This window comes from Curtobacterium sp. MCPF17_046, from assembly GCF_003224295.1.
GTDB lineage: Bacteria > Actinomycetota > Actinomycetes > Actinomycetales > Microbacteriaceae > Curtobacterium.
On sequence record NZ_QKLB01000004.1, the window covers coordinates 227,997 to 283,867 of the forward strand.

Annotated in this window: 54 protein-coding genes, 1 tRNA gene and 1 rRNA gene (1 of these 56 only partly in view); 40 read left to right on the forward strand and 16 right to left on the reverse strand. The window is 71.3% G+C overall.

The annotated features are described in order from the left end of the window. Positions 1-986, forward strand: partial view of a glycosyltransferase family 2 protein gene (locus DEJ32_RS05735; protein ID WP_110900592.1) — the end only. The gene continues 1,867 nt to the left of window position 1, outside the view; 986 of the gene's 2,853 nt are visible here — the last part of the coding sequence; its start codon lies off the left edge, out of view; it ends in the stop codon at positions 984-986. Continuing rightward, entirely contained in the window at positions 983-2,380 is a 1,398-nt protein-coding gene (locus tag DEJ32_RS05740; RefSeq protein WP_110824497.1) for a DUF5719 family protein, read from the forward strand. Before DEJ32_RS05735 ends, DEJ32_RS05740 begins: the two co-directional genes overlap by 4 nt. 151 nt (positions 2,381-2,531) lie before the next feature. On the opposite strand, the gene DEJ32_RS05745 is transcribed toward DEJ32_RS05740, so the two are convergent. Further along, the gene (locus tag DEJ32_RS05745) at positions 2,532-2,972 is read right to left on the reverse strand and encodes a metallopeptidase family protein (RefSeq protein WP_110824496.1); all 441 of its coding nucleotides are present in this window, start codon (positions 2,970-2,972) and stop codon (positions 2,532-2,534) included. A 55-nt stretch (positions 2,973-3,027) separates the two neighbouring features. Here DEJ32_RS05745 and DEJ32_RS05750 point away from each other — a divergent pair, with 55 nt between their 5' ends. Together DEJ32_RS05750 and ahcY are read left to right on the forward strand one after the other, a co-directional pair. Further along, positions 3,028-3,255 (forward strand): DUF3499 family protein, encoded by a 228-nt coding sequence (locus DEJ32_RS05750; protein WP_110824495.1) that lies wholly within the window; start codon positions 3,028-3,030, stop codon positions 3,253-3,255. Positions 3,256-3,288: 33 nt separating this feature from the next. Then, a complete protein-coding gene (gene ahcY, locus DEJ32_RS05755; protein ID WP_110900593.1) occupies positions 3,289-4,767 on the forward strand; it encodes an adenosylhomocysteinase in 1,479 nt (492 codons plus the stop codon). 28 nt (positions 4,768-4,795) lie between these two features. Here the strand turns inward: ahcY and DEJ32_RS05760 are convergent, their stop codons facing one another. Beyond that, complete coding sequence (locus tag DEJ32_RS05760; protein WP_110900594.1) at positions 4,796-5,665, reverse strand: RDD family protein; 870 nt, start codon at positions 5,663-5,665, stop codon at positions 4,796-4,798. Between the two features lie 122 nt (positions 5,666-5,787). Between DEJ32_RS05760 and DEJ32_RS05765 the strand changes: the two genes are divergently transcribed. After that, entirely contained in the window at positions 5,788-6,783 is a 996-nt protein-coding gene (locus DEJ32_RS05765; protein ID WP_110900595.1) for a stage II sporulation protein M, read from the forward strand. 245 nt (positions 6,784-7,028) lie between these two features. On the opposite strand, the gene DEJ32_RS05775 is transcribed toward DEJ32_RS05765, so the two are convergent. From DEJ32_RS05775 to DEJ32_RS05795, 5 genes are read right to left on the reverse strand one after another with little or no spacing between them, the layout of a single operon-like run. Beyond that, entirely contained in the window at positions 7,029-8,531 is a 1,503-nt protein-coding gene (locus tag DEJ32_RS05775) for a DUF58 domain-containing protein (RefSeq protein WP_258368909.1), read from the reverse strand. Beyond that, positions 8,531-9,526 (reverse strand): AAA family ATPase, encoded by a 996-nt coding sequence (locus tag DEJ32_RS05780; protein WP_375342312.1) that lies wholly within the window; start codon positions 9,524-9,526, stop codon positions 8,531-8,533. The genes DEJ32_RS05775 and DEJ32_RS05780 overlap by 1 nt, the downstream gene beginning before the upstream one ends. After that, complete coding sequence (locus DEJ32_RS05785) at positions 9,523-10,899, reverse strand: DUF4350 domain-containing protein (protein ID WP_110900596.1); 1,377 nt, start codon at positions 10,897-10,899, stop codon at positions 9,523-9,525. Before DEJ32_RS05785 ends, DEJ32_RS05780 begins: the two co-directional genes overlap by 4 nt. Further along, positions 10,896-11,669 carry a DUF4129 domain-containing protein gene (locus DEJ32_RS05790; RefSeq protein WP_110900597.1) on the reverse strand — a complete coding sequence of 258 codons (774 nt, stop codon included), beginning with the start codon at positions 11,667-11,669 and terminating at the stop codon, positions 10,896-10,898. The genes DEJ32_RS05785 and DEJ32_RS05790 overlap by 4 nt, the downstream gene beginning before the upstream one ends. After that, on the reverse strand, positions 11,666-12,781 hold the full coding sequence (locus DEJ32_RS05795; RefSeq protein WP_181420589.1) for a glycerophosphoryl diester phosphodiesterase membrane domain-containing protein: 1,116 nt from the start codon (positions 12,779-12,781) through the stop codon (positions 11,666-11,668). Before DEJ32_RS05795 ends, DEJ32_RS05790 begins: the two co-directional genes overlap by 4 nt. Before the next feature lie 414 nt (positions 12,782-13,195). Here DEJ32_RS05795 and mtrA point away from each other — a divergent pair, with 414 nt between their 5' ends. The 6 genes from mtrA to secA all read left to right on the forward strand — a co-directional run bounded on the left by mtrA (position 13,196) and on the right by secA (position 22,033). Then, a complete protein-coding gene (mtrA, locus tag DEJ32_RS05800) occupies positions 13,196-13,873 on the forward strand; it encodes an MtrAB system response regulator MtrA (protein WP_110824488.1) in 678 nt (225 codons plus the stop codon). A gap of 5 nt (positions 13,874-13,878) precedes the next feature. Further along, entirely contained in the window at positions 13,879-15,543 is a 1,665-nt protein-coding gene (gene mtrB / locus DEJ32_RS05805) for an MtrAB system histidine kinase MtrB (RefSeq protein ID WP_258365944.1), read from the forward strand. Continuing rightward, positions 15,540-17,249 (forward strand): LpqB family beta-propeller domain-containing protein, encoded by a 1,710-nt coding sequence (locus DEJ32_RS05810; protein ID WP_110900599.1) that lies wholly within the window; start codon positions 15,540-15,542, stop codon positions 17,247-17,249. The genes mtrB and DEJ32_RS05810 overlap by 4 nt, the downstream gene beginning before the upstream one ends. A gap of 308 nt (positions 17,250-17,557) precedes the next feature. Next, positions 17,558-18,226 (forward strand): phosphoribosyltransferase family protein, encoded by a 669-nt coding sequence (locus tag DEJ32_RS05815; RefSeq protein ID WP_181420590.1) that lies wholly within the window; start codon positions 17,558-17,560, stop codon positions 18,224-18,226. Positions 18,227-18,372: 146 nt separating this feature from the next. After that, positions 18,373-19,095 carry a ribosome hibernation-promoting factor, HPF/YfiA family gene (hpf, locus tag DEJ32_RS05820; protein WP_258365945.1) on the forward strand — a complete coding sequence of 241 codons (723 nt, stop codon included), beginning with the start codon at positions 18,373-18,375 and terminating at the stop codon, positions 19,093-19,095. A 157-nt stretch (positions 19,096-19,252) separates the two neighbouring features. Next, positions 19,253-22,033 (forward strand): preprotein translocase subunit SecA, encoded by a 2,781-nt coding sequence (gene secA, locus DEJ32_RS05825; RefSeq protein WP_110824484.1) that lies wholly within the window; start codon positions 19,253-19,255, stop codon positions 22,031-22,033. Positions 22,034-22,311: 278 nt separating this feature from the next. Here secA and DEJ32_RS05830 read toward each other — a convergent pair whose 3' ends face one another. Beyond that, the gene (locus DEJ32_RS05830) at positions 22,312-22,806 is read right to left on the reverse strand and encodes an Rv3235 family protein (RefSeq protein ID WP_146234086.1); all 495 of its coding nucleotides are present in this window, start codon (positions 22,804-22,806) and stop codon (positions 22,312-22,314) included. A gap of 348 nt (positions 22,807-23,154) precedes the next feature. On the opposite strand from DEJ32_RS05830, the gene DEJ32_RS05835 reads away from it, so the two are divergent. Continuing rightward, positions 23,155-24,666 (forward strand): sensor histidine kinase, encoded by a 1,512-nt coding sequence (locus tag DEJ32_RS05835; protein ID WP_110889909.1) that lies wholly within the window; start codon positions 23,155-23,157, stop codon positions 24,664-24,666. Positions 24,667-24,743: 77 nt separating this feature from the next. Further along, a complete protein-coding gene (locus DEJ32_RS05840; protein ID WP_110900602.1) occupies positions 24,744-24,959 on the forward strand; it encodes a hypothetical protein in 216 nt (71 codons plus the stop codon). A 363-nt stretch (positions 24,960-25,322) separates the two neighbouring features. Here DEJ32_RS05840 and DEJ32_RS05850 read toward each other — a convergent pair whose 3' ends face one another. After that, positions 25,323-25,754 (reverse strand): hypothetical protein, encoded by a 432-nt coding sequence (locus DEJ32_RS05850; RefSeq protein WP_146234087.1) that lies wholly within the window; start codon positions 25,752-25,754, stop codon positions 25,323-25,325. Positions 25,755-25,900: 146 nt separating this feature from the next. On the opposite strand from DEJ32_RS05850, the gene DEJ32_RS05855 reads away from it, so the two are divergent. The 5 genes from DEJ32_RS05855 to DEJ32_RS16170 all read left to right on the forward strand — a co-directional run bounded on the left by DEJ32_RS05855 (position 25,901) and on the right by DEJ32_RS16170 (position 28,909). Then, positions 25,901-26,302 (forward strand): hypothetical protein, encoded by a 402-nt coding sequence (locus DEJ32_RS05855; RefSeq protein ID WP_110900604.1) that lies wholly within the window; start codon positions 25,901-25,903, stop codon positions 26,300-26,302. Between the two features lie 20 nt (positions 26,303-26,322). After that, on the forward strand, positions 26,323-26,865 hold the full coding sequence (locus DEJ32_RS05860) for a GNAT family N-acetyltransferase (RefSeq protein ID WP_110900605.1): 543 nt from the start codon (positions 26,323-26,325) through the stop codon (positions 26,863-26,865). Between the two features lie 339 nt (positions 26,866-27,204). After that, positions 27,205-28,032 carry a hypothetical protein gene (locus DEJ32_RS05865; RefSeq protein WP_146234088.1) on the forward strand — a complete coding sequence of 276 codons (828 nt, stop codon included), beginning with the start codon at positions 27,205-27,207 and terminating at the stop codon, positions 28,030-28,032. 227 nt (positions 28,033-28,259) lie between these two features. Continuing rightward, on the forward strand, positions 28,260-28,454 hold the full coding sequence (locus tag DEJ32_RS05870; RefSeq protein WP_110889903.1) for a hypothetical protein: 195 nt from the start codon (positions 28,260-28,262) through the stop codon (positions 28,452-28,454). Positions 28,455-28,609: 155 nt separating this feature from the next. Further along, a complete protein-coding gene (locus DEJ32_RS16170) occupies positions 28,610-28,909 on the forward strand; it encodes a hypothetical protein (RefSeq protein ID WP_181420591.1) in 300 nt (99 codons plus the stop codon). Between the two features lie 195 nt (positions 28,910-29,104). Here DEJ32_RS16170 and DEJ32_RS05880 read toward each other — a convergent pair whose 3' ends face one another. After that, positions 29,105-29,353, reverse strand: a complete 249-nt coding sequence (locus DEJ32_RS05880; protein ID WP_022904217.1) for a WhiB family transcriptional regulator — start codon at positions 29,351-29,353, stop codon at positions 29,105-29,107. Between the two features lie 265 nt (positions 29,354-29,618). Here DEJ32_RS05880 and DEJ32_RS05885 point away from each other — a divergent pair, with 265 nt between their 5' ends. Further along, positions 29,619-30,038, forward strand: a complete 420-nt coding sequence (locus DEJ32_RS05885) for a hypothetical protein (RefSeq protein WP_110900607.1) — start codon at positions 29,619-29,621, stop codon at positions 30,036-30,038. 101 nt (positions 30,039-30,139) lie between these two features. Here the strand turns inward: DEJ32_RS05885 and bcp are convergent, their stop codons facing one another. Further along, positions 30,140-30,610, reverse strand: coding sequence for a thioredoxin-dependent thiol peroxidase (gene bcp, locus DEJ32_RS05890; protein ID WP_110824480.1), 471 nt, complete (start codon positions 30,608-30,610; stop codon positions 30,140-30,142). A gap of 113 nt (positions 30,611-30,723) precedes the next feature. On the opposite strand from bcp, the gene DEJ32_RS05895 reads away from it, so the two are divergent. Next, a tRNA-Lys gene (locus tag DEJ32_RS05895) sits at positions 30,724-30,799 on the forward strand. A 169-nt stretch (positions 30,800-30,968) separates the two neighbouring features. Here DEJ32_RS05895 and DEJ32_RS05900 read toward each other — a convergent pair. After that, a complete protein-coding gene (locus DEJ32_RS05900) occupies positions 30,969-31,619 on the reverse strand; it encodes a YigZ family protein (RefSeq protein WP_110900608.1) in 651 nt (216 codons plus the stop codon). 57 nt (positions 31,620-31,676) lie between these two features. On the opposite strand from DEJ32_RS05900, the gene DEJ32_RS05905 reads away from it, so the two are divergent. The 4 genes from DEJ32_RS05905 to DEJ32_RS05920 all read left to right on the forward strand — a co-directional run bounded on the left by DEJ32_RS05905 (position 31,677) and on the right by DEJ32_RS05920 (position 33,827). Continuing rightward, a complete protein-coding gene (locus DEJ32_RS05905; protein WP_110900609.1) occupies positions 31,677-32,117 on the forward strand; it encodes a hypothetical protein in 441 nt (146 codons plus the stop codon). Continuing rightward, complete coding sequence (locus DEJ32_RS05910; protein ID WP_110824477.1) at positions 32,114-32,578, forward strand: ImmA/IrrE family metallo-endopeptidase; 465 nt, start codon at positions 32,114-32,116, stop codon at positions 32,576-32,578. Before DEJ32_RS05905 ends, DEJ32_RS05910 begins: the two co-directional genes overlap by 4 nt. After that, on the forward strand, positions 32,575-33,411 hold the full coding sequence (locus DEJ32_RS05915) for a hypothetical protein (RefSeq protein WP_110900610.1): 837 nt from the start codon (positions 32,575-32,577) through the stop codon (positions 33,409-33,411). The genes DEJ32_RS05910 and DEJ32_RS05915 overlap by 4 nt, the downstream gene beginning before the upstream one ends. Before the next feature lie 203 nt (positions 33,412-33,614). Continuing rightward, a complete protein-coding gene (locus tag DEJ32_RS05920) occupies positions 33,615-33,827 on the forward strand; it encodes an SCO4848 family membrane protein (RefSeq protein ID WP_110824475.1) in 213 nt (70 codons plus the stop codon). Between the two features lie 28 nt (positions 33,828-33,855). Here DEJ32_RS05920 and DEJ32_RS05925 read toward each other — a convergent pair whose 3' ends face one another. Together DEJ32_RS05925 and DEJ32_RS05930 are read right to left on the reverse strand one after the other, a co-directional pair. After that, a complete protein-coding gene (locus DEJ32_RS05925; protein WP_146234089.1) occupies positions 33,856-34,161 on the reverse strand; it encodes a hypothetical protein in 306 nt (101 codons plus the stop codon). Positions 34,162-34,207: 46 nt separating this feature from the next. Beyond that, positions 34,208-35,758, reverse strand: coding sequence for an amino acid permease (locus tag DEJ32_RS05930; RefSeq protein WP_110900612.1), 1,551 nt, complete (start codon positions 35,756-35,758; stop codon positions 34,208-34,210). Positions 35,759-35,902: 144 nt separating this feature from the next. Here DEJ32_RS05930 and DEJ32_RS05935 point away from each other — a divergent pair, with 144 nt between their 5' ends. Next, positions 35,903-37,084 (forward strand): mechanosensitive ion channel family protein, encoded by a 1,182-nt coding sequence (locus DEJ32_RS05935; protein ID WP_110900613.1) that lies wholly within the window; start codon positions 35,903-35,905, stop codon positions 37,082-37,084. Positions 37,085-37,156: 72 nt separating this feature from the next. On the opposite strand, the gene DEJ32_RS05940 is transcribed toward DEJ32_RS05935, so the two are convergent. Next, on the reverse strand, positions 37,157-37,357 hold the full coding sequence (locus DEJ32_RS05940; RefSeq protein WP_110824472.1) for a hypothetical protein: 201 nt from the start codon (positions 37,355-37,357) through the stop codon (positions 37,157-37,159). Between the two features lie 100 nt (positions 37,358-37,457). Here DEJ32_RS05940 and DEJ32_RS05945 point away from each other — a divergent pair, with 100 nt between their 5' ends. Beyond that, complete coding sequence (locus DEJ32_RS05945; RefSeq protein ID WP_110900614.1) at positions 37,458-38,609, forward strand: SLC13 family permease; 1,152 nt, start codon at positions 37,458-37,460, stop codon at positions 38,607-38,609. Positions 38,610-38,643: 34 nt separating this feature from the next. On the opposite strand, the gene DEJ32_RS05950 is transcribed toward DEJ32_RS05945, so the two are convergent. Beyond that, a complete protein-coding gene (locus tag DEJ32_RS05950) occupies positions 38,644-39,615 on the reverse strand; it encodes a magnesium transporter CorA family protein (protein ID WP_110900615.1) in 972 nt (323 codons plus the stop codon). A gap of 156 nt (positions 39,616-39,771) precedes the next feature. On the opposite strand from DEJ32_RS05950, the gene otsA reads away from it, so the two are divergent. The 14 genes from otsA to DEJ32_RS06020 all read left to right on the forward strand — a co-directional run. Beyond that, on the forward strand, positions 39,772-41,364 hold the full coding sequence (gene otsA / locus DEJ32_RS05955) for an alpha,alpha-trehalose-phosphate synthase (UDP-forming) (RefSeq protein WP_110900616.1): 1,593 nt from the start codon (positions 39,772-39,774) through the stop codon (positions 41,362-41,364). Continuing rightward, positions 41,357-42,136, forward strand: coding sequence for a trehalose-phosphatase (gene otsB, locus DEJ32_RS05960; RefSeq protein ID WP_110900617.1), 780 nt, complete (start codon positions 41,357-41,359; stop codon positions 42,134-42,136). The genes otsA and otsB overlap by 8 nt, the downstream gene beginning before the upstream one ends. A 71-nt stretch (positions 42,137-42,207) precedes the next feature. Beyond that, positions 42,208-43,902, forward strand: coding sequence for a dihydroxy-acid dehydratase (gene ilvD, locus DEJ32_RS05965; RefSeq protein WP_110824467.1), 1,695 nt, complete (start codon positions 42,208-42,210; stop codon positions 43,900-43,902). 46 nt (positions 43,903-43,948) lie between these two features. After that, positions 43,949-45,769, forward strand: coding sequence for an acetolactate synthase large subunit (locus DEJ32_RS05970; RefSeq protein WP_110824466.1), 1,821 nt, complete (start codon positions 43,949-43,951; stop codon positions 45,767-45,769). Beyond that, positions 45,766-46,266, forward strand: a complete 501-nt coding sequence (ilvN, locus tag DEJ32_RS05975) for an acetolactate synthase small subunit (protein WP_110824465.1) — start codon at positions 45,766-45,768, stop codon at positions 46,264-46,266. The genes DEJ32_RS05970 and ilvN overlap by 4 nt, the downstream gene beginning before the upstream one ends. A 44-nt stretch (positions 46,267-46,310) precedes the next feature. Further along, the gene (ilvC, locus tag DEJ32_RS05980) at positions 46,311-47,336 is read left to right on the forward strand and encodes a ketol-acid reductoisomerase (RefSeq protein WP_110824464.1); all 1,026 of its coding nucleotides are present in this window, start codon (positions 46,311-46,313) and stop codon (positions 47,334-47,336) included. Between the two features lie 201 nt (positions 47,337-47,537). After that, on the forward strand, positions 47,538-48,728 hold the full coding sequence (locus DEJ32_RS05985) for a mannitol-1-phosphate 5-dehydrogenase (protein ID WP_110824463.1): 1,191 nt from the start codon (positions 47,538-47,540) through the stop codon (positions 48,726-48,728). A gap of 26 nt (positions 48,729-48,754) precedes the next feature. After that, the gene (locus tag DEJ32_RS05990) at positions 48,755-49,177 is read left to right on the forward strand and encodes a hypothetical protein (protein WP_110824462.1); all 423 of its coding nucleotides are present in this window, start codon (positions 48,755-48,757) and stop codon (positions 49,175-49,177) included. Next, positions 49,174-49,563, forward strand: a complete 390-nt coding sequence (locus DEJ32_RS05995) for a hypothetical protein (protein ID WP_110889892.1) — start codon at positions 49,174-49,176, stop codon at positions 49,561-49,563. The genes DEJ32_RS05990 and DEJ32_RS05995 overlap by 4 nt, the downstream gene beginning before the upstream one ends. Positions 49,564-49,667: 104 nt before the next feature. Then, positions 49,668-51,257: a phosphoglycerate dehydrogenase gene (gene serA / locus DEJ32_RS06000; RefSeq protein WP_110824460.1), complete on the forward strand. Its 1,590-nt coding sequence runs from the start codon at positions 49,668-49,670 to the stop codon at positions 51,255-51,257. Positions 51,258-51,264: 7 nt separating this feature from the next. After that, complete coding sequence (locus DEJ32_RS06005; protein ID WP_110900618.1) at positions 51,265-52,332, forward strand: 3-isopropylmalate dehydrogenase; 1,068 nt, start codon at positions 51,265-51,267, stop codon at positions 52,330-52,332. 13 nt (positions 52,333-52,345) lie between these two features. After that, complete coding sequence (locus DEJ32_RS06010) at positions 52,346-53,500, forward strand: branched-chain amino acid aminotransferase (RefSeq protein ID WP_110900619.1); 1,155 nt, start codon at positions 52,346-52,348, stop codon at positions 53,498-53,500. A 9-nt stretch (positions 53,501-53,509) separates the two neighbouring features. After that, a complete protein-coding gene (locus DEJ32_RS06015) occupies positions 53,510-54,280 on the forward strand; it encodes a fumarylacetoacetate hydrolase family protein (RefSeq protein WP_110824457.1) in 771 nt (256 codons plus the stop codon). Between the two features lie 499 nt (positions 54,281-54,779). Further along, positions 54,780-55,871: ribosomal RNA gene (locus DEJ32_RS06020) — 16S ribosomal RNA — on the forward strand; the annotation flags it as partial.

Here is a 55,871-nt window from a genome sequence, read left to right on the forward strand (position 1 = left end):
CGCCCCTCGGCCTCGGCAGCGCGGTGCTGCCCGTCGCGATGGCGGTCCTGGCACTCCCGGTCGCCGCGAGCGCCCTCGGCGCCGTGCTGGGACACCGCTGGACCCTCGCGGGCACCGCGCTCGTCGCCGCACTCCTCGGGTACGCGACCGCGTTCGGCGCGACCCACCTCGCCGTCACCGGTGTCGGGTCCACGACGACGATCGTCTGGCCGGGCAGCGCCCTGTCCGTCATGGCCCTCGCCCTCGTGGTCGCCGCCTGCATCGGCATCGACACCGTGCCACGTGCGGCCCCGGTCGTCGGTCTCGTCGCGAGCGTCTTCGCGGCCGTCGCCGTCGCGCCTGCGTTCGGGGCCTTCTACCTCGACCGCGCGGCGATCCAGCCGACCTCGGGACGGGTGTTGAGCGCGTACGTCAACGCCGAGGCGCAGGCCAACCCGGACGTCGGCACCCTCGTCGTGCAGCCCCAGACCGACGGGTCCCTCGCGGTCTCCCTCGAGCGCGGCCAGGGCTCGACGCTGGACGACCAGTCCACGCTCGACGCGACCGCGCTGTCGCTCAGCCGGTCCGGTTCGCGGTTGGCCACGCTGGCCGGGAACCTCGCGAGCCGCAGTGGCTACGACCCCGAGCCGGCGCTCCGGGAACTCGGCGTCAGCTTCGTGCTGCTCGACGACGCGCCGGACGACCCCGAGGCCCGGGCGGTGCACGACCGCGCGGCCGGGGCGATCGGCCAGAACGCGCTCTTCACGAGCATCGGCGAGACGACGAACGGCGCGCTCTTCCACTACGAGGGCGACGTCGACCGCACGAGCACCGGGTCCGCCGCCGCGAAGGCCACGCACGTGCTGTACCTCGTGGTGATCGGGATCGTGTTCGGTGCCGCCGCACTGCTCGCCGTCCCGACCGCACCGCGTCGACGCCGTGCCACCTCGAACGTGATCGAGGCCGACGAACCCGCCACCACCTTCGACGAGGAGCGCGACGAATGAGCACGAGCACCGCGCGCCGCTGGGCGCTCCGCGGCACCGCGACCGCCGTCGCCGTCGTCGTCGCGGCCGGCACGATCGCCGCCGCGCACACCATCGGCACCAGCGAGACGCCCGGGCACCCGGCGGGTCGGACCGTCACGCCCGTCCCCGCCGCGGCGGAACGGGTCTGCGCGGGGAGCGCGCTGCGGCTCTCCGACGACGCCGGCAACGACGCCACCCGGGCGAGCGCGGTCGGTTCCCCGGAGATCGCGAGCGCCACCACGGGTGGGACCGTCGAGCGCACGCAGCTCGAGGGGTCGAGCACCGGCAGCAGCGACCCGACCCTGCTCACCGCGCCCGCCGGGGACACCGCGCCGCAGGTCGCCGGCAGCAGCGTCCAGAGCGTCTCCGACGGCGACCTGGTCGGCATGGGGGCGGCGTCGTGCGACGACCCGTCGCAGTCGACCTGGTTGGTCGGCGGCTCGACGGAGACCGGCCGGACGAGCCTCGTCACGCTCGCCAACCCCACCGACGTCAACGCGACCGTGGACCTGGCGATCGCCGACGCCGAGGGCACCGTCAGCGCGCCCGGCACGACCGGCATCGTCGTCGCCCCGAACTCCCAGAAGGTCGTCCCGCTCTCCGGCTTCGTCACCGACCAGGGCGCGACGGTGGTCCACGTCACCTCGACCGGGGGCCAGATCGTCGCGCACATGCAGGAGACCGTCGTCCGGACGCTCACCCCCGGTGGGTTCGACATCGTCTCGGGCGGAGCCGCTCCCGCGCGCACGCAGGTCATCCCGGGTGTCGTGCTCGACGACGCCGAGGGGGCGCAGCGTGGCGAGGACACCGCGGACGCGGCACCCGCGCTCCGGCTCTACGTGCCGGGGGACCGGGCGGCGAGGGTGACGCTCGGCATCACGACGGCGGACGGCGGTGGCACCACCGTGGACGCCACCGCGGAGCCCGGCATCGTCACCGACGTGCCGCTCGACGACTTCCCGGACGGCCGGTACTCGTTCACGATCACCTCGACGGTGCCGATCGTCGCCGCGGCGCGCACGACCACGCCGACCGAGGACGGCCGGACGGACCTCGGCTGGTTCGCCTCGGCGGAACCGCTCGGCGCGTCGACGGTCACCGCCGTCGCCCCCGGTTCCGGTGCCAGGCTCAACCTCGTCAACCCCACGCGGGAGGACGCGACCGTCACGATCGCGTCCGGTGAGGACTCCCAGGAGGTCGAGGTCGCCTCCGGGTCGACCGCGACGGTCAGCGTGCCGAGCACGCAGCAGCTGCGTATCACCGGCGCGGCGGGACTCGTCGCCGGCGTCACGTACCAGGGCGACGACGGCATCGCCGGGTTCCCGGTCCGGCCGTCCACCGAGGTGTCCAGCCCCCTGCGGGTCTACCCCTAGCGGGTCTGCCCCTGGCGGGTCTGCCGCTGGCGGGTCTGCCGCTGGCGGGTCTGCGGCTGGCGGGTCTGCGGCTGGCGGGTCTGGCCCTGGTGCGTCCGCCGGGTCGGCCGGCGGTCGTCGCCTGCGCGCGGTGCCGGCCGGGAGGCCCGGGTCACCAGTGCCGGTAGCGGTCCGGTGCCAGGTCCCACGGGTCCTTGTCGATGAGCTCGGCCACGGCGCGGAACACCGCGGTCTCGACGACGATGCGCCGGTCCACGTCGTCCTTCTCCGGGCTGTGCGTCACACGCTCCACCGGGATCCGGAACACCGTGACGCGGCGGCCGTCCCGGTCGATCCGCCACCGCGGCAGAGCGTCGGGGAGCGTCGCGTCGTGCGGCATGTCCGCGACCTGGAACACGACCCCGGCGAGTTCCTCCGGCCAGAGGCCGACCAGGTAGTGCGCGGTGTCGCCGACGACGCGGTCGAAGACCTCGGCGCGGGTCGTCACGGGTGCGAGTTCGGGACCGGTGACGCTCGAGCGGTACCCCCGGCCGTGCCGGGAACGCCCGCGAGCACGGTCGACCCGCGGGACGGGAGGGGGCTTGCGACGCATCCGCCCATCGTACGCGGCGGCCCCCACGGCGGCTGCCGGTAGGGTCGCAGACGGTATGGACGTACGGATCTGCAGCAAGGTCGCCTGTGGCGCGGGCGCCTCGGCGACCCTGACGTACGACTACGCCGACTCCATGGTGGTCGTCGGACCGCTGTCCACGCGCGTCGAACCGCACGGCTACGACCTCTGCGCCCGGCATGCCGCGACGCTCCGGGTGCCGCGGGGATGGCAGGTCGTCCGCCGCGACCCGCCGCCGAGGACCCCGGACCGCACCCCGTCCTGACCCGGGTCCGGAGACCGTGGGAGACTGGTCCCCATGCCGATCGAAACCCGCGCCGCCGTCCCGTTCCGCGTCGCCGACCTCACGCTCGCCGAGGCCGGACGCCACCAGATCCGCCTCGCCGAGAACGAGATGCCCGGCCTGATGGCCCTGCGCGAGGAGTTCGGCGCCTCACAGCCCCTCGCAGGCGCGCGCATCGCCGGCTCGCTGCACATGACCGTGCAGACGGCCGTCCTCATCGAGACCCTCGTCGCGCTCGGCGCCCAGGTCCGCTGGGCCAGCTGCAACATCTTCTCCACGCAGGACGAAGCGGCCGCGGCCGTCGCCGTCGGCCCGACCGGGACGCCCGATGCCCCGGCCGGCGTCCCCGTGTTCGCGTGGAAGGGCGAGACCCTCGAGGAGTACTGGTGGTGCACCACCCAGGTCTTCGACTGGAGCGCCGAGGCCGCGGCGGCCGGGGCCGACTGGACCGGGCCGAACCTCATCCTCGACGACGGCGGTGACGCGACCATGCTCGTGCACACCGGTGCCGACGCCGAGGCAGCGGGCCGGGTGCCCGAGGCCGGTGCGGACGCCAGCGCCGAGTGGAAGATCGTGCTGGCAACGGTCGCCGCCTCGCTCGAGGAGTCCCCGGACCGCTGGACCCGCATCGCGGCCGAGGTGCAGGGCGTCACGGAGGAGACCACGACGGGCGTGCACCGGCTGTACGAGCTGGCCCGGAACGGCGAGCTGAAGTTCCCGGCGATCAACGTGAACGACTCCGTGACGAAGTCGAAGTTCGACAACAAGTACGGCATCCGTCACTCGCTGCCCGACGGGCTGAACCGGGCCACCGACGTCCTCATCGGCGGCAAGGTCGCCTTCGTGGTCGGCTACGGCGACGTCGGCAAGGGCGCTGCCGAGGCCCTCCGTGGGCAGGGCGCGCGCGTCATCGTCAGCGAGGTCGACCCGATCTGCGCACTGCAGGCCGCGATGGACGGCTACCAGGTCGCCCGGTTGCAGGACGTCGCCGGCGAGGTCGACATCGTCGTCACCTGCACGGGCAACCTCAACGTCGTCGGGGTCGAGGACATGCTGGCGCTGAAGCACCTCGCGATCGTGGCGAACGTCGGGCACTTCGACAACGAGATCGACATGACCGGGCTCGAGACCCTGCCGGGGGTGGAGAAGGTCGAGATCAAGCCGCAGGTGCACGAGTGGCGCCTGCCGAACGGCCGCTCGATCCTCGTCCTCAGCGAGGGCCGCCTCATGAACCTCGGCAACGCCACCGGGCACCCGTCCTTCGTGATGAGCAACTCGTTCACGAACCAGGTGCTCGCGCAGATCGAGCTGCACACCCGCCTCGACGCCTATCCCACCGGGGTCTACGTGCTGCCGAAGCACCTGGACGAGAAGGTGGCGCGGCTGCACCTCGACGCGCTCGGCGTGCGGCTCACCGAACTCCGTCCGGAGCAGGCGTCCTACATCGGTGTCGCCGTCGAGGGCCCGTACAAGCCCGAGCACTACCGGTACTGACGCCGGCGCCGGCTCGCGTCCGCGTGGGTCAGCGCGGGAAGCCGGGCGGGCGGGCGCCCGCCACACCGGTGGCCGTGTCGAGCGCGCGCAGCCGGGAGCTGAACGCCCGGGCGTCGCGCTGTCGTCGGAGCGCCACGACACCGGCCAGGAACTCCTCCGGCGGCACCGGCGGGACCGGGTGCACGTACTCGGCGACCTCGGCTGCGAGGGCGCGGGCTGCAGCGTCCCGGTGCGCTGGCTGCACGGACGCGGCCCCGCGGAAGAACGCCCCGAGCCGGTTCTCGAGCCGCTGGGGCAGCGCTCGGACGTCGGCCACGCGGGCCCAGCCGGCCAGTGACGGCGGCAGGGACACCGACGGGGCAGCGGAGCGCGGGAGTCGTTCGTGCTGGACCACGGTGCCGGCGAGCAGGTCGCCGAGGCGGCGCGGTCGGGAGCCGAACAGGGCGACCACGAGCGCGAGCGACCCGACGGTGCCCCAGAGCTCGAGCAGACCGACCAGCGACCGGGTGAAGGCGTGGCGGAAGGACACCGCGCCGCCGTCGAGCCGGACCACCCGCGTCCCGAGCGCGTACCGCCCGACGCTCTTGCCCCGGGTCGCCGTCTCGACGGCCGCGGGGACGAGCACGAACACGGTCACGACGACGGCGATCTGCGACGCGGCTGCCCACGCGTCGTCGACGCCTGCCGGCCAGACGCGCGACAGGCCGATGAGCAACATCACGAGGAGCACGCCGAGGCAGAGCGCGTCGAGGAGCGCCGCCGCGAGACGGAGCACGATGCCTGCCGGGACGACGTCGAGCGCCACCGCCTCGCCGACGACGAGTGCGTCGTCGGTGTCGTCGAGCGCGCGGACGAACCGTCCGTCCGCCAGGTCGCGGGGCGTGCTGCGCTTCGGCATGGGATCATTCTGGCGGAAGCGTGCCACGAGCGGCAGGACGGGCTCGACGCGGTGACGGTGGGGGCGACGTCCCGGTCGACGCCGTGACGGCCGTCGGCGGCGGAGGACCGAGGGGGAGACGGATGGACCTGGACGCGTACGCGGACGTGCACCGCGAGCGGTGGACGGAGCTCGACCGGCTCGCCCGGCGCCGCCCGTCCTCCGGTGCCGACGTCGACCGCCTGGTCGCCGGGTACCAGGCCGCCGCGACCGACCTGGCGCGGATCCGGGCCGCCGCGCCCCGGTCCGCCACGGGGGACCGGCTGTCCCTCACCCTGCACCGTGCCCGGCTCCGGTTCACCGGGACACCGGCCGACCCGCTGACCATGCTGACCAGGTTCTTCGCACTGCAGCTGCCGGCGGCGCTGTACCGCATCCGCTGGGTGACCATCTGGGTCGCGGTCGCCACCGTCCTCGTCGCGGGCATCACGGCGGTCTGGATCGCCTCCACACCGGGCGCCGTCGCCACCTTCGGCACGGACGCCGCGCTCCGGCAGTACGCGACGCAGGACTTCGTCGACTACTACTCGGACCACGGCCTCGGTGCCTTCACCGCGCAGGTGTGGACGAACAACGCGTACATCGCGGCAAGCATGGTCGCGTTCGGGATCACCGGACTGTTCGTGCCGTACGCGATCATGCAGAACGCGGTCAGTCTCGGTGTCTCGGCGTCGATCATGCACTCGCAGGGGCGGCTCGGCGACTTCTTCCTCTACATCGCGCCGCACGGGCAGCTCGAGCTGTACTCGATCTTCCTCGCGGGCGGTGCCGGCCTCATGATCGCCTGGTCGTGGATCGCCCCCGGTGCCCGGACCCGCGCGCAGGCCCTGGCCGAGGACGGGCGGGCGCTCATCACGGTCGCGATCGGGCTCGTGCTCACGCTGCTGCTGTCCGGCGTCGTCGAGGGCACCGTGACCCGGCAGGAGTGGCCGTGGCCGGTGAAGATCGGCATCGGGACGGTCGCGCTCGCCCTGGTCCTGGCGTACCAGTGGGTGCTCGGCGGTCGGGCGTACCGGGCGGGGGAGCGCGGGGACCTCGACGAGTTCGACCGCGGCGCCGCGGCGATCGTCGCGGGCTGACCCGGTCCACGGCCCCCGACCGGCCGTCGGCGGTCGGCGATCCGCGTCCTGCCCGCTCCGGAGCTGCGCACCGCGACCGTCGCGCCGTGCCCGCACCGCGTCCGTCGCGCCGTGCCCGCACCGCGTCCGTCGCGCCGTGCCCGCACCGCGTCCGTGGCGCCGTGCGCGATCCGCGGCCGTGCGCCGCGTCCTGCCCGCTCCGGGGCTGTGCATCGCGTCCGTCGCGACCTGCCCGCCGGACCGGGTCAGAGCCTCCCGGACGCCTTCGCCCGGATGTACGCGTCCGCGGTGCGCGGTGGGACGTCCTCGGGCAGCCCCCGCACCACCTCGGCACCCGCGCGTCTGGCGACCTCCGCGACGCCGTCGGCGTCGAGGAGCGTCCGTTCCGCGGCGGCGCGTCGGTACACCTGCTCCGCGTCCTTCCGCGACCAGCCGTCCCGCACCGACCAGCCGTCCAGCCGTGACGAGCCGAGCCGATGCGACGACCCGGTCCGGCGACCCGTCGGGGCTCCGTCTCCGGCCCGGTCCCTGGCAGCGCGCCCGGTCCCGTCGCGTCCGGTCCGGTCTCGTCCGGTCCGGTCTCGTTCGGCGCGCCGACCCGCCGCGTCCGCCCCGCCCCCGTCCGTCGTCCCACCGGTCGCGGCCATCCGCACCACGGCGGGGTCCTCGACCGACGTGACGACCACGGCGTGCCGACGGCCGAGCACAGGCAGCACCGCGAGCAGGTCGCCGGACGCGCCCACCGAGTCGAGGCTCGTCGCGAGCACCACGAGCGCCCGCTGCGTCGTCACCGCGTCGACGATCGCCGGGACGGCCGCCCAATCGGTGGCCCGGAGCCCGGGCTCGGCGGTGGCCAGGGTCTCCCCGAACCGCTGCACGACGTCCGCCCGGGTGGCGCCGTGCACGCGACCCCGGACGGTGTCGTCGAGCACCACGAGGTCGACCCGGTCCCCGGCAGCGGCGGCGAGCGCCCCGACGAGCAGCGCCGTCTCGATCGCGGTGTCCAGGCGGGGCTCGTCGTCGACCCGTCCGGCTCCGGCACGACCGGCGTCGACGACGACCACGACCCGGCGGTCGCGCTCCGGCCGCCAGGTGCGCACAACGAGGTCCTGCCGCCGGGCCGTGGCACGCCAGTCGATCGACCGGACGTCGTCCCCGCGGACGTAGTCGCGGAGGGAGTCGAACTCGGTACCGTGCCCGCGCAGCTGCAGGGTCGTCTCGCCGTCGAGTTCCCGCAGGCGGGCCAGGCGTGACGGCAGGTGTCGCCGCGACCGGAACGGCGGGGTGACCACCAGGGCGTCCGGCGCAGCGACGACCCGTTGCCGCGCGGCGAGTCCGAGTGGGCCGGCTGCCCGGAGCGCGATCCCGGCGGTGGTGCGTCGGCCGCGACGGAAGGGGGCGAACCGCATCCGGGCGGTGCGGCGCTCGCCTCCGGGCACGGTGATCGGGATCCGACGCGGTCCGTGGCCGGCCGAGGGCTCCCACATGTCCCGGACCACCGCCCGCAGCACCCGCCGACCGTCGTTGGCGAGCACCAGCGTCCCCTCGGCCGTGGTGTCGCGGCGGGCGAGGCGGGGCATCCGCCGTTCCACCCGCACCAGTCGCAGGTCGGCCGCCAGCACGAGGTCGACGGCGGCGGCGAGCACCACGAGGCCGATCCACGCGAGACCGCCCCACCCGCTGCCGAGCAACACGGTGGGGACGATCGCGACGGCGAGGAGCGCGACGAACCGACCGGTGACGGCCACTAGATCGGCACCCTGACCTGCTCGAGCACCTGCTGCAGCACGCCGTCCGCCCCGACGCCCTCGAGTTCGGCGTCGGGCGCGATGCGGAGCCGGTGCCGCCAGACGGGCAGGAGCATCGCCTGCACGTGGTCGGGTGTGATGGCGTCGTAGCCGGTCAGCCAGGCCCAGGCCTTCGCAGCGGCGAGGAGCGCGGTCGACCCGCGCGGGCTCACCCCGACGCGGACGGACGGTGCCTGCCGGGTGGCACGGGCCAGGTCGACCACGTACGCGAGCACGTCGTCCCGGGCGCCGACGGCCCGTACGGCGCGCTGCGCGGCACGGACCTCGTCGACGCCGACGACGGGTACGATGCCGGCGGAACGGACGTCCCGCGCCACGAACCCGTCGGCGTGCCGGCGGAGGACCTGCCACTCGACGTCGCGCGGTGGCAGGTCGAGCGTGAGCTTCATGAGGAAACGGTCGAGCTGCGCCTCCGGGAGCGTGTACGTCCCCTCGAACTCGATGGGGTTCATCGTCGCCGCGACGAAGAACGGGTCGGGCAGCGGCCGGGCGGCACCGTCGACGCTGACCTGGCGTTCCTCCATGGCCTCGAGCAGCGCGGACTGCGTCTTCGGGGGCGTCCGGTTCACCTCGTCCGCGAGCAGCACGTTCGTGAACACCGGCCCCTCGCGGAACGGGAAGGTCCCGGTCGAGGCGTCGTACACGAGCGAGCCGGTGACGTCGCCGGGCATCAGGTCCGGTGTGAACTGGATGCGCTTCGTGTCGAGCGACATCGCCGCCGCGAGGCTCCGCACGAGCAGGGTCTTCGCGACGCCGGGGACGCCCTCGAGCAGGACGTGTCCCTGCGCGAGCAGACCCACGATCATGCCGGAGACCGCGCCCTCCTGGCCGACGACGGCCTTGCCGACCTCGGTGCGGACGCGACCGAGGACCTCGCGCAGGGGGTCGCCGCCCGAGCGGGGCCCGGGTGCGGGTGTGGTGGGCAGGTCGGTCACGGTCGTCCTCCTGGTGGTGTGGGCGGGGTCGGTGTCGTGGACGGGGGTGTCGGCGGTGCGGCCCGGCCGGCGACGCCGTCCCGGGGACCGCGCCGCGCGCGCGCACCTGTGGGGGGAGTGCGGCTCGCGTCGTCGGCGGTCCTCGGCGGAGCCGTCCGGGAGGCTCGGCGCACGTCCCCGGACACGGCCAGGCCGACCGCGTCCTCCAGGTCGTCGAGGGCGGTCGCGCCGGCGACGAGCGCACGGTCGTCGCCGGTGGGCCCGCCGACGAGCACTGCTCCGACCTGCCCGACCGGTCGGCCGGTCCCGGCGGCGGTCCGGCGCACCACCTCGTCGACGTGTGCGGAGCGGGGCAGGCCGAGCTGCCGCCCGATCCGGCGGACCGCGGCGATCCGGAGCGTGTCGAGCGTGTGCGTCCGGTCGCGGACCCGCACGGCGAGGCGCGCGCGTCCCTCGGTGGTCTCGGCGGCACGGACCACGACCGGCAGGTGTTCGACCACGAGGGGGCCGAGCCGTCGGCCGCGCCAGACCGCCGCGGCGACCGCCACCACGCCGAGCACGCCGATCGCGCTCGGGACCCACGGCGGAGCGAGGTCGCCGAGCGAGGGAGCGGCGTCGGCGCCCCCGGCCGTCGGCACGTACCAGACCAGGTCCTCCTGACTGCCGAGCAGTCCGAGCGCCAGGGCCGCGTTGCCCGCACGGGTCACGGTGTCGTTCCGGAAGGCCGCCGTCGTGCCGACGACGGTGACGTGCCCGGCCGGGGTCGCCGTGCGGAGGAGACCCCACCGACGGTCCGCTCCGGTGCCGGACGGGACGCAGCGGACCACGTCCGGGTCGTCGGTCGCGTAGGTGACCCCGGCGGTGCTGACGGTCCCGGCGTCGCGGGCGGCCGGGATCGCGCACGACGCGGTCGACGCCGTGGTGTCCGTCGAGGACGCGCCGGCCGGACGCGCGTCGAGGCCGAACGCCTCCAGGACGCCGGGGTCGGTGGTGACGAGGACCACGTCGGCCGCGGTCCTCGCGATGCGGCGGGCGACGGACGGGGCGAGCACCCCGGCCGAGTCGTCCACCAGGACGGTGCCCTCGCCGCTGCCGATCCGGTCGGCGTCGGAGACGACCGTGACCTCGGTGCCCTGCTCGCCGAGGACCCGCACCAGTGCCCGCGAGCCGCTGCCCGTCGTCGACGACGGGTCGAGCGGGACGTCCGACGGCTGCTGGCCGGGACCGACGGCGGCGGTCAGGACCGCCAGGAGCAGCCCGACGACGACCACCGCGGCCCAGGCACCGATGCGCAGGGCACGGTCACGCGGGGTCGGCCCGGTCGGGGCGGCAGCCGCTCCGGCCGGTGCCGCCGGCGTCGCGGTGGTGCTCATGCCCGGACCCCCGGGTCGGCGCCCGTCCGGTCGGCGTCCGTCCGGTCGGCGGGCCGTGCCGGGACAGAGGGACCCGCCGGGCCGGGAGCGCTGCCGGCGTCGGTGCCGGTCCCTGTGCCGGCGCGGTGTCCGCCCGGGCCGCCGGGGCCGCCCGTCGTGACCGGTCGGGCGGCGCGCACCGCCGCGGAGGCGTCGAGCACGCGCCGGGCGGTCTCCTCGTCGGCGTCGACCCCGAGGTACCGGACGGCGTCGAAGGCGTCCGACGCGTCCCGCAGCACGGTGCCGAGGGTGGGGAACGGCACCGTGGCGCGGTCCGCGATGGCACGGGCGGTGGCCCCGGGGACCACCGTGACCAGGTCCCGTTCGCCGAGACCCCGGGCCAGCGCGCGGTACCCCTCGAGCACCGCGGTCGACCAGTCCCCGGCCCGGAACGCCGCGCTGGCCGCAGCGGCGACGGCGCTCGCCGAGCGGAGGTCGTCGTCGTCGAACACCCCGCCCGGGTCCTCGCCGCGCAGCCGTGCTCGTCGGCGCGGCAGCCCGCGGGTGACCACGACGAGCACCACGACGGCGACGAGCACGACGACCGCGATCACGAGCAGGGTCCGCCCGAACGTGGTGGAGCCGCCACCGTCCGGCAGCAGGGACCCGAGCCAGTCGAGGAAGGCCCGGGAGGCGCGGTCCCACCAGGTCTCCTGCGCCCCGCGGTACTCGGCGCGGCCGAGCTCCTGCTCGAGCAGGCGGCGGGCCTCGTCCGGGTCGACCGCGGTCACGGGCGACCGCTCGGCGGGGCCTGCTGCTCGGGCCAGCGCTGCTCTGGCCAGCCCTGCTGCTGCTGCCAGCCCTGCTGCTCGGGCCAGCCCTGCTGCTGGGGCCAGCCCTGCCGGGGCGACCACGACTGCCGGTCGCCGGGGCTCGACGGCGCGAAGGGGTCGGCCGGCTGCCCGGTCTCCAGGTGCGCGGCGATGCGCTGGTCGAGCGCCTCGGTCCGGATGCGCCGGTCGATCGTCAGGAAGGTGGTGATCGACGCGGTCAGCACGTCCGTGACGCACTGCACCGCGATCACGAGCAGGCTGCCGATGGCGAGCGTGACGACGGCGCCGACCGAGGGCGGCCCTCCGGCGGTCGAGGATCCGGTTTGACCGAGCGGGTCGAACACCCCGGAGAACAGCGTGAGCCCGACGGTCAGCGGGACGCTGGCGATGCTCGCCGCGAAGGCCAGCACCACCTGCACGAGCAGCAGGATCCCGAAGGTCCGCCAGAACGCGCCACGGGTGAGGCGCCACGACTGCCCGGCGGCCGAGAAGACCCCGCGGCCCTCGAGCGCGATGGTCGGGACGGTGAAGGCGAACCGCGTGGTGAAGAAGGCGACGAGCACGGCGAACCCGAGGACCATCACGACGATCGTCAGGACGAACCACCCGACGGCACCGTCACCGGCGGACAGGGCGGCCACGAACGCGAGCACGACCAGGACGAAGACCGTCCCGAGCACGACCCCGCCGGCGAGCTGCAGCAGGATCCACCCGAGGACCGATCGCCGACGTCCGGCGAGCAGTGCCCACAGCCCACGGAACGTGCCGCGCCGTCCGAGGACGCGCTGCCCGGTGTCGACCGCGATCGGGGCGACGAGGAACCCGCGCGCCAGGTACGCCAGGAACGGGAGGCCGATCGACAGCACGGCGTACAACGTCACGGTGCCCGCGATGATCGTGTCGGCGTCACCCGTGCCGTCCACCGCCGCGAGCATGCGGGACTGCAGGGTGCGCTGCCCGAAGGCCGAGGTGAGCGTGGACACGAGGCCCAGCACGCCGGAGAGCAGCACGGCCCAGAGCAGCAGCACCCGCGCGTTGCGGCGGAAGACCGTGAAGGCGCCGGCGAGCACGTCGCCGAGGCCGAGCGGACGGAGCGGGATGACCGGGCGGACGGGCTGCGGACCCGGCCCTCCGACGGACGGGAGCGGTGGCGGCTGGTGCCCCGGACCTCCCGGCCCACCGACGGACGCCGGCCGCGCGGGGGAGTACACCGGGCCTCCCGGGCCGCCGTGACCGCCCTGCGTGGGCCACCCTGGTGCGCCGGACGCGCGCTCGGGACCGCCCGTGTGCTCCGGTGGCGTCCCCGCTCCCGGAACCTGCCATCCGCCGTCGACCATGCGCCGTCCCCCGTCGTCCGGTCGCCGCCGGACGCGGCGACCGTGTCCATCCTGTCGGAAAACGTGCGCCGATGAGGGCTCGGCTATCGTGAGCGGAGCGTGCCCGTCCCCGGGCACCCCCGCCCTGCCCCTCGGAGTCCCGATCCCATGACACCGCGCATCCTCGTCGTCGACGACGACCATGCCCTCGCCGAGATGATCGGCATCGTCCTCCGCTCGGAGGGCTACGAGGCCGACTTCAGCGCCGACGGCAACGACGCCGTGGACGCGTTCCACGCCACGAAGCCCGACCTCGTGCTGCTCGACGTCATGCTGCCGGGCATCGACGGCATCGAGGTGTGCCGCCGGATCCGCGCCGAGAGCGGCACGCCGATCATCATGCTCACCGCGAAGGGCGACACCGCCGACGTCGTCGCGGGGCTCGAGAACGGTGCCGACGACTACGTCGTGAAGCCGTTCAACCCGAAGGAGCTCGTCGCGCGCATCCGCACCCGGCTCCGGCCGTCCGCGTCGGACGCGACCGTCCTGCACGTCGGCGACCTCGTCGTGGACGTCCCCGGACACGAGGTCCGCCGCGGAGACCGGCCCATCGCGCTCACCCCGCTCGAGTTCGACCTGCTCCGTGCCCTCGCCGAGAAGCCCAGCCAGGTGTTCACCCGCGAGATGCTCCTCGAGCAGGTCTGGGGCTACCACTACAAGGCGGACACCCGGCTCGTGAACGTGCACGTGCAGCGCCTCCGCGCGAAGATCGAGCACGACCCGGACAACCCGCGCATCGTGACCACCGTCCGCGGCGTCGGGTACCGGGCCGGCGCGCAGAGCTGACGGCCGTGCCGTCGACGTCGGTCCCGGTGCCGCTCCGCCGGGTGCGCCGGCGGGCCCGGTACTGGCTCCGCCGCGTCTGGCGCGGGATCGCCTATCTGTGGCGCCGCTCGCTCATGGTCCGGTCCGTCGCGATCACCGTGGCGACCACCGGTCTGGCCGTCGCGGTGATCGGCACCGCCGTCATGGTCAGCATCTCGAACAACGTGTACGCGCAGCGTCGCGACCAGATCGAGGCCGAGTCGGCGCGCGCCACCATCGTCGCGCAGGGGATCTTCGACGCCGCCACCGCGGCCGAGGACAACAACCAGACCGAACTCGAGTCCCTGCAGAGCGAAGCGCAGAACGCGATCCTCTCGAACACGACGAGCCCGGGCGGCACGAGCATCGCGATCGAGCGGACACCCGGCGAACCGACCCCGCAGATCCTGCAGAACGTCGCGAGCACCCGGTTCCCCGACGCCGTCATCACGGACGAACTCCGGAAGCGGGTCGCCGCGGACACCGGCGAACTCAGTCTGCAACCGGTGCGGCTCGACGGGCCGGACGGACGCGGCCCCGGTCTCGCCGTCGGGTCCACGCTGCAGATCCCGAGCGCCGGCCAGTACGAGCTGTACCTGGTCTACGACCTGTCCGACGCGCAGCAGACCCTGGACTTCGTGTCGCAGACGCTGTCCATCGGCGGTGTCGCGCTCATCGTCCTCATCGCCCTCGTCACGTCCCTCGTGGTGCGGCTCGTCGTCCTGCCGATCCGCGGTGCCGCCGAGACGAGTCGGAAGATCGCCGCGGGACGCCTCGACGAACGCATCCCGGTCCGGGGCGAGGACGACATCGCCACCCTCGCCCGGAGCTTCAACGACATGGCGGACGCGGTGAGCCGGCAGATCACCCAGCTCGCCGAACTCTCCCGCGTGCAGCAGCGCTTCGTGTCGGACGTCTCCCACGAACTGCGCACCCCGCTCACCACCATCCGCCTCGCCGGGGACCTGCTCTACGACGCCCGGCACGCCTTCGAACCCGCCGCCGCCCGCTCCGCGGAGCTGCTGCACGCCCAGGTCGACCGGTTCGAGCTGTTGCTCGCCGACCTCCTCGAGATCTCGCGGTACGACGCCCAGGCCGTCGAGCTCGAGACCGAGCCGGTCGTCCCGGCCGCGCTCACGGCCGACATCGTCGACGAGTTCCGTCCGCTCGCCGAACGGGTCGGCATCGAACTCCGCTTCGCCAGCCCCGGCGGGCACACGCCGATGCAGCTCGACGGCCGCCGGATCCGTCGGGTGCTCCGCAACCTCGTCGGCAACGCGGTCGAGCACGGTGACGGCCGCCCGGTCGACGTCGTGGTCGACAGCGACTCGCGCTCCGTCGCGATCGCGGTCCGGGACCGCGGCGTCGGGATGCCGCCCGAGGACACCGCCCGGGTGTTCGACCGGTTCTGGCGGGCCGACCCCAGCCGCAAACGCACCATCGGCGGCACGGGGCTGGGGCTCGCCATCAGCCTGGGCGACGCGCAGCTGCACGGCGGCCGCATCGACGTCTGGTCCCGACCGGGTGAGGGATCGGCGTTCGTGCTCGTCCTGCCGCGCCGTACCGACGAGGCTCCGGCGACCTCGGCCATCCCGCTGCCCGCACTCGACGAGTCGTACGACGGACCCACCGCACCGGAGGACCGACCATGACCAGGACCGCTCGACCCGGAGCCCGGCGACTCCGACGCCTGCTCGCGACGGCGCTCGCGGCCGTGACGCTCCTCGCCGTCTCGGCGTGCGCCGCGATCCCCGAGGAGGGGCCGGTCCGCGCGGGGCGGTCGATCACGGACGAGTCGCAGTCCGGCGGCGTGGACTACCGCCCCTCCGGCCCCGAGGCCGGATCCGACCAGACCGAGCTGCTCACCCAGTTCATCGACGCCGCGACCGGCGCCCAGAACGACTACGCCGTCGCCCGCGAGTTCCTCAGCGCCGGCTTCTCGCAGAAGTGGAACCCGCGCCAGGGCGTGACGATCCGGCAGGGTGACGGGCAGGTCGAGCGGGTCGGGACGCGTGAGCTCACCTACACGCTCAGCGCGAGCGCCTCGGTCGACGCGGACGGCGAGTACACCCAGGCGGTCCGCCCGACCTCGTCGACGTTGACGTTCCAGTTCACGCGGGAGGACGGTGAGTGGCGGATCGCCTACGCCCCCGACGGCATCATCCTGTCCCCGATCAACTTCGTCTCGGTGTTCCAGCCGCACGCGCTCTACTTCTACGACCCGACGTACCGGTACCTCGTGCCGGACGAGCGGTGGTTCCTCGCCCGGTCCTCGACGAGCACGCGGATCGTCAGCGCGCTCCTCGCCGGCCCCGCCGAGTGGCTCGAGGGCACCGTGGTCTCGTCCTTCCCCGAGGGCACCCAGCTCTCGCTCAACGCGGTGACGATCGAGAGCGGCAGCGCCCAGGTCGACCTGTCGAGCGAGGCGCTGCGCGCGACCACCGTCGACAAGGTCCGGATGCGGGAGCAGCTGACCGACTCGCTGTCCTCCATCGCGACCGTCTCCTCCGTCGACCTCACCGTCGAGAGCGTGCCCGTGCCCCTGCCGGACTCGAGCGGCACGAGTGCCCAGCGGAACCCCGACGTCGACGCGAGGCCCCTGGTCGTGCAGGACGGTGCCGCCGGCTTCGCGACGCCGAGCACGGGGGACGTCACCGGCCTCGGCGGCGGGATGAGCGGCCGGATCGCCGCGCTCGACCCGCGGTCGCTCGCGCTGTCCGCCTCGGGCACGCTCGCCGCGGTCGGCAACCGCGACGGCGTGTTCGTCGTGCGCAGCGGCAAGGACCCGCTCCGGGTCGACACCCGGGACGACCTCGTGCCCCCGTCGATCGACGACCAGGGGTTCGTGTGGGTGGCGGAGCGCTCCGACGCCCGGTCGATCACGGCCTACGGCACCGGCGGCGACCCGCACCAGGTCACCTCGACCCTGCCGGAGGGGGAGCTCGTGTCCTTCCAGGTCTCCCGTGACTCCACCCGTGCGCTCGCGCTCCTCGACACCGACGACGGTGCTGCCCTGTACGTGGTCGCGATCACGAGGGGTTCGGACCGCGCCCCGACGTCCCTCGGTCCGCCGGTGCGCGTCCAGGCCGCGGCTGGCGACCCGGTGAGCGCGACCTGGGTGGACGAACTCGACGTCGCGTCCGTCGGACGGACGAGCACGGGGGCGAGCGTCGTCCGGACGACGGTCGGCGGCCAGCCGGAGACGCTCGCGAAGCCCGGCGGCACGGCGACGACCATCGCCGGGGGGAGCGGTGGTGCGCTGCTGCTCCGGATGACCGACGGGTCGATGCTGCAGTCGACCGGCGGAGGGTGGGACACCACCGGCGTCGACGCCGAGGTCCTCGGCATCCAGCGCTGAGCGCCTCCCCGTCACGGCGGGGCCGGCCGGGAGGCCCGTCCACAGTCCGCCGGGCGGCGCACCCGGACGGGGCTCCGCCGGGCGAGCATCGGGTCATGTCGTCCCCACAGCTGCCGTCCGTGGTACCGCACGCTCCTGGACCTGGACCTGGACCTGGACCTGGACCTGGGCCCGTGCCCGGGCCCCCGCCTACTCCTGACGTCTGCCGTGCCTCCGCCCCGGATCCGGCCGGGTCCGGTCCGGTCGCCGGTCGTGTCCCCGGTCGTGTCCCCGGCGCGGACCGTCCATGGCGTGACGCCGTCAGCGCGGTGCTCGCCGTGCTCCTGCCCGTCGACTGCGTCGGGTGCGGTGCGCCCGACCGGGCGCTGTGCCACACCTGCCGGGGGACGCTCGCGGTCCTCCCCGGACGGACCCGGCTCGTCGCGGGGGTCCGACTCGACGCGGCGTACGAGTACGAGGGACTCGTGCGGACGCTCGTGCTCGAGTGGAAGCTGCGCGGCCGGGTGGACGTCGTCGCACCCCTGACGGACCGGACGGCCGACCTGGTGCGGTCGGCGCTCGCCGCGGCGCCGGGCGCGGTCGTCCTGCGGGTGCCCCCGTCGGCGCGCGGGCACCGCCGTCGTGGGTTCGACCCGGTGGTGACGGTGCTCCGCCGCGCGGGCGTGCGGCGAGCCCCCGCCCTCCGACGGGTCGCCGTCCCGGCGGCGCTGCCGGGTGTGGACCGGGCGGCGGGGACCGTTCGCGGGGGTGCCGACCCGCACGGGGGCGGTGGCGGGCAGAAGGAGCGCACCGGCATCGAGCGCGTCGCCGCCACGGTCGGCACCCTCAGCGCCCCCGCGCTCGTCGCCGGGCGGGACGTCGTCGTGGTGGACGACGTCGTGACGACCGGGGTGACCATGGCCGAGGCGGTCCGAGCAGTGCGGGCCGCGGGCGGACGTGTGGTCCGGTGCGTCGCGGTCGCGAGCGTCGAGGTGTGAACGCCGAGTGTCCCCTGGGCATCCGGTGGGTGTCCCCGCCCGACCGCCCGACGCGAGCACCCGCTCGGGCGGCAGGGTCTAGCCTCGCGGCAAGGCGTTGGTGTTCGCCGGACGGAGGCGAACCGCCGAAAGTGGATGGAGCCGCCATGGACGTGACGATCACGGGCCGGAACGTCGGAGTGACCGACCGATTCCGGACCTACGTGGAGCAGAAGTCCGAGAAGATCGACGCCCTCGCCGACCGGGCCCTCGCGTTCGAGGTGCGGTTGAGTCGGCACCACGAGAAGAGCAGCGGGGCGCAGGGCGAGGACCGCGTCGAGCTGACCATCATCGGACCCGGACCGCTCGTCCGGGCCGAGTCCGCCGCGTCGGACAAGTACGCGGCATTCGACCTGGCCTTCGCGCGCATCGCCGAGCGCCTGCGCCGGGCTCGGGACCGCAAGAAGGTGCACCGCGGGCGCCACCGCCCGACGTCCGTCGCCGAGGCCGCCGGTGCCGGCTTCGAGGGCATGGGGGTCGAGCCCGCGGACGGCAAGCTCATCGAGGAGGTCGCCACGGGCGCCGTCCCCGTGGTCGACGTCGACCAGGCAGCGGACCACGAGGACGACGACCAGGCGTACTCGCCCGTCGTCATCCGTCAGAAGGTGTTCGAGGCCGCCCCGATGACGGTCGACGACGCGCTGTACCACATGGAGCTCGTCGGACACGACTTCTACCTGTTCGTCGACTCCGAGACCCACCGACCGAGCGTGGTCTACCGCCGCAAGGGCTGGGACTACGGCGTCATCGGCATCGACGAGAACCCGGGCGCCGACGCCCGGGGGAGCGAGCACGTCCTGGTCGAGGAGACGACCTCCGCGAACGCCTAGCAGCGCTCGGGAGTGCGCACGGTCCGTTCGGACCGTGCGCACTCGTGCTGTCCGGCATGCACTCGTCCTGCTCCCAGCGCCGGGCTGCGGCGGGTTGCTAGCATGACTGGCTGATCGGGCGCGCGGACCGCGCACGACGACTTCGTAAGGAGCTCACGTGGCAAACGTGCTGGAGAAGGTCCTCCGCATCGGTGAAGGGCGGACCCTCCGTCGGCTGAAGGCGTACGCCTCGGCGATCAACGACCTCGAGGACGACTTCGCGAGTCTGACGGACGAGGAACTCCTCGAGGAGACGACCGAGCTCCGCGAGCGGTACGCCAACGGCGAGACCCTCGACGACCTCCTGCCCGAGGCGTTCGCCGCCGTGCGCGAGGCTTCCAAGCGGACCCTGGGCATGCGGCACTTCGACGTGCAGCTGATGGGCGGCGCGGCGCTCCACCTCGGCAACATCGCCGAGATGAAGACCGGTGAGGGCAAGACCCTCGTCGCGACGACCGCGGCGTACCTGAACGCCATCCCGTCGCGCGGCGTGCACGTCATCACGGTCAACGACTTCCTCGCGTCGTACCAGTCGGAGCTCATGGGCCGCGTCTTCCGCGCCCTCGGCATGACCACGGGCTGCATCGTCGCGGGCCAGTCGCCGGCCGAGCGCCGCGAGCAGTACGCCGCCGACATCACCTACGGCACGAACAACGAGTTCGGCTTCGACTACCTGCGCGACAACATGGCGTGGCAGGCGTCGGACATGGTCCAGCGCGGCCACTTCTTCGCCATCGTGGACGAGGTCGACTCGATCCTCATCGACGAGGCCCGGACGCCGCTCATCATCTCCGGCCCGTCGTCGGGCGAGGCGAACCGCTGGTTCACCGAGTTCGCCTCCATCGCCACGCGGCTCACCCCGGGCGAGGACTACGAGGTCGACGAGAAGAAGCGCACCGTCGGCGTGCTCGAGCCCGGCATCGAGAAGGTCGAGGACTACCTCGGCATCGACAACCTGTACGAGTCGGCGAACACCCCGCTGATCTCCTTCCTGAACAACTCCATCAAGGCCGTCGCCCTGTTCAAGCGCGACAAGGACTACGTCGTGATGAACGGCGAAGTCCTCATCGTCGACGAGCACACCGGCCGCATCCTGATGGGCCGCCGCTACAACGAGGGCATCCACCAGGCGATCGAGGCCAAGGAGGGCGTCGAGGTCAAGGCCGAGAACCAGACGCTCGCCACGATCACCCTGCAGAACTACTTCCGCCTGTACCAGAAGCTCTCCGGCATGACCGGTACCGCCGAGACCGAGGCGGCGGAGTTCATGTCCACGTACAAGCTCGGCGTGGTCCCGATCCCGACGAACCGCCCGATGCAGCGCATCGACCAGACCGACCTCGTGTACAAGAACGAGCAGGCCAAGTTCGAGCAGGTCGCGAACGACATCGAGGAGCGTCACCAGAAGGGCCAGCCGGTCCTGGTCGGTACCACGAGCGTCGAGAAGTCCGAGTACCTGTCGAAGCTCCTCGCCAAGAAGGGCGTGAAGCACGAGGTCCTCAACGCGAAGAACCACGCGCGTGAAGCCGCGATCGTCGCCCAGGCCGGTCGCGCCGGCGCCGTCACGGTCGCGACGAACATGGCCGGTCGTGGAACCGACATCATGCTCGGTGGCAACGCCGAGTTCCTCGCGGTGCAGGAGATGCACGCGAAGGGCCTGTCGCCGACGGAGACGCCGGAGGAGTACGAAGCCGAGTGGGACAAGGTCTTCTCGGCGATGAAGGCCACCGTCGAGGAGGAGAGCGAGAAGGTCCGGGAAGCCGGCGGTCTCTACGTCCTCGGGACCGAGCGGCACGAGTCCCGCCGGATCGACAACCAGCTGCGTGGTCGTTCCGGTCGTCAGGGCGACCCCGGCGAGAGCCGCTTCTACCTGTCGCTGACCGACGACCTCATGCGGCTGTTCAACTCCGGTGCCGCCGAGAGCCTCATGGGCCGCGGCAACGTGCCGGACGACCTGGCGATCGAGAACAAGCTCGTCGGGCGGGCGATCCGCTCCGCACAGGCGCAGGTCGAGGGACGCAACGCCGAGATCCGCAAGAACGTCCTGAAGTACGACGACGTCCTGAACCGCCAGCGCGAGGCCATCTACAGCGACCGCCGCCACATCCTCGAGGGCGACGACCTGCACGAGCGCGCGCAGTCGTTCCTGAAGAGCGTCGTGGACGACGTCATCGACACCCACACCGGCGAGGGTTCCCCGGACGACTGGGACCTCGACGCCATGTGGACCGAGCTCGGCACGTTGTTCCCGATCTCGATCACCATCGACGAGGTCATCACCGAGGCCGGTTCGAAGGGCAAGGCCACGCGGGACTTCCTCGCGCGGGAGATCCTGTCCGACGCCCAGCTCGCCTACCAGAAGCGCGAGGAGACCCTCGGCGAAGAGGCGATGCGCGAGCTCGAGCGTCGCGTCGTCCTCTCGGTGATCGACCGCCGCTGGCGGGACCACCTGTACGAGATGGACTACCTCAAGGACGGCATCGGCCTCCGCGCGATGGCGCAGCGTGACCCGCTCGTCGAGTACCAGCGCGAGGGCTACGCGCTGTTCCAGACGATGATGGGCCAGATCCGCGAGGAGTCGGTCGGGTTCCTCTTCAACCTCGAGGTGCAGGTCCAGTCGGACGGCGACAGCGCCGTCATCGAGGCGAAGGGGCTCGGCGAGGAGGGTGAGAACGCCGGACTCGAGTACTCGGCGCCGTCCATCGACGGCGAGGTCGAGGTCCGCGACGAGGCCGGCCGCCTTGAGCAGGCAGCGACAGCGCGGGCCCAGCGCGAGCAGGCCGAGCAGGAAGCGGCGGCCCCCGAGCGGGGTTCGGCCTTCGGCTCCGCCGCGACCGCCACCGGGCAGGCTGACGCGAACAACCGCGCCGAGCGCCGGGCGGCCGCCAAGAAGGGCTGACGGCCCGTACGACACGACGGGAGGCCCGGTACCAGCTGGTACCGGGCCTCCCGTCCGTCTTCCCGGGGCCGGCGCCAGCGCCTGCACCGGCACCGGCAGGGCGGCCGACACCGGGACCGGCGCCGGGCGTGGGACCGGCACCGGGAGCGGGCTCGGGACCGCCGTCGGAGACCTGCACCGGCGTCGGGGACCTTCCCCGGCGTCGGGGACCGGCAGCGGCGTCTGGCCCGGCAGGAAGATCGACGTCGACCCTGCTCGACGCGCCCGGCTCCGCGCACTCAGAGCACCCCGATCGCGGTCGCCCGCCAGCGACCGTTGCGGACCTCGAGCCGGATGGCGACCGCCCGGGCGCGACTCCGGGTGTGGACGACCACGGCCGCCTCGGCGACGCCGTCCCGGGGTCCGTCGAGCACGACGCCGCCGACCCGGATGACCGCACGCTGCCGTGCGTGGCGGGACACCGACCGGGCACGCGCCGCGACCGCCGCCCGGTGCTGCAGGTGTCGGTGCACCTCGTCGGTGATCCACCGCGAGATGGTGTCGACCTCCCGGGCGCCGGTGAGGATCTCGGCGACGCACAGGGCGAGGGACCGCGCGGTCTCGCCGGCGTCCGGGAGGTCCGTGCCCGCGCCGCCGCCACCCGCACCGACAGCCGCATGCGACTCGTTCGCGCCCGGCGCCGCCCCGGTCCCGGACGGTTCCAGGACCGCCGCGGTTCCGGACGGATCCAGGGCCGCTCCGGTCCCGGACGCACCGAGGACCGCTCCGGTCACGGACGGACTCCGAACCGCCCCGGTCCCGTCCGTGCCGACGTCCGCGTCGGTCCCGTCCGTGCCGACGTCCACCCCGGGGCCGACCGTCCGAATGACGCTCGAGGAGGAGGGCACGGCGTCGGTGCCGCCCGTCCCGTCGTCCTCGGCGCGATGGCGGTCCCTCCGGTCCTCCTCGGTCTGGTCGTACCTCCCGACCGGCTCCTCGTCGATCCGTTGCGCCGTGTCCGTCACCCCGGCCCCCTTTCTCCAGGGCTGAGCGTATGGGCCGTGCAACATCACATTTCGCAGAGCGGTGTTGCCTGTGGAGAGTGCGCCGTCTCCACACAGCGGCGGACCTAGACTTGGCTGGTGTCGACCCTCAGTGACCTCGTCCTCGCACAAGGCCGTTCCTCCGAAGCCGACGTGGAATGGCTGCACCTGCTCGTCGGCGACTGGCAGCTGCTGGCCGACCTGTCCTTCGCCGACATGGTCCTCTGGGTACCGACCGCCGACGGGTCGTCGTTCGTGGCCGTCGCCCACGCCCGGCCGTCCTCGGCGGCGACGCTGTTCTACCGCGACATCGTCGGGCAGGAGATCCGCGAGGAGTGGCGCGACCAGGTCACCCAGAGCTTCACCGGGAGCCGCGTCGTCGACTCGGCCGAGCCCGACTGGTACGAGGACACCCCGACCCGCGTCCGCGCCATCCCGGTGCTCCGCCGCCTGACCGCGAAGAGCGCCGAGACCACCGAGCGGCCGATCGCCGTCGTGACCCGCCACTCCAACCAGGACGAGTCGCGCACGCCGAGCCGTCAGGAGCTCAACTTCACCGCGAGCGCGAACGACCTGTTCGGCATGATCGCCACCGGCGACTTCCCGGACCTCGGCGCACCCGCTGGCCCCCGCCGTGGTGCGCCCCGTGCCAGTGACGGTCTCCTCCGCCTCGACACCGACGGCGTGGTCACGTTCGCGAGCCCGAACGGTCTCAGCGCGTTCAACCGGATGGGCTTCGAGGGCGAACTCGAGCGCAAGTCCCTGGCCGAGGTCACGACGGAGCTGCTCGGTGCGCAGCTCGACGTCGACGAGTCCCTGCCGCTCGTGGTCACCGGCCGCGCTCCGTGGCGGGCCGACATCGAGGCGAAGGGCGTCACCGTGACCCTCCGGTCGATCCCGCTCCGCGACCACGGTGACCGCATCGGCGCCGTCGTCCTCTGCCGCGACGTCACCGAGATGCGGCACCAGGAGCGCGAGCTCATCACCAAGGACGCGACGATCCGTGAGATCCACCACCGCGTCAAGAACAACCTGCAGACGGTGGCGTCCCTCCTGCGGATCCAGGCCCGGCGCACGCACTCGGACGAGGCGCGGACCTCCCTGCAGAACGCGATGCGGCGCGTGGCCGCCATCGCCGTCGTGCACGACACCCTGTCGACGGGGCTCAGCCAGACCGTCGACTTCGACGAGGTGTTCGACTCGGTCCTCAAGCTCGTGACCGAGGTCGCGGCGTCGCACAACACGACCGTGCACCCGAAGAAGACGGGGGAGTTCGGTGTGCTGCCGTCCGAGGCCGCGACCCCGCTCGCGCTCGGTCTCACCGAACTCGTCACCAACGCCGTGGAGCACGGGCTCGACGGGCGCGACGGCGAGGTCGAGATCGTGGCGAACCGGCACGACGACCACATCGAGATCCAGGTCCGCGACAACGGCGTCGGCCTGCCGGAGGGCAAGGTCGGGTCGGGGCTCGGGACGCAGATCGTCCGCACCCTCATCCAGGGCGAACTCGGCGGCACGATCGACTGGCACACCCTCACGGGCAGCGGCACCGAGGTGACCATCTCGATCCCGTTCCGCTGGCTCACGGCGGCACCGGCAGCGACCGCCTGAGCGCTCGCGGTCGCCCGCGACGGCCTGGAGGCCCGCACCCGGTCGGCCGTGCGTCATCCTCTCCGTACTCTTGCACCATGACCGCCGACCCGATGCGCGACCTCCTCGAGGAGGCGACCACCACCGTCGCAACCGGCGGCGACGTGGGGCGAACGGTCGGCCTCGCCAGCCTCCTGTCCCTCGTCACTGGGAGCGTCGCCACGGTGACGGCCGCGACCATCGCCCTCGTCGTCTTCCTCTTCGTCTTGTCGCCGTTCGCCTTCCTTCTCGGCTTCGGACTACTGCTCGGCTGAAAGCGATACGGCACCGGCGTGAGTCCGGCAGCAAGATCGGCTACGGAGACGCCGTCGTCTGGCGCCGGTAGTGGAGAGGCGATCGGCCGACTTCGCGTTCGAAGGCACTGCTGAATGCGCTTTCCGAGCCGGAGCCGAGGTCGGTGGCGAGAGCCATCACGCGGACGTCAGGGTCGCGGAGTGCGCGCTGAGCGCGGACCATCGCCAGTGCGTCAGGTAGGACGATGGCGTGCTGCCAGAGACCCTGCGGAACCGCTCCGCGAATCGGTGTGCGACATCTCGGCGGGGCTTTTCAAGCTCTCCGGCGACGCATCCGCTACGCGCCTACGTGGGCCCGAACACGGTGAAGGTCAGCGCTCCATCTCACGACGTGGACATCACCAAGTAAACTGGCCCGCCGCCTCCGGCGGTCGCACCGGACATCGTCACGGACACGGGCTCGTCGCCCACCTGAGTGAACCAGGGCTCCCCGTTCTCGCCGAATCCGGCGGCTTCCATCCGCTTGCCGACCCGCGCCTTCCAGTCTGGCGTCGCCGCTGCGTCGAACGCGTAGTTGATGGATGGACCCGGCCCCGCGCCCAGGGGCCGGACCGCGACACCGGTCTCGGTGCGTCTCGCATCCGGAATGACGCTCCGAAGATCGATGCGCTGATCAACGACGCGCATCGCGGTGAAGGCCGCGTCTGTCTTCTCACGCTGATTCGTGTCGAACCAGACACGCACCCCTACAGCGGCTCCGACGATCGTCAGCAGCGCGATCGATGCAACCAGCACGATGCGCGTTCGCCGCCTCATCCCCACAAGTGGAACCTAGCCGAACCCGACCCATCTCCCCCGAGTCTCGGGGATCGGGGTCGCCCGACCTCTCGTCGCGGAGGGCGGGTCCTGGTTTGCGCGGCGACCGCTGATCGGGTCAGGGGGCTGCCCTGTAGGACTGTCACATGATCGATCTTGCCGAGACCCGTGAAGTCACGCTCGAGAGCCCCAAGTCCTCAGAGCGCGCAGTGCAAGTCATCGCCGGTTGGCTAGCCGAGAAGAGCGGCAGCCCCGTTGAAGCGACGACGGAGGGCGCTGTCGATCTGGGCTCGCGGTTCACGTACCGAATGTGGGGCGCCACGCGACGAGGATTACGCAAGCTGCCGATGCGGCTGACTTGGCATGTTGCCGACAGTGCGACGGGTAGCAGCATCTCGATTCAGATGCGCAGCGACGAGGGCAAGTACCTCGTCCGTACCCATCAGCATCATCTGGTCTACCAACGCACGTTCGACGTGTGGAGTGACGAGTTGAACGCGCTGCTGACAGAGCTGCGCTGCGGCGACCGTTCGACGATCGGCTGCTGAAACGGCTCTAGGATCACCGAATGCAACTCGAGCGGCCGTCCGAACGGCTCTTCAGATCGTTCCAGCAGTCCATGCTCGAGTGGGATGGCGCGCACCAGGACGGTGCCGGCATCCGTGACGCAGCCCTGTTGGCGACCGAAGGCGGATTCGCTCAATGGGTGATGCAACTGCGCACCGAGGAAGGCGTCCCCGCGGGCGACGGGTTCGTCACGTGCAGCTACTACTGGATGGTCCAGGACGACGAGTACCTGGGAAGCATCGCGCTCCGTCACGAGCTCAACGACTTCCTTCGCTCTTACGGCGGCCACATCGGCTACAGCGTTCGCCCGAGTGCCCGACGCCGAGGACGTGCCACTCGCGCACTCCAGGGCGTCCTCCGTGTCGCTCATCATCGTGGTCTGGCAGAAGTGCTGGTCACCTGTGACGCGCAGAACCTCGGGTCCCGCCGCGTGATCGAGGGCAACGGGGGTCGATCCGAAAGCGAGGTCACCGACGCCGCCGGGCGAGTGTTCCAACGTTTCTGGATCTCGACGGGCGCAGAGCCTACCGAGCTTGAGCACTGACGGATCGGCTACCGGGACGAGTGGTGGCTTCGCGAGGACAGAGGCGACGTAGCCCGGTCCCATGGATGACCAGCGGCCCCGCAGCATGGCCGAGCTGTTCGCAGAGAGCGAGGAAACGAACCCGGCATCTCGCGATGCAAACCGCGCTGCGAGTCAGCTCCGCCGCCCCGCTGACGGATCGCCCATCGGGCGGTCACGCTCCGCTGAGAAGCGCCCAGACGGTGCCTGGCCGGACTTGGTTGTGTCCGGCCAGGGGCCGTCCTACGCGACCTACGCGACCTACGCGACCTACGCCGAATGGTCGATGCGTCGGGTCGTCTGTGCCCGTACGGTCGGAAGGTGCTCCAGCGAACCGCCGCCGTCACCGCAGCCCTCGTGATCACGCTCGTCTCGGTCACGGGGTGCACAGTCGGGCCGGGAGGCACAGCCTCCTCCGCCACGACGGCGGCGGCGGTCCCGCAGCTGGACCCGCAGGTCGCGTCCACGCTCGACGACGCGCTCCGCACCGTGCGGGCGAGCCCCGGCGTCGCGAGCGCGACGAACCGGATCGAGCTGCACCAGCGCTACACCGCCGCCGACGGAACAGACGTCACGCCCCCTGGCCTCGAGGCATGGGACAACCGCGATGCCGGCCCGGCCGCACCGCCGCCGATGGGCGGTGTCTCCCCGGACGATCTCACGCTCCCGCCGGTACCCACGCCCTCGGCTCGTCCCACACCCCCAGTCGGTGCGACCGAGACGCACTCGTTCTCGAGCGCCTTCGTGGTCACGATGGACCCGGACGCAACCCCGTCGGAAGCGTCCGCGGTTCCGGTCGCGATGGCGGAGCGGATTGCCTGGACCGGTGTCACCCTCACGCTGCAGGTGCCGGAGGGGCCGGGACACGTTCTCTCCACCGTCACCTACTCGGGCACGTTCGACCAGCGGATCCCTGACGAAACCGCCCTCGGTGTCGCGTCCGGATCGGCCACGCTCGCGGCCACTCCAGGCGTGACCGGAGTCGAGGCGAGCATTCCGCAGACGATGCGCATCGACTACGGCTCGCTGACGATCGGGGTCTCCCCGGCGGACGACGCCACGCTCGCGCGGGTACACGGTGTTGTTGACGGAACCGTGTTCGCCGGGACGACGCTGCACGGGTCGTTCGGGAACGGGGCGAAGCCCTAGTCGGAGGCATGACTGCACGCTCAACCAGCGGCCGCACATTCACCTGCACCTGTCGCCGTCGAATCCGGCTTCCGTGTGGTCTGAGGTCCGAGTAGTACACCGTCCCGTCAGCCGATTCCCCACCGGAACGATCAAGAGCGACCGAGCCAGCGTTCGGTGGTCCAACGGCCATCGGGACGGAACTCTGGGATTGCATGCCCCTTGTCGCCCGCCGATAGCTTGACCCTGTGAACAACCCGCAACAGCAGGGAGCCGCCGACCTCGTGGGCCTGCTCATCGGTGCCCCACTCGCCATCATCGGTGTGTTCGTGCTTGTCAGCGCCGGGAGCACACCGGTAGCCATCCTCGGCGGCACTCTGCTGCTTTCGGGAGTGATGCTGGTGTCCACCGCGCTGCTCATCCGAGGGCTACGCCGACGGTGAGGCGGCTCACTCGCCGATCGTCCATCGGACGGGGTCAGTGCTCAGCGGCCGGAGGCAAGAAGACCTCCCAGAGAACTTCGCCGTCGATGAGAGCGGTCGTGGGTGCAAGCCCGGTCCGGCGCGCGACGCGTTCGGAAGCTGTGTGGTCGGGATGAATGGAAGCCCTGATGTGCCGCACGTCGACCGAGCGCAACCAAGTCACGACGGTGGATGGACTGGCGGCCGTACCGTGCGCCCAGTTCGTCCAGGGTCGGTGGCTCGCCGCCGGTGAAGAGGTAGAGCTCTGGTGGAGCCAGGGTGGTGACCATCTCGCTTGCGTGTTCGACGGCAAGCGGTTCCAGGGCGAGACGATCCGAATCCAGGGGATCAGCCTGTGGCCACGACATGACCCGAGCCTTGCAGATCGCTCGGTCGACCGTCGTCTACCGGGACGCTGCTCACGTCAGGGCAAGTGATCTGGCAGCGGTGCCGGACATCGGCGTTGTGGCGGGTGCTTCGCAGCGCGGGTCGGGACAGACTGGTCGGTCGCCGACAGCGAGGTGCGGGCCTCCAGGCGTCTCGCGGTGCCCCTGCGGCACAGTGCCACGGGCCGGACGCAGGAGAGCCCGCCACCCCTCGGGATGGCGGGCTCTCCTGTCAGGTGCGCGCGGTCAGGAGGCGCGGCGGGCGCGGGCTGCGCGGCGCTTGAGCGCGCGACGCTCGTCCTCGCTGAGGCCGCCCCAGACACCGGAGTCCTGGTTGTTCTCGAGGGCGTACTGCAGGCACATCTCGGTCACGGTGCACCGAGCGCAGACCGACTTGGCCTTCTCGATCTGGTCGACGGCCGGGCCGGTGTTCCCGACGGGAAAGAAGAGCTCGGGGTCTGCGGTGAGGCAGGCAGCCTGGTCACGCCAGTCCATGTGTGGTGCTCCTTGCGGTAGATGCTCGAACGGCAGGCCGCGGCCGTGACTCGGGGGATCGGGACTCTGCACATGCTCATGTGACGTACGGGAGGCTTCCTGTGGGGGAGGAGCCCGCGCGGGGAGAGTTCGACGCCCGCGGAACGCTCGGGGGAGGAGCGTCGAACCACGGGAGACGTACACCACATCGTGCCGTCCAAACGACCTCGGACATCGTTCCATACTGGTATGGCCAAATCAAGGGTTTCACTGCTGGAGGATCGCTGTGCCTGACACCACCACGGACGACGAACTCGTCCCCCGGAGGCGGCCCGCTGCACTCCTCGTGCTCGTCGCCGTCGTCGGGCTCGAGTTCCTCGCGATGGCCGCCGTGACGGTCTTCCTGCTCGTCGAACTCCTCACGTCCCCGGCAGCGGGCATCGCGTCCGGGATCGCCCTGCTCGTCCTCGCGGTGCTCGCGACCGTGTGGCTCGGCGCGATGGTGGCCGGACTCCGTCGCGGCCGCGCCTGGGTGCGCAGCGGCGTGGTCGTCTGGCAGGTCCTGCAGGGCGCCCTTGCGATCGGGGCGTTCCAGGGCGAGTCGCGGGTGGCGTCCGTCGGGTGGGCGCTGCTCATCCCGGCGCTGCTCGGCATCACGCTCGTGCTGAGCCGGCCGGTGACCGCGGCACTCGTGCGCCGGGACTGAGCGGCGCCGGGACTGAGCGGCGACCGGCCCGAGCGACGCCGGGAGCGTGCGGCGACGGGCCCGAGCAGCACCGGGCCCGAGCAGCGCCGGGAGGCGAGCCGTCAGACCAGGCCGAGCTTCTTCCGCAGGCTCGCCACGTGGCCGGTGGCCTTGACGTTGTAGAGCGGCAGCTGGACACGGCCTTCCTCGTCGACGACGATCGTCGACCGGATGGTGCCGGTGACGATCTTGCCGTAGTTGTTCTTCTCACCCCATGCCCCGTACGCGCGGTGTACGGCGAGGTCGGGATCGCTCAGCAGCGGGAAGCTCAGGGCCTGCTCGGAGTGGAAGCGCTGCAGGGCGGGCAGCTCGTCCTTCGAGACGCCGAGGACCTCGTAGCCGGCGGCCTGGAGCGACGACATGTTGTCGCGGAAGTCGCAGGCCTCGGTGGTGCAGCCCGGGGTGGACGCCGCGGGGTAGAAGTACACGATCACCTTCCGTCCGCGGAGGTCCGCGAGCGCGTGCTCGGTGCCGTCCTGGTCGGGGAGGGTGAAGTCGGGGGCGGTGTCGCCGGCGGCGAGACGGTCGCTCAAGTGGGGCTCCTGTTCGTCCGGTGCCGCGAGTGGTCAACGGCACGCAGAAGTCATGCTATTGTTGATTCCCGTCGCGGGGCGCACGCCGAAGCGGCAGGACAACGCAACACCACGCACCTCTAGCTCAATTGGCAGAGCAACTGACTCTTAATCAGTGGGTTCTCGGTTCAAGTCCGAGGGGGTGCACCAACCGAAGACCCCGACCGATCCGGTCGGGGTCTTCGTCGTCGTACCGGCGTTCCACGCCCCGTGCCTCGCGAGACCGTCGTGCCCGACACGCCCGACCCGGTTCCGGGCGCCATCCTGATCGGACGGTTCCGGTTCCGGTGCCGGTCCCGGTCCCGGTGCCGGCGCTGCGTCACCCGTCGGACAGCTCCACCACCCGCTCCTCGCCGACCACCGCGTCGAGCCCGCCCGACGACACCGCCGCCAACTCCGCCCGGAGTGCTGCGATCCCGTCGCTCGGCACCCACACCTCGAACGTCGCCTCGGCGCCGTAGACCGTCGCGCCGGAGGTGGCGTCGTGCCGCTGCACCCACGCGCGCAGGGCGTTGTCCACCCGTCCCGCGTCGGCGTGCGGGACCGCCACGGTCACCTGCGTCCGGGCGGCGCGGCGGACGACCTCCGCCCGGTCGAGGGTCTCGGACACCGAGGTCGAGTAGGCCCGGACCAGCCCACCGGCACCGAGCTTCACGCCGCCGAACCACCGGCTGACGACCACGACGACGTCGGTGAGGTCCCGCCGACGGAGGACCTCGAGCATCGGGACGCCCGCGGTGCCCGACGGTTCACCGTCGTCGGAGGACCGGGCCTGGTCCCCGCGGACGCCGGTGACCATCGCGGTGCAGTGGTGCCGGGCGTCCCACGAGCGACGGCGGACGTCCGCGATGACGGCCTCCGCCGCCGCCGGGTCCGCGGCGGGGTGCGCGAGGGTGACGAACCGGGAGCGCGACACGACGATCTCGTGCTCGACCGGGCCGGCGATGGAAGCGGGGTACCGGCGGGACACCCGTCCGAGGGTAGTGGCGCAGTAGGGTGGTCGGGCACGGGATCGAAGGGGGCGACGATGACGGGATCGGTGCCGAAGGGCGGCGTGCTCGACGCGGGGGAGCTCGCGCGACGGCTCAACCTGCTGCTCGACTTCGAGGAGTCGCAGCGTGGTGCACCCGTGCCCTTCGCGGAGATCGAGCAGTACGTGGCCGACCGCGGCGGTTCGCTCTCGCGCGCGAAGTGGACCTACATGGTGTCCGGTGACGGGCGGCGGAACAGCGACACCCGACTGCTGCGCCTGCTCGCGGGCTTCTTCGAGGTCGACGACCGTTTCCTGCTCGAGGACAGCGAACTGCCCGAGCGCATCGGCGCGCAACTCGCCCTCGTGCGGGCCGTCCGTTCGGCCCGGGTGAGCGGCTTCGCAGCGCGGACCTTCCCCGGTGAACTCTCGCCGGAGGCCCTCCGCCGCATCGCCGAGGTCATCGAGCAGGAGTCGCGCAGCGGCGGTGCGGTGTGACCGCGCCGACGCTGGTCGACCGGTTCTGGCAGCTGGGCGAGGACGCGGGCTGGACCGGGATCGACGACGCCGTGGCGGCGGCCGAGGACCTCGTCGGCAAGCCGATCACCGTCCGCGAGGAGTCGTTCTTGGCCGACGAGCCGGTGTGCGGCTTCGTCGCGACGCTGGAGCACCGTCACCTCGTGATGATCTCCCCGACGCCGTCCCCGACCTTCCGCGCGTTCGTCATCGGACACGAGCTCGGCCACGTCCTGCACGGACACCACGAGACCGCGCCGCAGGCCGCCGCCATCCGGAGCCTCATCCCGGACCTGCCCGAGTACAAGGTCGAACGGGCCCTCGCCCGCGGGCTCTTCGAGAACGAGTACGAGCGCGAGGCCGAGCTCTTCGCCGACCGGCTCGCGCAGCTGATCCGCGGCCACCGCGAACGTCCCAGTGCGTTCCGCGGGGTCTTCGGGTGATCCTCGCCGTCGTCCAGGCGGTCCTGCTCGTCGTCGGGGCGGTCGTCCTCTCCGTCGTGCAACGCGGGCAGGACCGGACGCTGGCACTGACGTTCCTGCTGTTCTCGGGCACGGTCGTCGCCGGCGTCGACCCCCTGTACCGCGCCGTCGACCCGCTGCTCGGCGGACGGAACGTCCTGACCCTCGTGTGCGACGTCCTGATGGCGGCGGGGACGAGCACGCTGCTCTGGGGCGTCGCGAAGGCCGTGGGAGCGGCACGGCCGTGGATGCGCAGGGCGGTCGTCGCGTCGTGCTCCGTCGTGGTCATCGCCGTCGTGACGGCGTTCGTGCTGCTCGACCCGGTCCGGACGACCACGACGTTCATGCTCGCCGTCGGTGCGCAGCCCCTCGCGGCGGTCTACTCGATCGTGCAGACGACGTACCTGGGGGTGGCGCTCGGCGCCACCGGGCTCATCTGCGTGCTGCGCATCCGGGAGGCCCGGACCGGTCCGGACCGCGTCGGTCTGTGGGCGCTCGTCGCCGGCGGGGTCTTCGGCGTCGTCCGCATGGTGGTCGTCGCGGTGATGGACCTGGCCCACGTCGCCGGCCGGGTCGACGTCACGCGGGCGCTCGCCCTGCCGTACGACGTCACGACACCGGGCGCGGTGCTGCTCGTCGCATCCGGCATGCTCCTGCTCGTCCTCGGCCACCGGCTCTGGCAGAGCAGACGGACCCGGGCGCTGCAGGATGCCCTCCGCCGTCTCGAACCGGTCCCGCCCGACTCGGCACCGACAACGAGTACCCCGACTCCGACGACCCCGCGACCCGGCTCAGCCGTCTCATCGTCGAGGTGAACGACGGCGCCCGTCGACACCGCACACCGCTCAGCCCGGCCGACCAGGCAGCGCTCGCAGAGGCGGAAGCGGTCCTCGCGGGCACCTGACCCCGGGGCCGACCACCCGGTCGTGTACGCTCTGTAGCACGTGCTACACCCGGTGTTGTCGCGGGTCTCGGCCGGTCGTGGGGGGCGGCCGAGGCCCGGGCGTAGGATCGTCGGGTGCTCGTCTTCGCTGCAGTGGTCCTGATCGTCGGCGCCGTCTTCAACGTGGTCGCGTGGCCGCGCTTCTTCCAGCGCGTCGCGAAGGACTCCCGCGCCCGGGACGCCGCGGGCCGCCCGACGACGTTCTGGCGCGTGCACTTCGTGCTGCTGCTCATCGCGCTGGTGATCGCGGTGGCCTCCGTGCTCGCCGCGGTGCTGCTGCTGGTCTGACGCCCGCCCGCCGCTGCCGGCGACGTCGCTACGACGCGGGCGGGAGTGGCGCACCGAGCGCCGAGCGCAACGCGACGTCGGCGACCGCCTCGTCGGCGGGGGAGAGCAACACCCGCCAGACGTCGTCCGGCGTGACGAACTCGACGCAGACCGCGTCGTCGTCGCACTCCTCGATCCGCCACCCCTGCACGGCGTCCATCGGGACCGGGAGCAGCGCGTCGCGCTCGAAGCTCGTCTCCGCGGTGACCCGGTCACGAAACACCCGCACCCGGCACGTGGCGCCACGCCAGGTGTGCTGCAGGTCGAGCGTCGGGAGAACAGGAGAGTCCGGCACCCGCTGATCGTACCGGCGGGTGCCGGACCCGTGCCACGTCGGGGGGTCAGCTGCGGCCGTCGCCGTCCATGTGCTCGGTGGACCGCCGCACCTGCGCGGCCGGGTCGCGGCCGGTGATCGGGTACGGACCGGTGACGCCCTGGCGCAGCGAGGCGATGCGGAGGATCCGGTCACGCTGCAGGAACCAACCGACGACCAGCAGCGGGATGACGACGACCAGCGAGGCGATCGTGTACGTCCCGACCGGGTAGTCGATCGCCATGAGGACGATCACCGACGCGAGGAACGCCAGCGTCAGCCAGCTCGTGACGGGAGCCCCGGGCAGCCGGAACGTCGGTTCCTTCGCCAGCCCCTGCTTGGCCCACTGCCGCAGCTTCATCTGGCAGAGGATGATCGTGCCCCACGCCGTGATGATGCCGAGGCTGGCGATGTTCAGGGCGATCTCGAACGCCTGTCCGGGCACGAAGTAGTTCAGCACGACACCGGCGACGGTGAAGGCCGCGGTGAGCAGGATGCCGGCGTACGGCACGCCGCCCTTCGACATCTTCGTGGTCCACTTCGGCGCCGAGCCGTTCATGCCCATCGAGTGCAGGGCGCGGCCGGTCGAGTACAGCCCGGCGTTCAGGGACGACAGCGCCGCGGTGAGCACGACGAAGTTCATGATCGACCCGACGACGACCCCCACCTGCGGGTTCCCGATCGACGAAAAGAACGTGACGAAGGGGCTCTCGCCCTCCTTGTACGCCGTGTACGGCAGCAGGATCGACAGGAGGACGATCGAGCCGACGTAGAACACCGCGATGCGGAAGACGACGGAGTTGATCGCGCGCGGGATGACCTTCTCGGTGTCCTGGGTCTCGCCCGACGCGGTGCCGACGAGCTCGATCGCGGCGTAGGCGAACACGACGCCCTGGATGACGAGGACGGCCGGCAGGACGCCGTTCGGCAGGAGCCCGCCGTTGTCGCCCCAGATCGAGAAGCCGGTCCGGACCGCCTCGCCGCCGGTCTCCACCGGGAACGCGAAGACGAGCCAGACGATCGCGACGACCAGGAACGCGACGAGCGCGGCGACCTTGATGAGCGCGAACCAGAACTCGAGTTCACCGAACACCTTCACCGCGACCATGTTCGCGGCCAGGACGACGACCAGGGCGATGAGTGCGAGGAGCCACTGCGGGGCCGCGGTGAACGCCGACCAGTACTTCAGGTAGACCGCGACGGCCGTCGTGTCCACGATCGACGTCATGGCCCAGTTGAGGAAGTACATCCACCCCGCGGCGTAGGCGAACTTCTCGCCGTAGAACTCGCGGGCGTACGAGATGAACGACCCGGAGGAGGGCCGGTGCAGCACGAGCTCCCCGAGTGCCCGGAGGATGAAGAAGGCGAACACGCCCGCGATCAGGTACGTCACCGCGAGGGCGGGACCGGCGGTGTGGAGCCGGCCACCGGCACCGAGGAACAGGCCCGTCCCGATCGCGCCACCGATGGCGATCATCTGCAGTTGCCGGGGCTTCAGCCCGTGCTGGTAGCCCTCCTGCTCGTGCGAGAAGTCGTTCGCCGGAGCGCGGTCGACCCCCGTGTCGTTCTTCGCTGTCATGGCCGACACGCTACCGCCGCACGTCCGACCCGGCCGACCGACGGCGTCCGCACGCCGTCCGACCGCGCCCGATGGCCTTCCCGCGGCCCGCTCCCTGGCCGCCGCCTGGACGACGAGTGACGCGGGACCCACCACGATGGACGGATGGACATCTTCCTCCGACTCCTCGTCGCGATCGGGATCGCCCTGCTCGTCACGGCCGTCGCGTCACTCGTCCTGCACCTGGTCTTCCGGGCGCTCGGTCGGCGGGAACGCTGGGCTGCCGCGCTCTCCCGGCGCACGAAGCACCCGACCCGCACCACACTGCTCCTCGCCATGCTCTGGACGGCGTTCAGCACGAGCATCCCGCGCGACGCCGAACGGTTCCCGTGGCGGGACGAGGTGTCGCACGTCTTCCTCATCGCGATGATCGGCGTCGGGTGCTGGTTGGCCTGCGAGCTCGCGATCTTCCTCGAGAGCCTCGGGCTGCACAAGTACCGCGTGGACGTCCCCGACAACCGGGTCGCCCGCCGGGTGCGCACGCAGGTGCTCATCATCCGGCGACTCACCGTCGCCGTCCTCGTCATCATCGCCGTCGGTGCGATCCTGCTCACCTTCCCCGGGGTGGAGGCCGCCGGCGCGAGCGTCCTGGCGAGTGCCGGGCTCCTCTCGGTGATCGCCGGTCTCGCCGCGCAGACGATGCTCGGCAACGTGTTCGCAGGGATGCAGCTCGCGTTCTCCGGTTCGATCCGGGTCGACGACGTCGTCGTGGTGGAGACGCAGTGGGGCCGGATCGAGGAGATCACCCTCACCTACGTGGTCGTGCACCTGTGGGACGACCGGCGGTTCGTGCTGCCCTCGACCTACTTCACGAGCACCCCGTTCGAGAACTGGACACGCACGGGCAGCGAGCTGCTCGGCGCGGTCGAGTTCGACCTCGACTGGCGGGTGAGCCCGTCAGAGATGCGCGACGAGCTGGACCGCATCCTCGAGACGAGCACGATCTGGGACGGCCGCACCAAGGTGCTGCAGGTCACGGACGCCGTCGGGGGATTGGTGCGCGTCCGTATCCTCGTCACCGCGCCCGATGCCGGCAGCCTGTTCGACCTCCGGTGCTACGTCCGCGAGGAGATGGTGGAGTGGATGCAGCGCCAGCACCCGGAGGCACTCCCGCTGCAGCGCGTCCAGCTCACCGACCCGGTGCAGGAGCGCGCGGCACCGCGCCGGCCGCGGCGCGAGAACGACTCCCAGCTGTTCGGTGAGGGCGACGAACGCTCCGCCCTGTTCACCGGTCCGATCCAGACCTCGGGCATCCGCGCCGAGGACGTCCCGCCCGAGCGGCGCTGACCAGCTGCCCCATGACGGACGGGAGGCCCGCTACCAGCTGGTAGCGGGCCTCCTGTCAGTCGTGTGGTGCCGTCAGCGCGCGGCGCGCTGCTTCGCCTTCACCGCACGGTCGTCCTCGACGACCGTGCCGACCGCCACGATCGTGGTCGAGAGCCAGGCCACCCAGGTCAGGGCGAGCCGCCAGTCACGCGGTCCACGCCTGGTCGTCTGCAGCACGCTGTAGCCGCTGATGAGCGAGCCCCACACCGCACCGCTGAACATGAACTTCCGCACGGGTTCCTCCTGTCGTCGTCCGGCCCACGTTACCGGGCGGTACATTGGAGCGCCGCCGGGCGCACAGGGACCGCCGGCCATCCCAGCAAGGAGTCGCATAGTGCGCCAAGCCGTCATCGGAGCCGTCCTGCTCGCCGTCGGGGCGGTGTGCGTCGCACTCGGGTTGCTGCCGCTGCCCGAACTCGCGGCGCTCGCGGAGCGGGTCCTGCCGGTGCTCGGCTTCGTCCTCGGGCTGACGATCGTCTCCGAGCTCGCCGCGGACGCGGGCGTCTTCGACCGGCTCGCCGACCTCGCCGCGCGGGCCGGCGGCGGACGGACGATCGGCCTGTGGGCCGCGGTCGTCGTGCTCGCCGTGGTGTGCACGGTGTTCCTGTCGATCGACACCACCGCGGTCCTGTTGACACCGATCGTCATCACGCTCGCGCGCCGGGTCGGGCTGCCGCCGATGCCCTTCGCCCTCACCACCGTCTGGCTCGCGAACACGGCATCGCTGCTGCTGCCGGTGTCGAACCTGACGAACCTGCTCGCGGTGGACGGCATCGGACTCGACGGGCCGCTGCCGTTCGCCGGGTTGATGGTGTGGGCGGCGCTCGCCGGGGTCGTCGTGCCCTGCGCGGTGCTGCTCGTGGTGTTCCGTCGCTCGCTGTTCGGGCGCTACACGCCGGTCGGGCTGCGGAAGGCGTCCGATCCGGTCTTCTCCTGGGCGGCGTCCGTCGTCCTCGTCGCCCTGGTCGTGGCCCTGACCGCGGGGGTCGAGGTCTGGGTCGCCGCCGTCCTCGCGGCGCTCGTGCTCATCGGGGTCGCGGCGTGGCGGGCACCCTCGGAGCTCAAGCCGTCCCGCGTGCCCTGGTCCACGCTCGTGTTCGCCGCCGGGCTCTTCGTCGTCGTCGAGACCCTGCACGCCACCGGGGTCACCGACCCGATCGTCCAGGCGGTCGGCGGGGGCACCGGGACCGGTCCGCTGCTGCTCCTCGGCGGGGCAGGGGCCGTCGCGGCGAACGCGATCGACAACCTGCCCGCCTACCTGGTGCTCGAACCGGCCGCGGGGCACGAGGCCCTGCGGTACGCGGCGCTGCTCGTCGGCGTGAACGCCGGGTGTCTCATCACGCCGTGGGCCTCGCTCGCGACGCTGCTGTGGCACGCGCGGCTCACGGCCGAGGGCATCCACCTGTCGTGGGGGCGCTACATCGCCCTCGGGTGCGTGGTCGCGCCGCTCACCGTCGTCGCGGGCGTGCTGGCGCTGCAGATCTGATCCGTCGTGCCCGGCGCGCTCGCGGTGCCGGCGCTCAGAGCCAGTCGCGGTGCTTGAACGACCGGTAGAGGACCAGCGACGTCACCACGGTGAGCGCGAGCGACGCCCACAGCCCGCTCCACTCGCCCTCGCCGGGGAACTTCACGTTCTGCCCGAAGAAGCTCGTGATGCCGGTCGGGATGGCGATGATCGCCGCCCAGCTCGTCACCTTCTTCATGACGGTGTTCTGCCGGTTCGACGCCAGGTTCAGGTTCGTCTCCAGGACGCTGGAGACCGCTTCGCGCTGCTGCTCGACGGTGTCCGCGATCGACACGAGGTGGTCCTCCACATCGCGGAAGTACGGGCGGACCCCGTCGACGATCGTCTCGGCGTCACCGTGCAGCAGCGACCCCACGCTGTCCCGGGTGGGGACGACGAGCCGGCGCAGCACGCCGAGCGCCTTCCGGAGCCGGAACGAGCGCCGCTGGATCTGCTGCTCGCGCGGGTCCCCGTTCTCGAACAGGTCGTCCTCGAGCGCGTCGATGTCCCGCTCGATCGTCTCGAGGACGCTCGTGGCGTGGTCGACGACCGTGTCGAGCAGGCCCCACAGCAGCCACGGGACCCCGTGGTCGGCGAGGTCGCTGTTGGCGTCCCACCGGCGCTGGACCGCGGAGGTGTCGAAGTCGGTGCCGTGGATCGTCACGAGCGCGTGGGAGGTGACGAACGCCTTCACCTCGTGGGTGACGAGTCCACCGTCCTCGCCGGGGCCGTGCGCGTCGTAGACGACGAGGAACAGGCTGTCCCGGTACCGGTCGAGCTTCGGGCGTTGCCCGCGCTCCACGGCGTCCTCGACGGCGAGGGCGTGGATACCGAGCTCGCCCTCGACCTGCTCGAGGTCGGCCGGTGTCGGATCCGTGAAGTCGACCCAGACGAAGGCGCCGTCGCGGGCGACCAGTTCCGACACGTGTCCGACCGGGAAGTCCTGCTCCGCCGGCGACCCGTCCTGCCAGCAGCGCGTGCTCACCATGGGGCGAGCCTAGTGAGGCGGTCCGGTGGCACCCGACGGTCTGGGCGCTCCGGTGCCCGTCCGTGAACATCCGCTCAGCCCGGTCGACCGGTCGCTGGTAGTTTCGGGGTCGACGCCCCGGCAGGCCGCCGGGCAGGAACGGAGCACCCGCCACCCATGCCCGCAGACCGCACGGACAGCACCCGGTACGCATTCATCGTCGCCTCGAACCGACTGCCCGTCGACCGGGTGGTCGAGGAGGACGGTTCGGAGGGCTGGCGGCACTCTCCCGGCGGCCTGGTCACGGCGCTCGAGCCGGTGATGCGCCAGAACGACGGGGCCTGGGTGGGGTGGGTCGGCCAGCCGGACGTCACGGTCGAGCCGTTCGACAACGAGGGCATCCACATCGTCCCGGTCCCGCTCAGCGCAGACGACGTGCAGGAGTACTACGAGGGCTTCAGCAACGACACACTGTGGCCCCTGTACCACGACGTCATCGAGCACCCGAGCTACCACCGCGACTGGTGGAACGCGTACAAGCGTGTGAACCAGCGCTTCGCGGAGCAGGTCGCCGAGATCGCCGAGCAGGACGGCATCGTCTGGGTGCAGGACTACCAGCTGCAGCTCGTGCCGGCGCTCCTGCGCACCCTGCGTCCCGACCTGACGATCGGGTTCTTCAACCACATCCCGTTCCCGCCGGTCGGCATCTACGCCCAGCTGCCCTGGCGCGCGCAGATCCTGGACGGCCTGCTCGGTGCGGACGTCATCGGGTTCCAGCGGCAGGACGACGCGAGCGACTTCCTCCGTGCGGTGCGGCACATCAAGGGCTACACGACGAAGGGCTCGATCGTCGACGTCCCGGTGGACGACCCGCAGGCACCGCGGAGCCGCAAGGGCGTCACCGTGCGGCACGTCGAGGCCCGGCACTTCCCGATCTCGATCGACGCCGAGAGCTTCGAGGAGATCGCCCGCCGTCCCGAGGTGCAGCAGCGCGCGAAGGAGATCCGCGACGGTCTCGGCAACCCCACGACCGTCCTGCTCGGCGTCGACCGGCTCGACTACACGAAGGGCATCCGCCACCGCATCAAGGCGTTCGGCGAGCTCGTCGAGGACGGCCGCCTCGCGGTGGAGGACGCCGCGCTCATCCAGGTCGCCAGCCCGAGCCGGGAGCGCGTCGACACCTACCGGATGCTCCGCGACGAGATCGAGCTCACCGTGGGACGCATCAACGGCGACCTCGGCGTCATCGGCCACCAGCCGATCTCGTACCTGCACCACGGCTACCCCCGCGAGGAGATGGTGGCGCTCTACCTCGCCGCCGACATCATGCTCGTCACGGCGCTCCGCGACGGCATGAACCTCGTCGCGAAGGAGTACGTCGCGAGTCGCTTCGACAACGACGGCGTGCTCATCCTCTCCGAGTTCGCCGGTGCCGCCGACGAGCTCAAGCAGGCCGTCATCGTCAACCCGCACGACATCGGGGCGCTGAAGGACTCCATCCAGCGTGCGATCGAGATGCCCCGACGGGAGCGCTCGACGCGCATGCGGGCTCTGCGCAAGCGCGTGCGGGACAACGACGTGGCGCGGTGGTCCCGCTCCTTCCTCGAAGCGCTCGACCGCCACGCGCCGAAGAGCGCCCAGATCGACCCGGACGCGGCCGGCCAGGGGGAGCCGCACCGCGAGGCACCGACCGACGGCACGTCGATCTTCGACCAGGACGCCCAGACCGCGCGCGCCGCCGAGGACACCCGGGAGGACCGCGATGCCTGACCGGACGACGGAGACCGGTCTCGCCCAGGCGCTCGAGACGCTCGCGGCTGCGCCGCGACTGCTCGTGGCGCTCGACTTCGACGGCACGCTCGCGCCCTTCGCCGACGACCCCGCACGGGTGGGTGCGCTGCCCGGCAGTTGGGCCGCCGTCCTCACCCTGCAGCGCGCGCGGGACACGGAGGTCGTGCTCGTGTCCGGACGGCCGCTCGGCAGCCTGGCAGCGGTGTCCCACGCGCCGGAGACCATGGCGCTGATCGGCTCGCACGGCGTCGAGTGGCGTGTCGACGGCCACGACGAGGCCGCGCTGACCGAAGAAGAGACCGCCAGGGTCGCCCGGATCGGCGCGGCACTCGACGCGGTCGGTGCCCGCCACCCCGGCGTCGTCATCGAGCACAAGCCGGCGGGCCACGGCGTGCACACCCGGCGGGTGAGCGCGGAGGAGGCCGCCGCGACGAACGCCGAGGCGAGCCGTGCCGCGCACGACGCCGACCCCGGCGTGCTCGAGCGCGGGGGCAAGGACATCCTCGAGTTCGCGGTCCGCCACGTCACGAAGGGCGACGCGATCGACCGCCTCCGGGAGCTCCGAGGAGCGGACGCGGTGTTCTTCGCCGGCGACGACGTCACCGACGAGGACGGCTTCCGGGTGCTCCGCGACGGCGACGTCGGCGTGAAAGTGGGGGAGGGGGACACCCTGGCCGCCCACCGTGTCGCCGATCCGACAGCCCTGACCGACGTGCTCAAGCAGCTCGGACGACTCCGGGCCACGCGCTGACCGAGGGCGCAACACGATGCAGACGCATGGTGTTGCGCCACTGGTATCCCAAACGGTCCTAGACTCTGGACATGCCTGACATCGACGTGAAGCCGCGCAGCAGGGTCGTCACCGACGGGATCGAAGCAACCACTTCGCGTGGCATGCTGCGGGCCGTCGGGATGGGCGACGAGGACTGGGAGAAGCCGCAGATCGGCATCGCCTCGTCCTGGAACGAGATCACCCCCTGCAACCTCTCCCTCGACCGCCTCGCCCAGGGCGCCAAGGAAGGCGTCCACGGCGGCGGCGGGTACCCGCTGCAGTTCGGCACCATCTCCGTGTCGGACGGCATCTCGATGGGCCACGAGGGCATGCACTTCTCGCTCGTGTCGCGTGAGGTCATCGCCGACAGCGTCGAGACGGTCGTCAGCGCGGAGCGCCTGGACGGCACCGTCCTGCTCGCCGGCTGCGACAAGTCCCTGCCGGGCATGCTCATGGCCGCCGCGCGCCTCGACCTGGCGAGCGTGTTCCTCTACGCCGGGTCGGTCATGCCGGGCTACGTCAAGCAGGCCGACGGGTCGATGAAGGAAGTCACGATCATCGACTCCTTCGAGGGTGTCGGTGCGTGCAAGGCCGGCACGATGACCGAGGAAGAGCTCAAGGAGATCGAGTGCGCGATCGTCCCCGGTGAGGGCGCCTGCGGTGGCATGTACACCGCGAACACGATGGCGAGCCTGGCCGAGGCGCTCGGCATGTCGCTCCCCGGCTCCGCCGCGCCGCCGAGTGCCGACCGCCGCCGCGACTACTACGCGCACCGCTCGGGCGAAGCCGTCGTGAACATGCTCCGTCTGGGACTGACCGCCCGGCAGATCCTGACGCGCGAGGCCTTCGAGAACGCCATCACCGTGCTCATGGCCCTCGGTGGGTCGACGAACGCCGTGCTGCACCTCCTCGCGATCGCCCACGAGGCCGAGGTCGAGCTCACCCTCGACGACTTCAACCGCATCGGCTCGAAGGTCCCGCACCTCGCCGACATGAAGCCCTTCGGCAAGTACGTCATGGTCGACGTCGACCGCAACGGCGGCATCCCGGTGATCATGAAGGCCCTGCTCGAGGCCGGCCTGCTGCACGGCGACTGCATGACCGTCACGGGCAAGACGGTCGCCGAGAACCTGGCGGCGATCGACCCGCCCGAGCTCGATGGCGAGGTCTTCCGGAAGATCGACAACCCGATCCACGCGACCGGTGGCCTGACGATCCTGCAGGGTTCGTTCGCACCGGAGGGTGCCGTCGTCAAGACGGCCGGCTTCGACGCCTCCGTGTTCGAGGGGCCCGCGCGGGTGTTCGACCGCGAGCGTGCCGCGATGGACGCCCTCACCGAGGGCCGCATCCAGAAGGGCGACGTCGTGGTCATCCGCTACGAGGGCCCCAAGGGCGGACCGGGCATGCGCGAGATGCTGGCCATCACGGCGGCCATCAAGGGCGCCGGCCTCGGCAAGGATGTACTACTGTTGACGGACGGTCGATTCTCAGGCGGCACAACCGGCCTCTGCATCGGCCACATCGCACCGGAAGCCGTGGACGCAGGTCCAGTGGCCTTCGTGCGCGATGGCGACCGCATCCGTGTCGACATCGCGGCTCGCTCGCTCGACCTACTGGTCGACGACGCCGAGCTGGAATCCCGCCGAGCAGGCTGGGAACCGTTGCCCCCGCGCTACACCCGCGGAGTCCTCGCGAAGTACGCCAAGCTCGTCCAGTCCGCCGCCCTCGGCGCGGTCACGGGCTGACGTCGACACCCGACACATCGCCATCCCTCCAGGCAAGGAACCGTTCATGCCCACGGAAGCCACACCGCTGTCCGCTGCCGGAGCACGTCGCTCACCAGAGGTCCTGACCGGCTCGGGAGCCGTCCTCCGGACGCTCGAGCACCTCGGGATCACCGACGTCTTCGGCCTGCCCGGCGGCGCCATCATCCCGTTCTACGACGAGCTCATGGCGTCGACGACCATCCGCCACATCCTGGTCCGGCACGAGCAGGGCGCCGGCCACGCCGCCGAGGGCTACGCGTCCTCGTCCGGCAAGGTCGGCGTCGCGATCGCGACGTCCGGCCCCGGTGCGACGAACCTCGTCACCGCGATCGCCGACGCCTACATGGACTCCGTGCCGTTCATCGCGATCACCGGGCAGGTCTTCTCGACCCTGATGGGGACGGACGCCTTCCAGGAAGCCGACATCGTCGGGATCACGATGCCGATCACGAAGCACTCGTTCCTCGTCACGAAGCCCGAGGACATCCCCGCCACGATCGCCGCCGCGCACCAGATCGCGACGACCGGTCGGCCCGGCCCGGTGCTCGTGGACATCACCAAGGACGCGCAGCAGATGTCGGCGCCGTACATCTGGCCGCCGAAGATCGACCTGCCGGGCTACCGTCCGGTCACGAAGGCACACGGCAAGCAGATCACCGCCGCCGCGCAGCTGCTCGCCGAGTCGAGCCGCCCGGTCCTGTACGTCGGCGGCGGAGTCATCCGTGCCGGTGCCTCCCCGGAACTCCTGCGCTTCGCCGAGGCGACGGGCGCGCCGGTGGTCACGACGCTCATGGCGCGCGGTGCGTTCCCGGACTCGCACCCGCAGCACCTCGGCATGCCGGGCATGCACGGCACCGTGCCCGCGGTCCTCGGGCTCCAGGAGAGCGACCTCATCATCGCGCTCGGCGCCCGCTTCGACGACCGTGTGACCGGGAAGGCCGACGAGTTCGCCCCGGACGCCAAGGTCGTGCACGTCGACATCGACCCGGCCGAGATCTCGAAGATCCGCTTCGCCGACGTGCCGATCGTCGGGGACGCGAAGGTCGTGCTGGCGGACCTGCTCGAGGCGTGGGCCGCCGTCGACCAGTCCGAGCGGGCCTCCACGGCCGACTGGTGGGCGCACCTCGACAAGATCCGTGCCGACTTCCCGCTCGGGTACGTCGAGCCGCAGGACGGCCTCATCGCACCGCAGCACGTCATCCGCCGCATCGGCGAGATGACCGGACCGGAGGGCGTGTTCGCCTCCGGTGTCGGGCAGCACCAGATGTGGTCGGCACAGTTCATCCAGTACGAGCGCCCGAACGCGTGGCTCAACTCCGGCGGCGCCGGCACGATGGGCTACTCCGTCCCCGCAGCCATGGGTGCCAAGGTCGCCCAGCCGGACCGAGTGGTCTGGGCGATCGACGGTGACGGCTGCTTCCAGATGACCAACCAGGAGCTCGCGACCTGCGTCATCAACGACATCCCGATCAAGGTCGCGGTGATCAACAACTCGTCGCTCGGCATGGTGCGGCAGTGGCAGACGTTGTTCTACGACGGCCGGCACTCGTTCACCGACCTGCAGACCGGGCACGGCACCCGCCGCGTGCCGGACTTCGTCAAGCTCGCGGACGCCTACGGAGCCCTCGGCATCCGGGTCGAGCGTCCCGAGGACATCGACGCCGCGATCCAGCTCGCGCTCGACACCAACGACCGCCCGGTCGTCATCGACTTCGTGGTCAGCCGCGACTCGATGGTCTGGCCGATGGTCCCGCAGGGTGTCGGCAACTCCTCCATCCAGTACGCCCGCGAACTCGCGCCCACCTGGGACGACGAGGACGCCGACATGACGGGGGAGCCCGCATGAGCCACGTCCTGTCCCTCCTCGTGGAGGACAAGCCGGGTCTGCTGACCCGTGTCGCCGGGCTGTTCGCCCGACGCGGCTTCAACATCGAGTCACTCGCCGTCGGCAGCACCGAGGTGGACGGCCTGAGCCGCATCACCGTGGTGGTCGACGTCGAGGACCTGCCGCTCGAGCAGGTGACGAAGCAGCTCAACAAGCTCGTCAACGTCATCAAGATCGTGGAGCTCGACTTCCCCCAGTCGGTGCAGCGCGAACACATGCTCGTGAAGGTGCGTGTCGACAACCAGACCCGGTCCGCGGTGCTCGACGCCGTGACGCTGTTCCGGGCGCAGGTCGTCGACGTCGCCACCGACTCGCTCGTCGTCGAGGTGACCGGTGACCCCGGCAAGATCCAGGCGATCCTGCGCGTCCTCGAGCCCTACGGCATCAAGGAGCTGGCCCGCGCCGGCCTCCTCGGCATGGGCCGCGGACCGAAGAGCATCACCGACCGGGTGCGCTGAGCACCGGTCAGCCAGAGACCACCGAACCAAGGAGATCACGCACCGTGACTGACATCGTGTACGACGCCGACGCCGACCTCAGCCTCATCCAGGGCAAGAAGGTCGCGGTCATCGGCTACGGGTCGCAGGGCCACGCCCACGCCCTCAACCTCCGCGACTCCGGCGTCGAGGTCAAGATCGGCCTCAAGGAGGGCTCGAAGAGCCGCCAGAAGGCCGAAGAGGCCGGCTTCGAGGTGCTGACCCCGGCCGACGCCACCGCGTGGGCCGACGTCGTCGTCATCCTCACCCCGGACCAGGTGCAGCGGATCGTCTACAAGGACGACATCGCCCCGAACCTCAAGCAGGGTGCGACGCTCGTCTTCGGTCACGGCTTCAACATCCGCTACGGCTACATCGAGGCGCCGGAGGGCGTGGACGTCTCGCTCGTCGCGCCGAAGGGCCCGGGGCACACCGTCCGCCGCGAGTACGAGGCCGGCCGTGGTGTCCCGGTCATCGTCGCGGTCGAGGTCGACGCGTCCGGCAGCGCCTGGGACCTCGCCTGGTCCTACTCCAAGGCCATCGGCGGTCTGCGCTCCGGCGGCATCAAGACCACGTTCACCGAGGAGACCGAGACCGACCTGTTCGGTGAGCAGGCCGTCCTCTGCGGTGGCACGTCGCAGCTCATCCAGTACGGCTTCGAGACCCTGGTCGAGGCGGGCTACCAGCCGCAGATCGCCTACTTCGAGGTCCTGCACGAGCTCAAGCTCATCGTCGACCTCATCTGGGAGGGCGGCCTCACCAAGCAGCGCTGGTCGATCTCCGACACCGCCGAGTTCGGCGACTACGTCTCCGGCCCGCGCGTGATCTCGCCCGAGGTCAAGGAGAACATGAAGGCGGTCCTCGCCGACATCCAGGACGGCACCTTCGCGAAGCGCTTCATCGAGGACCAGGACGCCGGTGCCCCGGAGTTCCAGGCCCTCCGCGAGAAGGGCGAGGGGCACCCGGTCGAGGCGACCGGCCGCGAGCTCCGCAAGCTCTTCGCGTGGAAGCAGGCGGACTCCGACTACGTCGACGGTTCCGCCGCGCGGTAGTCTGCCTGAGACAAGCTCGACCCGCGAGGCGGCGGTGCAGTGCACCGCCGCCTCTCGATGTGACCCGGACACGATGCAGCATCTCCTCCAGAACCCCGACGTCTCCGGACGTCGACGCAGCGCGACGACGCCCGACGTCGTGCCGGTCGTCGCGCCCACGGCGTGGCGCGGGCCCGCCGCCGGACATGGGATGATCGTCGGATGGCGGTGACGAGACGAGCGGTCCACATCGGCGCCGGCAAGATCGGGCGCGGGTTCGTGGGCCAGTTCCTCGTGGCGAGCGGCTACGACCTGACCTTCGTCGACGTCGACGAGCGTGTGGTCGCCGCCCTGAACGAGGCCGGCCGGTTCGTCGTGCACGAGGTCGGCGAGATGCCGGTCGAGCACACCGTCGCCGGGTTCCGCGCGCTGAACAGCAAGACGGACCGCGACCGCGTGGTCCGGGCGATCGCCGAGGCCGACGTCGTCACCACCGCCGTCGGGGCCCGCACCCTGCCTCTCGTGGCGCCGCTCATCGCGGAGGGCCTCGCGGCCCGTCCGCTCGACCGCGGCGAGGTGACGATCGTCGCGTGCGAGAACGCGTTCAACGCCACCGACTCCCTGCACGCGAGCATCCGCCGTGCCCCGATCCTCGAGGACCGCGACATCGCCGCGGTCTTCGCGAACTGTGCGATCGACCGCATCGTCCCGGACCAGTCCGGCGTCCTCGGCCAGTCCGGCGGTCTCGACGTCGTGCTCGAGCCCTTCTACGAGTGGGTCATCGAGCGCACGCCCTTCGCCGGGACCGCCGCCGAGCACCCCGTCATCGACGGCGTGACCTGGGTGGACGACCTGCAGCCGTTCGTCGAGCGCAAGCTCTACACCGTCAACACCGCACACGCGACCGCCGCTTACCACGGCTGGGTGCGTGGCATCCGGCTGATCCGGGAGGCCCTCCAGGACCCCGCCGTGCGCGCCGAGGTCGACGGGGTGCTCGCGGAGACGACCGCACTGCTCGTCGCGAAGCACGGCTTCGACCCGGAGGAACACGCGCGGTACGTCGCGGCGAACCTGACGCGCATCGCGAACCCGCTCCTGCCGGACACGACGCTGCGCGTCGGCCGGAACCCGCTGCGCAAGCTCGGTCGCCGCGAGCGGTTCATCGGCCCGGCCGCGCAGCTCGCGGAGCGGGGCCTCCCCGTGGACCACCTCCTCGGCGCCGTCCGCGTCGCGCTCGAGTTCGACGACCAGGACGACCCGGAGTCGTACGAACTCCACGCGCTGCTCCGCTCCGGTGCGACGGCGCACGCCCTCACCGAGATCCTCACCGGACTGATGGAGGGCCACCCGCTGTTCCCCGCCGTCCGCGACGTCGTGGCCGGTGTCCTCGAGACCCAGCCAGCCCAGGCATGAGCGGCGACCCTCGTAGACTCGACGGCATGACGGAGGCACGCGAACCCGACGACGACGACGCCCTGTCGTGGGGTGACGCGGACGACGCCACGCACGTGGACGCCGCGCACAACCCGATCGCCGTCCGGGAGCGCGACGAGCGTGACCCCGACGCGCCCGAGACCTCCGGGGCGCTCATCGGGTTCGGCGTGTTCGGCGGGCTGTACCTGCTGTACACCGTGGCGTGGCTGCTCACCGCCTCGACGACCTACGTGTCCGGCGTCGACCGGGTGCTGAGCGGCTACGTCGAGGTCCTGCGCTTCCTGTCGATCGTCGCCCCGGCGCTGTGGTTCACGGTGGTGCTCTGGGCGGCCCGCGGTCGGAGCACCCGCACCCGCCTGCTGTGGATGCTCCTCGGCGCGGTCGTCCTCTTCCCCTGGCCGTTCCTCATGACGCGGAGCTTCGGGTGACGGCGGTCGACGGCCGTGCGGGCCGCGCGGCACGGTCCCGCACCGGACTCCTCGGCCGGATCGCGATCTGGGCCGTGTTCGCCGTGCTGCTGGCGTACATGACCGTGCAGAGCGTCGGGAACCTCGTCACCGTGTCGCGCTCGGTGCAGGAGTTCAACGCGTTCATCGCGAGCTCGTCCGGAGGCGACTCGCTCCGACGCGCCGTGCCGTGGGTCTGGCTCGTCCTGGACATCGTGATCGCGCCGCTGGCCTTCGTCGTCGCGCTGTGGGTCACCCGCCGGTCGACGCTCGCGGTGACGGCAGCGGTGTTCCTGCTCGCGTTCGCGGCGGCCGGAGCGCTCTGGCTCGACCTGCAGCTCTTCGTCCCGCGCCTGCTCGACTTCTGAGCCGGGCGGGCCGTCCGGGTCGGCGACGGTGACGGCGTCGTAACGACCCCGCCGCGTCGGTAGGGTGGTGGTACACCACCCGTCTCGTGTGAGGAACAGCAGTCGTGTCGAAGCCGGTCGTCCTGATCGCCGAAGAACTCTCGCCCGCCACCGTCGACGCCCTCGGGCCCGACTTCGAGATCAGGAACGTCGACGGCACCGACCGTCCGGCCCTGCTCTCCGCGCTGTCCGACGCGCACGCGATCCTCGTCCGGTCCGCGACGAAGGTCGACGCCGAGGCGATCGCCGCGGCACCGCAGCTGCAGGTCATCGCCCGCGCCGGCGTCGGGCTCGACAACGTGGACATCAAGGCGGCAACGACCGCCGGCGTCATGGTGGTGAACGCGCCGACGTCGAACATCATCTCGGCTGCCGAGCTGACCGTCGGGCACATCCTGTCGCTCGCGCGCCACATCCCGGCGGCGCACGCGTCGCTGGCCGCCGGCGCGTGGAAGCGGTCGTCCTACACGGGCGTCGAGCTGTACGAGAAGACCGTCGGCATCATCGGCCTCGGTCGGATCGGCGCGCTCATCACGCAGCGCCTCCAGGCCTTCGGCGTCTCGGTCATCGCGTACGACCCCTACGTCACGACGGCTCGTGCACAGCAGCTCGGGGTGGAGCTCGTGTCCCTCGAGGACCTGCTCCGCCGTGCCGACTTCACCACGATCCACATGCCGAAGACCCCGGAGACGGTCGGCATGATCTCCGACGACCAGTTCGCGCTCATGAAGCCGACCGCGTTCGTCGTCAACGTCGCCCGCGGCGGCCTCATCGACGAGGACGCGCTGTACCGCGCCCTGACGTCGAACACGATCGCCGGTGCCGGGCTCGACGTCTTCGTGTCCGAACCGCCGAAGGACTCGCCGCTCGTCTCCCTGCCGAACGTCGTCGTGACGCCGCACCTCGGTGCCTCGACCGACGAGGCGCAGGAGAAGGCCGGTGTCGCCGTCGCCAAGTCGGTCCGCCTGGCACTCGGGGGCGAGCTCGTGCCCGACGCGGTCAACGTCGCCGGCGGGGTCATCGACCCGTACGTGCGGCCCGGCATCCCGCTCGTCGAGAAGCTCGGCCAGGTCTTCACCGCGATGGCGACCTCGCCGGTCACGAGCATCGACGTCGAGGTGCACGGCGAGCTCGCCGAGTACGACGTCAGCGTGCTCAAGCTCGCCGCGCTCAAGGGCGTGTTCACCGACGTCGTCAGCGACCAGGTCTCCTACGTCAACGCGCCGCTCATCGCGGAGCAGCGCGGCGTCACCGTCCGGCTCATCACCGACGGCGACAGCCCCGAGTACCGCAACCTCCTCACGATCCGCGGCGCGCAGTCCGACGGTCCGGCGATCAGCGTCTCCGGCACGCTCACCGGGTCGAAGCAGGTCGAGAAGCTCGTCGAGATCAACGGCTACGACGTCGAGGTCGCGCTCGACAAGCACCACGTGGTCATGGCCTACACGGACCGGCCGGGCATCGTCGCGGTGTACGGCAAGGAGTTCGGCGACGCGGGCATCAACATCGCCGCCATGCAGATCGCCCGCCAGTCGGCCGGTGGGGAAGCGCTCAGCGTGCTGACCGTCGACTCGCCGGTCCCGGACGAGGTGCTCGAGCACGTCCGTTCCACCATCGACGCGGCGTCGCTCCGCGAGATCGACATCACGCTCTAGGAGACCCATGTCGCAGACGCTCAAGCTGGCGGTCATCCGCGGGGACGGCATCGGCCCCGAGGTCGTCGACGAGGCCCTCAAGGTCCTGCACGCGGTGGCCGGTGCGGAGCTCGACGTGCAGGAGACCGCCTTCTCGCTGGGTGCGAGTCGCTTCCTCGAGACCGGGGACGTCCTCACCGAGGACGACATGGCGGCGATCGCCGAGCACGACGCGATCCTCCTCGGAGCCGTCGGCGGTGACCCGCGGGACCCGCGGCTCGCCGGCGGGATCATCGAGCGCGGGCTGCTCCTGAAGCTGCGGTTCGCGTTCGACCACTACGTCAACCTCCGGCCGACGACCGTGCACGACGCCGTCGCGTCACCGCTCGCCGCACCCGGGGACGTGGACTTCGTCGTCGTCCGCGAAGGCACCGAGGGCCCGTACGTCGGCAACGGCGGCGCGATCCGCGTGGGGACGCCGCACGAGATCGCCACCGAGGTCTCGCTCAACACCGCACACGGCGTGGAGCGCGTGGTGCGGTACGCGTTCGACCTGGCCTCGCGGCGACCGCGGCAGCACCTCACCCTCGTGCACAAGAGCAACGTCCTCGTGCACGCCGGGTCGCTCTGGCAGCGGACCGTCGCCGCTGTGGGCCAGGAACACCCGGACGTCACGGTCGACTACCAGCACGTCGACGCCGTCATGATCCACATGGTGCGGGAGCCGTCGCGGTTCGACGTCATCGTGACGGACAACCTCTTCGGCGACATCATCACCGACCTCGCCGGGGCGATCAGCGGCGGCATCGGTCTCGCCGCCTCCGGGAACATCAACCCGGACGGCACCTTCCCGAGCATGTTCGAGCCGGTCCACGGATCGGCGCCCGACATCGCCGGTCAGCAGCTGGCCGACCCGACCGCCGCCGTCCTGTCCGTCGCCCTCCTGCTCGACCACATCGGCCGGCCGGACCTCGCGGCGGCGGTGACGCAGGCGGTCGAGGCCGACCTCGCCGACCGGGGCACCACACAGCGGTCGACGGCCGAGATCGGTGACGCCATCGTCGCCGCGGTCACCGCACGCACCACCACGGCCTGACAGGAGCCATCCCATGAGCAACGACACCAGCGACGGCAGCGACAGCAGCGGCGCCGACTTCGCACTGGACTTCGCGACCACTCCGTCCCCGGAGCGTCGTGCCGCGGCGGAACGCGAGGAGATCCTCGCCGACCCCGGCTTCGGCAAGCACTTCACCGACCACATGGCGTCCGTCTCGTGGACGATCAACGACGGCTGGCACGGCGCCTCGGTCCACGCGTACGGACCGCTCTCCCTCGACCCGAGCGCGAGCGTCCTGCACTACGCGCAGGAGATCTTCGAGGGCATGAAGGCGTACCGGCACGCCGACGGGTCGGTGTGGTCGTTCCGTCCGGACGCGAACGCGCGACGGTTCGCCCGTTCGGCGCGACGGCTCGCGCTCCCGGAACTGCCCGAGTCGGTCTTCGTCGAGTCCGTCCGGCAGCTGGTCCGCGCGGACGAGGCCTGGGTGCCGTCGGCCCCGGAGACGAGCCTGTACCTCCGCCCGTTCATGATCGCGACCGAGGCCTTCCTCGGCGTCCGCGCCGCCCACGCGGTCCAGTACCACTGCATCGCGAGCCCAGCTGGGGCGTACTTCACCTCGGGGCCGGAGCCGGTGTCGATCTGGCTGTCGACCCGGTACGCCCGCGCAGCCCGGGGCGGCACCGGTGCGGCCAAGACCGGCGGCAACTACGCGGCGTCCCTGCTCCCGCAGCAGGAGGCGTACGAGCACGGCTGCCAGCAGGTGATGTTCCTCGACTCCGAGAAGGGCGAGTACCTCGAGGAGCTCGGCGGCATGAACGTGGTCCTCGTCCGCGCCGACGGCACGCTGATCACGCCCGACTCGGACTCCATCCTCGAGGGCATCACGCGCGACTCGATCCTGCAGCTCGCGGTGGACCGCGGCCTCCGGGTCGAGCGTCGTCCGGTCAGCCTCAGCGAGTGGCGGGACGGCGTCGCGGACGGCACCATCACCGAGGCCTTCGCGTGTGGCACCGCGGCGGTCGTCACGCCGATCGCGGAACTCCGTGGCGACGGCTTCACGATCGGTTCGCCGACCACCGGTGCCGGCCAACTGACGATGTCGCTGCGTACGGAACTGACGGACATCCAGTACGGACGCCGTCCCGACCCGCACGGGTGGATGGTCCGGTTGACGGAGCCGACGACCACCACGAGTGCTGAGTAGGGTCGACGCGTGAAGATCGCACGGTTCAGCACCGAGGGGGAGGACCCCCGTTACGGCATCCTCGACGAGCGCGCACTGGTGGTGCTCGCCGGCGACCCGATGTACCAGGGCTTCGAGACGACGGGGGAGCGGGTGCCCCTCGCGGACGCGAAGCTGCTCGCCCCGGTCATCCCGCGGTCGAAGGTCATCGGCGTCGGGCTCAACTACGCCGAGCACGTCTCGGAGATGGAAGAGCACACCGCCGACGACCCGGTGGTGTTCCTCAAGCCGAACACGTCGGTCATCGGTCCCGAGGACCCGATCCGGCTACCCGCCGACATCGGCCGCGTCGACCACGAGGGCGAGCTCGCCATCGTGATCGGGTCCCTCGCCAAGAACGTCGCGAAGGAGGACTTCGCGAGCGTCATCCTCGGGTACACGATCGCGAACGACGTGACCGCCCGTGACCTGCAGGCGCGCGACGGCCAGTGGGCCCGCGCCAAGGGCTTCGACACGTTCTGCCCGCTCGGTCCGGTGATCGAGACCGAGATCGACCCGTCGGACATCCGCATCGAGACGCGCGTCGACGGCGACCTCCGTCAGGCCGCGTCCACGAACGAGATGGTGCACGACATCCCGACGCTCATCGAGTTCATCTCGTCGATCTGGACCCTGCTCCCGGGCGACGTCATCCTGACCGGCACCCCGGCGGGCGTCGGCGCGATCCGCGACGGCGAGGTGGTGGAGGTCACGATCTCCGGCATCGGATCGCTCCGCAACCCCGTGATCGCTCGGCACTGACCGGCGACGGCACTGACCGGCGACGTCGCCGACCTCGAGGCCCGACACCGTCACGGTGTCGGGCCTCCGTCCGTCCCGGGGTCGGCCCCGTGCGCGCTGGCCGTGATCCGCGGAGGCGTGGGCGACACGCCCGGGATGGACCCCGGTTGGCAGGTCCTCGCAGGCTGTGTAGAGTAATCACTCGTTGCCGCTGAGGCGGAGAACGGATCGGCCGAGACGCTGACGGAGTTCGACTCCGGGAGATGCAGTCTGGCTCCGGTTCTTCCCCGGGCAACGAGCCAGCCTCTCTGGCGAAGCATCCTGGTGGTGTGGAGTGGGGAGTGCGTCTGGTCCTTGAGAACTCAACAGCGTGCACATTGTCAATGCCAATTTTATTGACCTCGTGCCTGGTCGGTTTTTCCGGTCGGGTCATGAAGCAATTCCTTTTGGATTGAAGATTGTCAGTAGACAGTCAACAGTCAAGATCAACTCGCTGGCACTTCGGTGTTGGTTGTAATTTTTTACGGAGAGTTTGATCCTGGCTCAGGACGAACGCTGGCGGCGTGCTTAACACATGCAAGTCGAACGATGATCAGGAGCTTGCTCCTGTGATTAGTGGCGAACGGGTGAGTAACACGTGAGTAACCTGCCCCTGACTCTGGGATAAGCGTTGGAAACGACGTCTAATACTGGATATGACTACTGGTCGCATGGCCTGGTGGTGGAAAGATTTTTTGGTTGGGGATGGACTCGCGGCCTATCAGCTTGTTGGTGAGGTAATGGCTCACCAAGGCGACGACGGGTAGCCGGCCTGAGAGGGTGACCGGCCACACTGGGACTGAGACACGGCCCAGACTCCTACGGGAGGCAGCAGTGGGGAATATTGCACAATGGGCGAAAGCCTGATGCAGCAACGCCGCGTGAGGGATGACGGCCTTCGGGTTGTAAACCTCTTTTAGTAGGGAAGAAGCGAAAGTGACGGTACCTGCAGAAAAAGCACCGGCTAACTACGTGCCAGCAGCCGCGGTAATACGTAGGGTGCAAGCGTTGTCCGGAATTATTGGGCGTAAAGAGCTCGTAGGCGGTTTGTCGCGTCTGCTGTGAAATCCCGAGGCTCAACCTCGGGCTTGCAGTGGGTACGGGCAGACTAGAGTGCGGTAGGGGAGATTGGAATTCCTGGTGTAGCGGTGGAATGCGCAGATATCAGGAGGAACACCGATGGCGAAGGCAGATCTCTGGGCCGTAACTGACGCTGAGGAGCGAAAGCATGGGGAGCGAACAGGATTAGATACCCTGGTAGTCCATGCCGTAAACGTTGGGCGCTAGATGTAGGGACCTTTCCACGGTTTCTGTGTCGTAGCTAACGCATTAAGCGCCCCGCCTGGGGAGTACGGCCGCAAGGCTAAAACTCAAAGGAATTGACGGGGGCCCGCACAAGCGGCGGAGCATGCGGATTAATTCGATGCAACGCGAAGAACCTTACCAAGGCTTGACATACACCGGAAACGGCCAGAGATGGTCGCCCCCTTGTGGTCGGTGTACAGGTGGTGCATGGTTGTCGTCAGCTCGTGTCGTGAGATGTTGGGTTAAGTCCCGCAACGAGCGCAACCCT

Coding starts and splice junctions, on each gene's coding strand:
- DEJ32_RS05850 (WP_146234087.1), bottom strand. CDS start 25,754: ATGAGGCGGCGAACGCGCATCGTGCTGGTTGCATCGATCGCGCTGCTG.
- DEJ32_RS05785 (WP_110900596.1), bottom strand. CDS start 10,899: ATGAGCACCACCGCGACGCCGGCGGCACCGGCCGGAGCGGCTGCCGCC.
- DEJ32_RS06010 (WP_110900619.1), top strand. CDS start 52,346: ATGAGCAACGACACCAGCGACGGCAGCGACAGCAGCGGCGCCGACTTC.
- DEJ32_RS05970 (WP_110824466.1), top strand. CDS start 43,949: ATGCCCACGGAAGCCACACCGCTGTCCGCTGCCGGAGCACGTCGCTCA.
- DEJ32_RS05810 (WP_110900599.1), top strand. CDS start 15,540: ATGACCAGGACCGCTCGACCCGGAGCCCGGCGACTCCGACGCCTGCTC.
- DEJ32_RS05745 (WP_110824496.1), bottom strand. CDS start 2,972: ATGCGTCGCAAGCCCCCTCCCGTCCCGCGGGTCGACCGTGCTCGCGGG.
- DEJ32_RS05855 (WP_110900604.1), top strand. CDS start 25,901: ATGATCGATCTTGCCGAGACCCGTGAAGTCACGCTCGAGAGCCCCAAG.
- DEJ32_RS05930 (WP_110900612.1), bottom strand. CDS start 35,758: ATGACAGCGAAGAACGACACGGGGGTCGACCGCGCTCCGGCGAACGAC.
- DEJ32_RS16170 (WP_181420591.1), top strand. CDS start 28,610: ATGGAAGCCCTGATGTGCCGCACGTCGACCGAGCGCAACCAAGTCACG.
- DEJ32_RS05840 (WP_110900602.1), top strand. CDS start 24,744: ATGACCGCCGACCCGATGCGCGACCTCCTCGAGGAGGCGACCACCACC.
- mtrA (WP_110824488.1), top strand. CDS start 13,196: ATGACACCGCGCATCCTCGTCGTCGACGACGACCATGCCCTCGCCGAG.
- DEJ32_RS05880 (WP_022904217.1), bottom strand. CDS start 29,353: ATGGACTGGCGTGACCAGGCTGCCTGCCTCACCGCAGACCCCGAGCTC.
- DEJ32_RS05740 (WP_110824497.1), top strand. CDS start 983: ATGAGCACGAGCACCGCGCGCCGCTGGGCGCTCCGCGGCACCGCGACC.
- DEJ32_RS05905 (WP_110900609.1), top strand. CDS start 31,677: ATGACGGGATCGGTGCCGAAGGGCGGCGTGCTCGACGCGGGGGAGCTC.
- ilvN (WP_110824465.1), top strand. CDS start 45,766: ATGAGCCACGTCCTGTCCCTCCTCGTGGAGGACAAGCCGGGTCTGCTG.
- hpf (WP_258365945.1), top strand. CDS start 18,373: ATGGACGTGACGATCACGGGCCGGAACGTCGGAGTGACCGACCGATTC.
- DEJ32_RS05950 (WP_110900615.1), bottom strand. CDS start 39,615: ATGGTGAGCACGCGCTGCTGGCAGGACGGGTCGCCGGCGGAGCAGGAC.
- DEJ32_RS05935 (WP_110900613.1), top strand. CDS start 35,903: ATGGACATCTTCCTCCGACTCCTCGTCGCGATCGGGATCGCCCTGCTC.
- DEJ32_RS05760 (WP_110900594.1), bottom strand. CDS start 5,665: ATGCCGAAGCGCAGCACGCCCCGCGACCTGGCGGACGGACGGTTCGTC.
- ahcY (WP_110900593.1), top strand. CDS start 3,289: ATGCCGATCGAAACCCGCGCCGCCGTCCCGTTCCGCGTCGCCGACCTC.
- otsA (WP_110900616.1), top strand. CDS start 39,772: ATGCCCGCAGACCGCACGGACAGCACCCGGTACGCATTCATCGTCGCC.
- DEJ32_RS06005 (WP_110900618.1), top strand. CDS start 51,265: ATGTCGCAGACGCTCAAGCTGGCGGTCATCCGCGGGGACGGCATCGGC.
- DEJ32_RS05985 (WP_110824463.1), top strand. CDS start 47,538: ATGGCGGTGACGAGACGAGCGGTCCACATCGGCGCCGGCAAGATCGGG.
- DEJ32_RS05990 (WP_110824462.1), top strand. CDS start 48,755: ATGACGGAGGCACGCGAACCCGACGACGACGACGCCCTGTCGTGGGGT.
- ilvD (WP_110824467.1), top strand. CDS start 42,208: ATGCCTGACATCGACGTGAAGCCGCGCAGCAGGGTCGTCACCGACGGG.
- DEJ32_RS05765 (WP_110900595.1), top strand. CDS start 5,788: ATGGACCTGGACGCGTACGCGGACGTGCACCGCGAGCGGTGGACGGAG.
- DEJ32_RS05860 (WP_110900605.1), top strand. CDS start 26,323: ATGCAACTCGAGCGGCCGTCCGAACGGCTCTTCAGATCGTTCCAGCAG.
- otsB (WP_110900617.1), top strand. CDS start 41,357: ATGCCTGACCGGACGACGGAGACCGGTCTCGCCCAGGCGCTCGAGACG.
- DEJ32_RS05750 (WP_110824495.1), top strand. CDS start 3,028: ATGGACGTACGGATCTGCAGCAAGGTCGCCTGTGGCGCGGGCGCCTCG.